Raw genomic sequence first — 57,671 nt, 5'->3', positions numbered from 1 at the left:
GAGGGAGACAAAGGGTTGGGAGAGGATCAGGCACCGGACCGGCAGGGGACCGAGGGCCAGGAGCCTGGCGGCCAAAACTCTAAAAGCCAGACGGATCAGCGGGATGTTCCGGAGGAAAATACACCGTACAACGGGGAAAGAAGCAGGACAGTTACCATAAAATTATCATTGGATACGGAGATTATAGACCAAGACGGAAATGCCCTTACAGTATCTGATATAAAAACAGGTGACCTGGTCACTGTGGAGACAGATGGCGCTGATTTGGCGCTTACCATAACGAGCAATCAAAATTCCGGAGACAGAGGTGATGAGGAGATAAGAAGCAAGAAGAAAGAAGGAGGTGGGACAAAACCGGGTGAAATGAAAGAAGGTGAATCAGAGCCTGGTGAGACAAGTACGGATGTGCCAGAATCTGCTGTAAACGAATAAGCGGAATTAGGATAAAAGGATACTGGAAAACAACCATAGGGTCATACTCATTCTATAAGCTTGCCGGAAACCGGCAGGCTTTTTCAGTCTTACGATAGACAATTTACCATTGTTTTGTGCTGCGATCTGTGCTATGCTTAAACCACCAATTCAGGGCAACTCATTTGCTCTGTCTATCATTTCATAGTAATTTCAAGCACCGGCAGATTCGCTGGTAAGATCACAGCAGCGGTAATGGGGAGAGTGAGGAATTCTTGCATTTTAGGTACAGTCCCGGTATAATGGTATCAGAGACAGCAATGTTGTTAGTGCCTTTTTTCTGCCGTTGGAAATGTCCGGTGAGGATGTCTGCCGTACTCCATTGCCTTAGGATGGAAAGGAAGGTTTGATGGGGCAGAAGGATATTTCTCTGATCACCTATTTTGAGGATCAGAGGCGTTACGCGGATTTGATCAATGGTTTTGTATTTAAGGGGAAGCAGATCGTTTCTGAACAGGATGTACAGGAGATGGATTCCCGGGCGGCGGGAGCGTTTGGAAAACTGCAGCGGCGCTTGATGGTCCAGAAGTACCGCGACTGTGTGAGGCGTATCATATTTGACATGGGATTTGTGATCATGGGCCTGGAACATCAGGACAAGGTACACCATGGCATGCCGGTCCGGATTATGGTGGAGGATGCGGTAAGCTACGATCAACAGATGCGGCAGATCAAGCGTGATCACCGTAACCGGCGTGATCTGCGCGGAGATGAATTCCTAAGTGGATTTGCCAGAATAGATAAGCTCTATCCGGTTGTCACCATCTGTATCTATTACGGGGAAATGCCTTATGATGGGGCAAAGGAACTGTATCATATGATGGATTATGAAAAACTGCCGGAGGAGTTTAGAAAACTGCTGAATAACTACAAAATACATGTTTTGGAAATCAGGGATTTTCAGGACATTGACTTTTTCAGGACAGATTTAAGGGAAGTCTTTGGATTTGTACAGCGTTCCGGTGATCCGGATGCAGAAAAGAGATTTACTTTTGAAAATGAAGAACAGTTCAGGAAAATGGATGAGGATGCGTATGATGTCATTATTTCCATGACCGGTTCCACGGAACTGGCGCAGGTAAAGGAGATATACCGTGAAGAAGGAGGTAAGATCAATATGTGTGAAGCAATCCGCGGGATGATTGAGCGGGGACGGGCAGCAGGGGTAGCAGAAGGAAGGGCAGAAGGAATGGCAGAAGGCCAGGAAAAGAAAGCATATACGGCAGCAAAAAACATGTATGCCAGAGGTTTTTCAGCCGAGGATATAGCCGGCCTCCTGGAGGAAAGCAAGGATACGGTTTTAAACTGGTTTGAAAGTTGGGAAAAAGGGAGATAGATATAATGAAGCGTATTTAAAAGAATAGATATATCCCGGCCTGCCGCCTTCCGGCAGGCCTTTTTCTGCGCCGATTCCCGGCATTTTATCTGCCTTATAAGCAAGCTTAACGTCCGCTTTTGCACCCATTTTCCCGCCGTCCTGAACTGTTACAATATTTTATATGTTACACATGCAAAGGGTGTATCCCACACTACTGGTAATCCCTGCCCTGCCCCAGGTATAATTAAGCCATCATAAAGGCGGGCCCGCCACCTAAATCAGTGGGGGCTCAAACGGAGGGAAAGATGAAGAAGACAGGAGCCGTATTGGTGGCGGCAGGACTCTCATCCCGGATGGGGGAATTTAAACCAATGCTTCCTTTTGGCGATTCCACCATTGCTCTGCATATGGTTACCATGCTAAAGCGTCTGGGTGTGTCTCCGCTGGTGGTGGTGACCGGGTACAGGGCCGGGGAGCTGGAGGAACATCTGTCACATGCAGGCGTTCGGTTCGTGAGGAACGAACGGTTCCGGGAAACTCAGATGTTTGACTCTGTGAAACTGGGGATAGAGGCTGCTGCCAAGGAGTGTGGGCGGATTATGGTCCTGCCCATGGACATACCGGCCATCATGCCGGATACCATCCGTCAGGTACTGATGATCGATGGGGGGATTGTGCGGACCATATGCAGGGGAGAGCCGGGACACCCTATTATGTTCCAAAGCCGGATCGCTGAACAGCTGTGCGCCTATCAGGGAGAAGGAGGGCTTCGGGGAGCTATTGAGGACTTTGATGGCGGTATCACGGACCTGGAGGTGGAGGATGAGGGGATTTACCGGGATGTGGATACCAGGGAGGAATACCGGGAACTGGTTGAATGGAATTATAAAAGGGGAGGGGGCCATCCTATCACCCCACTGGTACAGGTGCGGTTAAAGGCCGGGGATGTATTCTTTGGGCCGGGTACCGGACAGCTTCTGGATATGATACACCAAACCGGTTCCATTCAGGAGGCCTGCTGTAGAATCGGTCTCTCCTACAGCAAGGGCAGCCGCATGATACGGGAAGTGGAGCGCCAGCTGGGAATACCTGTGGTGGAGCGCAGGACCGGAGGAATGGGCGGAGGAGGCTCCAGCCTGACAGATGAGGGTAAAAAGCTGATGGACAGTTACGCGCGGATGGTGGCGGAAGTCCGGCAAAGCACGGAACAGATTTTTCTCAAGTATTTTGGAAAAGGTATCAGCAGCTGACTGTTGGGGACGTTGCCGTATGGAATGTTCTTGCAGAAAGCAGAAGGAGGATATATGAGGACGGTATATCTGGTAAGGCATGGAATGGTGGACTTTCCCGGAGGAAAAAGACGGTGTATCGGGCGCACGGACCTGCCTCTTAATTATGTGGGGAGAAAGCAGGCGGAGGATCTGAGGGAGTATTTTCGCAGCCGGCCCATAGAGGCCGTGTTTACCAGTCCTTTGGAGCGAACCCTGGAAACGGCCCGTATATTGGCTGGGGACCGGCTTCCCGTACAGGAATCGGAAGGTCTTATGGAACTGTATATGGGGGAGTGGGAAAATGTTCCTCTCTGCGATTTAAAGAAGGGCCTGGAATCAGAACCAATCCTGGGTGAGGGACGTGAACAGGGAGTGCGGCGGATGGACCGGGCTGTTAGGGATATTCTGGCCCGCACGTCCGGGGACGTGGTGGTGGTAGCCCATGGAGGGATCAACTGCTGTTATCTGGCAGGTCTCACAGGTCAGCCCCTTGCAACCTCCAGGGCATTGACCCAGCCTTATGGCGGGATCAGCCGGATCATCATAGATGATAATGGAAGAATTTTTGCAGCGGAATTTGGAAGAAAACCCAGGATCTCACCGTGTGACAGGGAATGCAGGGATATTTGGGACCACTATGGCACGCCTGAACGCGTAAGGCGTCACTGTGTGGCAGTGGCCTGTCATGCAGTGGGACTGGGAGCCCTTCTTTCCAAGGCGGGATATCCCATGGATATGGGCCTGATCCGCAGTGCGGCACTTTTGCATGATGTGGTCAGAGAAAAGAAGGACCATGCAGCGGAGGGGGCCGGGATACTTGTAAGGGAAGGCTACCCCATGGTGGCCGATGTCATCAGGCATCACCACGACCTGGCGGAGGAGATACTGGACGAGACGGCAGTTGTGTATCTGGCCGATAAACTGATACAGGGGGAGAGAGAAGTGTCCCTAGATGAGCGGTTTACAGGAAGCAGGGCCAAATGCCAGGGGAATGCGCAGGCCATGGAAGCACATGAGCGCCGCTACAGGCAGGCCAAGGCCATTCAAGACATGGTAGAACGATGCCGTCAATGTACAAGGGGAGGGGAGATAAAAATTGGTTGAAAAGTGTTTACAAACCGTGTATTTAGTGATATTCTGTAAATGGCGTTATTTTTCGTAATAAATAACGGGTGGAGGTTAAATAAAATGAAACTGATCAAGACAGTGGACGCAGAAGGAACGGTTTTGTGTCACGATATTACACAGATCATCAAAGGAGTTACAAAGGACGCAGTGTTCCGTAAAGGGCATGTTGTGACAAAGGAGGACATACCGGTCCTTCTCAGTGTTGGAAAAGACCAGCTCTATGTGTGGGAGAAGGAAGAGGGCATGCTTCACGAGAACGAGGCGGCCGAAGTCCTGTGCGCCATGTGCAGGGGAGATCATATGGACCGGTCACAGGCAAAGGAAGGGAAGATTGAACTCACTGCTTCCTGCGATGGTCTTCTGAAGGTGGATAACAGGGGATTGAAGGCTGTCAACGGGTTCGGCCAGATGATGATTGCAACCCGTCACGGTAATTTTGCTGTAAAAAAGGGGGACAAACTGGCGGGAACCAGGATCATTCCCCTGATCATAGAGGAAGAGAAGATGGAGGCAGCCCGGACTGCCGCATCCCGTGCAACAGGGGGGAAGCCGATCCTGGAGCTGATGCCGTTTGTACATAAAAAGGTGGGCATTGTGACCACGGGCAACGAGGTGTTCCACGGGCGCATCAAGGATACTTTTACCCCGGTCATAGAAGAAAAAATCAGTGAATTTGACACTGAGGTCATTGACCATGTGATCTGGGATGATGATGATACCAAGGTGACTGCCGGCATTCTGGACATGATCCAAAAAGGTGCGGATGTGGTGATCTGTACAGGCGGCATGAGCGTTGACCCTGACGACAAGACGCCTCTTGCTATTAAGAACACAGGAGCCAGGATCGTGTCTTACGGCGCGCCGGTGCTTCCGGGAGCCATGTTTCTTCTGGCCTACTATGAGGTGACGGCCGATGAGGACCGGCGCACGGTTGCCATCATGGGCCTGCCCGGATGTGTCATGTATGCAAAGCGCACTATTTTTGATCTGGTGCTTCCTAGGGTCATGGCTGATGATGAGGTGACGGCAGAGGACCTGGCGGCACTGGGCCAGGGCGGCTTGTGCCTTAACTGCCCTGTCTGTACATTCCCCAACTGCGGATTCGGCAAAGGGCTGTAGGGAGGAAATGGACAGAATGGAATTTACGCATTTTGATGAACAGGGCAACGCCCTTATGGTAGATGTGGGAGAGAAGGCGGATACAAAGCGGGAGGCCGTGGCAAAGGGAAGCATTTTCATGAGCAGTGAGTGCCTGAAAAAGGTTGTGGAGGGCACCATGGCAAAAGGGGATGTGCTGGGAGTTGCCAGAGTGGCGGGGATCATGGGCGCCAAGCGCACCTCTGACCTGATCCCTCTGTGCCATATCCTGAATCTGACAAAACTCTCCATTGATTTTACAATTGTGGAGGAGAACTGCGAGATCCAGGCATCCTGCACTGCCAGGACCACGGGAAAGACAGGAGTGGAAATGGAGGCCCTTACAGGCGTAACAGTAGCCCTTCTTACCATTTATGATATGTGTAAGGCAGTGGATAAGACCATGGAACTAGGAACTATTTATCTGGACCGCAAATCCGGCGGCAAGAGCGGGGACTTCCACAATCCCAGGACAGAGATGTAGGAATGGGAGGGATTCAGTATGAAGGATTCATTTGGAAGATCCATTGACTATATGAGGATATCCATCACGGACCGGTGCAATCTGCGGTGCAGGTACTGTATGCCTGACGGGGTGGAATGTCTGGCCCGCAGGGAGATTCTGACCTTGGAGGAGATCGAGGCTGTTGCAATATGCGCGGCCAGGCTGGGTATCAGCCGTATTAAGGTTACCGGCGGAGAACCATTGGTCCGCAGGGACTGCTGCCAGCTGGTAAAGATGTTAAAATCCATTCCTGGGATCGAGAAGGTGACTATCACCACCAACGGGGTGCTGCTGGACCGCTGTCTGGCCCCCCTGCTGGAGGCTGGGATCGATGGGATCAATATCAGCCTGGATACACTGGATCCGTTTTTGTATAAGAAGATCACCGGATTTGACTGTCTGGGCAGGGTGATGGAGACAATGGAACTGGCGGCCGGGCAGCCGGTTCCGGTGAAGATCAACGCTGTTTCCATTGATTTTAGTTCTATGGATGAATCCGGGGAACCGGCAGCTGTCTCAGGCAGCACCGGCTGGAAACAGATGGTGGACCTTACCGGAAGGTATCCCATTGACGTGCGTTTCATAGAGATGATGCCCATTGGATACGGAAAACAGTTTAAGACAATGAATCACAAAGACCTGTTGGAGGAAATGTACAGGGAATATCCCGGCCTGGAGGAAGACCACAGGCAGCATGGGTACGGACCTGCCGTTTATTACAGGATACCGGGGGCACTGGGCAGTGTAGGGCTGATCAGCGCCATCCATGGAAAGTTCTGTAATGACTGTAACCGGATCCGCCTGACCTCCCAGGGATATTTAAAGACCTGTCTGTGCTATGAGGACGGGACCGACCTTCGCGCGATCCTGCGGGAGGGGATGGATATGCCGGAGGGGGAAGGCCATTACCGCTGGCCCCTTAAGGACTGTCCGGATGATGAGATGCTGCAAAAGTGCCTGTCCTATGCCATGAGACAGGCCATAGAACATAAGCCCGCCGCCCACTGTTTTGAGCGCCCGGGACAGATTACGGAATCGCATAATATGATTTCCATTGGAGGTTAAGCAAGGGTTATGGATGATAGGATAGAAAACAGGGAATGTTTTGCGGCAGGACAGCCGGCAGGGGGGGAGGAAGGACTTCCCACAGGCGTGGTAAAGGCCATATGCATCAGTGACGTGAGAGGAATCGAGAAAAGGGCCATTGAGGAAGGCCATTTTCTGGTGGATTTTGGAATAGAGGGGGATGCCCACGGAGGCAACTGGCACCGCCAGGTAAGCCTTCTCTCCTATGACAAGGTAAAAGCATTTAACGAGAGAGGGGCCAATGTAGGGGACGGTGCTTTTGGAGAAAACCTGGTGGTGGAAGGATTGGATTTCAGATCACTTCCAGTGGGGACCAGGCTGTATGCGGGAAGCGCTGAACTTGTGATGACCCAGATCGGCAAGGAATGTCACAGCCACTGCGCCATATACAAGCGCATGGGCGAGTGTATCATGCCGAAGGAAGGCGTGTTTGCCAAAGTTGTAAAGGAAGGGATCATCCGCCCCGGAGATGTGATGCGTATGGGACTGCCGGCCCAGGACCGTCCGCTGACCGCAGCGATCATAACCCTCAGCGACAAGGGAGCCAGAGGGGAGAGAAAGGATGAGAGCGGTCCCGCGGCAAAGGAAATGCTGGAGCAGGCGGGATATGAGGTGGTTGAAACCCTGCTGATCCCTGATGAACCAGCACTTCTTAAGACTCAGTTGATCCGTCTGTCCGATGGACGCCAGCTGGACCTGATACTTACAAGCGGAGGAACCGGCTTTTCCCTGAGGGACCAGACACCGGAAGCCACCCTGGCAATTGCCGACCGGAATGCTCCCGGAATTGCGGAGGCCATCCGCTTTAAATCACTGCAGATAACAGACCGTGCCATGCTCAGCAGAGGCGTATCCGTTATCAGGGGCAGGACGTTGATCGTAAACCTGCCGGGCAGTCCCAAGGCGGTAAGGGAAAGCCTTGGATTTATTATGGACTCCCTGGAGCACGGGATCAAGATTTTAAGAGGAAGCGCATCCGAGTGCGCCAGGAAGTAGCCGGGAGAATCCTGGAGGGAAAGCCATAGCAGAACAGATCGCTGCAAAGATATGGCGTAACAGGCCCGCCTGTTCAAGGCGGGTATTTGTTTGAACTTCGATATAGCTATATGAGTATAACGGAACGAATATGATCCGTTTACAATAGATCAAATAAAAAGGAGCAGAAGATTATGAAAAAACACATTTCCATGATGATGGCAGCCATGATGGCGGCAACTGTACTGGCAGGATGCGGGGCATCGGGAGGAGCCGCCCCCACAGACGCCCCCACAGCAGCCCCCACTGAGGCGGCAACCACAGCGGCGGAGACTGAAGCAGAGACCACAGCAGCGGAGACTGAAGCAACAACCGAGGCAGCCCAGGCAGCTGGTGAAGAGACGGAAATCCTGGTGGCAGCAGCAGCCAGCCTGAAAAATGCCTATGAGGAAGAACTGATCCCCATGTTCCAGGGTAAATATCCCGGCGTTACCGTAAAGGGTACCTATGACAGTTCAGGCAAACTTCAGACACAGATTGAAGAGGGACTGGAGGCAGATGTGTTCATGTCAGCTGCCACCAAGCAGATGACTGCCCTGGATGAGGAGGGAATGATCGCTTCGGACACCATAACCAATCTTTTGGAAAATAAGATCGTGCTGATCGTACCCACAGGAAGTGACTCCAAGCTTGCCAAGTTTGAGGACATTGAAAATGCAGAGAGCATTGCCCTGGGAGATCCGGCCAGTGTTCCGGCAGGACAGTATGCGGAAGAAGCGTTGACGAATCTGGGAATTTGGGATAAAATTCAGGATAAGGTAAGCCTTGGAACCAATGTGACGGAAGTGCTGAACCAGGTGGCCGCAGCCAGCGCTGATGCAGGTATTGTGTACGCCACAGACGCGGCAAGCATGGCAGACAAAGTTGAGGTGGTTGCAGAGGCTCCGGAAGGCAGCCTTGCAAAAAAGGTAATCTATCCGGTGGCAGTGGTAAAGAACACCGCTCATGAGGAGCAGGCTAAGAATTTTGTAGAGTTCTTAAAGACAGATGAAGCAATGAAAGTATTTGAGGCATACGGATTTACCAAGGGTGAATAAGCGGATTTGATGAATCTGATAAGCTTCCTGCCCGGCCGGCTCCCATGAAAAGGGCGGCCGGGCAGGTATGAGAATGGGAAAGAGGGTACGTATATGGATTGGTCACCCATACTGATTTCAATGAAGACAGCCGGTCTGTCTATTTTCATAACATTTTTCCTCGGGATTTTTGCTGCCTGGGCAGTGGTGAGCATGAAGAATGAGGCTTGGAGGCTGTTCTGGGACGGAGTGCTGACTCTTCCCCTGGTGCTGCCTCCAACTGTGGCCGGTTTCTTCCTGCTCTATATTTTTGGGGTCAAACGGCCCATCGGACAGTTTTTCATAGAATATTTCAGTATTAAGATCGCATTTTCCTGGGCGGCGACCGTGATCGCAGCGGTTGTCATGTCCTTTCCGCTTATGTACCGCTCAGCCAGAGGCGCCTTTGAACAGGTGGACCAAAACCTGGTGGCCGCGGCCAGAACCCTGGGGATGAGTGAGTGGAGTATTTTCTGGAAGGTACTGATCGCCAACGCAGTGCCCGGAGTGGTCAGCGGCGGCGTGCTGGCATTTGCAAGAGGTCTGGGTGAATTCGGTGCAACAGCTATGATCGCGGGCAATATTGCAGGTAAGACAAGGACCCTGCCAATGGCGGTTTATTCAGAGGTGGCGGCGGGCAACATGGACGCGGCTTACAGATATGTGGCAATTATCGTGGTAATTGCATTTATCTCAGTCATACTGATGAACTGGGCGGCTCTCAGGACCGGGAGCAGGAGGGTATAAGACATGATCGTGAGTTCAGAACATAATCTCCGATTGGGAGTGAATATAAAGAAGAAGCTGAAAGAGTTCAGCCTGGATATGGAATTTGAGGCCGGTAAGGGATGCCTGGGAATTCTGGGGCCATCGGGATGCGGCAAGAGTATGACATTAAAGTCCATTGCAGGAATTGTCAGGCCGGACTCAGGCCGGATCGCCATCCAGTATGCCCAGGGCGAGGCTGCCGGGGGAAGAGTGCTCTATGATTCGTCACTGAAGGTAAACCAAAAGCCACAGGTACGGCGTGTGGGTTATCTGTTTCAGAATTATGCCTTGTTTCCCAATATGACAGTGGAGCAGAACATTGCAACAGGGCTGAATGCAACAGGCGGCAGGCTGTCGGAAGCCAGAAAACGTCAGCCCCTTACGGTCTCGGAAAAAGGAGATAAAGTCAGGGAGATGATCAGCCGGTTTCGTCTGGAGGGACTGGAGAGGCGGTACCCGTCCCAGCTGTCCGGCGGACAGCAGCAGCGCGTGGCGCTGGCCAGGATCCTTGCCTATGAACCGGAGGTGCTGTTGCTGGACGAGCCGTTTTCCGCCATGGACACATATCTGAGGGAAGGGCTCAGGCTTGAGCTGGCCAAGGTGATCCTCGATTATGATGGTGTGACCGTGATGGTGACCCATGACAGGGACGAGGCCTACCAGCTTTGCGACAACCTGCTGCTGCTGGATCGGGGGCGGGTTCTGTCAGGGGGGCGTACCAGGGATATTTTCCAGGAGCCGGTCACATGTCAGGCAGCCAGGCTCACGGGCTGTAAGAACATTTCCAGAATTGAACGCCTGGGCGATCGGCGCATCAAGGCCCTGGACTGGGGAGGACTGGAGTTGGTGACCGATAGAAAGGTGGATGACACGATCACGGCAGTGGGCATCAGGGCCCATGACTTTGAACCCCTCTCAGACGGAGAGGCGGACACATGGAAGCAGGCGCAGAACGGAAATTTGATACGGGTGGGAACACCCAGTATTTCTGAGATGCCCTTTGAATGGTATGTTACCCTGGACAATGGTCTGTGGTGGAAAAAGGAAAAGGATATCCACACCCATAACACGGCAGGACTGGTTCCGGCATGGCTACGTGTGGAGCCATCTGCATTGCTTCTGCTTACAGGAAATCTGGAGTAAAAGAGGATTATTACTCACCAACTGAAAAGGTGGGAGTCTCAATCGGAGGGAAAGATGAAGACAGGAGCAGTGGTAGTTGCAGCGGGACACAAAAGTTCTCTGAGTACCTTTTCACCCATGCTTCCCGTTGGGGACAGCACGGTGATCCGGAGAATCATTATTACGTTAAAGCGCTCAGGAGTGGACCCGGTGGTGGTGGTGACCGGGAAAAATGGGGATGAGGTGGAAAAGCATATTGCGGGCCTGCGGGTCATCTGCCTGCGCAACAAGGAATATGACCATACACAGATGTATAACAGCATCTGCATGGGTTTAAACTACATTGAGGATCTATGTGACCGGGTATTTATCCTTCCGGCAAAATTCCCTCTGTTTCTGCCCCAAACTATAAAGCGTATGCTGGAATCAGATGCCACGGTGGTCTGCCCTGTGTTTGAGGGAAGGCGCGGCCATCCGGTGCTGGTATCCAGTAATGTCATAGGGAAACTTTTAAGCTATAAAGGAGACAGGGGACTAAGAGGGGCGGTCAGGCAGGTGGACGTGGACAACTGTGCGGAGGAGATCGCAGTGGAAGACCAGGGGATCATCTTTTCCGTGGAAACGGATGAGGACTGTTCCCGGGGGGATCTGAAGAACGAACAGCTGGATATTTATCCCCAGATCCAGCTGACACTGGAAAGGGACGAGGGATTTTTCGGCCCGTCCGTGGCCCAGTTTCTGTCTCTGATCGACCATACAGGTTCCATGCAGACTGCCTGCAGGCAGATGCATATGTCTTATACCAAGGGTTGGAAGATCCTTAAGGCAGCGGAGCGGGAACTGGGATACCCTCTATTGATCACCCAGTCCGGTGGTGCGGAGGGAGGATCTTCCCAGCTTACGCCCAAGGCAAAGGATTTTCTGGACCGGTTCCTGAAAATGGAGAAGGAATTAATGGAGGATGCACAAAGGCTGTATCAAAAATATTTTTATGTGGAGGATGAGGCAGGGAAATGAAAGCATTATTTGAAGAACTATCAAATGTACTGGCAAAAGGGGAGGAGGCTGTGCTGGTTACCATTATTGCCAGCTCAGGTTCCACGCCAAGAGGCGCAGGTTCCAGGATGCTGGTTAAAAAAGACGGCACCATTAAAGGTACCGTGGGCGGCGGCGCCGTGGAGTACCAGGCTATCCTCACTGCCGTGGAAGCCATAAAACATAAATCATCCCACACAAAGGGATTCACCCTGACCAGGAACCAGGTGGCTGACATCGGCATGGTGTGCGGGGGAAATGTGGTGGTCTATTTCCAGTATATCAGTCCGGATAACAAGGAATTCGCAGGCTTTTGCGCGGATGTGCGAACGGCCCTTTCCAGGGATGAGGACAGCTGGCTGCTGCTGGATATCACGGATGAGACCTGCTGGCAAATGGGACTTTACAGCGAGAGTACAGGCCTTCTTGGCATGAATATGCCGGAACGTTTTACGGATTCGGATCTGTTTGGATGCAGCACACTTCAAAGGGAAGCAGAAGGACGCCGCTATTATGTGGAGCCCCTGGTGCAGGCCGGCACAGTCTATGTGTTTGGCGGGGGACATGTGGCCCAGGAATTGGTTCCCGTGCTTACCCATGTGGGGTTCAGGTGCGTGGTTATGGATGACCGGGAGGAATTTGCCAATCCCCAGGTTTTTCCAACAGCGGCGGACACCATTGTGGGGGATCTGGAGAGAATTGGGGACTATATTAAGATCAGGCCCTGCGATTATATATGCGTAATGACCAGGGGGCACCAGTTTGACTACTATGTCCAAAAACAGGCAATGACCTTTAAGCCTTGCTATATCGGAATCATGGGAAGCAGGAACAAGATACGTGTGGTCACCGACAAACTTCTGGGAGACGGTTTTTCCAGGGAAGAGATCGAAGGCTGCCACATGCCCATTGGAACGGAGATCCACGCAGAGACACCGGCGGAGATCGCCATCAGCATTGCCGGGGAACTGATCAGTGTGAGGGCTGCGGGAATGGGTTTAAAAAGTAAAATAGATGGTCAGAAATAAAGGAAAAGCAGAACAGGGAATTTGACAGTGAGATAGGAAAAACAGCCAGGAATACAGGGATGATCCGTGTGCTCCGGGCTGTTTTTGTGCGTTTATGGCTTTCCTTAAATTGTATTTTATGATAAGATTATTTGAGCAATAAAAGGAAAATGACGGGATCCGGAAGGAGTGCCTGTGAAGGCATGTCAGGTGTGTGCGTATGTATGTTTATTCTTATAAAAGAAAAGAAGGGGGTTGTCCGGCCGGCTTGTGGGACGGATTGGGACTGGAGGAGCAGATGGGGAAAAAGGGGACTTTGCCCTATGTGATGGCGGTTACCGGCGCGGGGGGAAAGACCTCCTTCATACGCCGCCTGGCGTGGGAGGGAGCATCACTGGGCCGCCGGGTCCTGGTGACCACCACCACCCACATGGCCAGGCCGGAGCATCTGGGAGTGTTTACACAGCAGGTCAGGGATGTGAAGTCCATGCTGGACCGGGAATCCGTGGCCGTGGCAGGGCGGTTGACAGGGGAAGGAAAGATCTCATCCCTGGAACCTGACTTTTATGAGTCCATCTGCCCTGAGGCAGACCTGGTCCTGGTGGAGGCGGACGGATCCAAACGCCTTCCCCTGAAGGTGCCCAGGCCGGGAGAACCGGTGATACCCGGGAATACGGATATGATCCTGTGCGTCAGCGGCCTGACAGCCCTGGGATTCCCTGCCGCTGACAAGTGCTGCCGTCTGGACTTCGCCCTGGAAATCATGGAGGAACATGGGCGCAGGGATTACATGGACGGGGGACAGTGGATCATAGGGCTGGAGGATTTGGGATGTCTGATGCTCCATGGGTACCTGAATCCCCTGCGGTCCAGATATATGGGTATTCCGGTCATTCCTGTGTTTAACCAGGCCGATACCCTAAAACTGGCAGAGGTGTCACTCAGGCTGCTCAGGGAAATGAACGAGGACTTGGGGATCGCGTTGGGGGGACTCCACCAGGATGTCTCGGCATCCCTTTTTTAAGATGTATGATATTCCGGACATACACAAAGGGTTATGAAAATCTATGTGCGGGGGGATCTATATGAATCTTTCATTTGTTTTTATGGCTTCCGGTTTTGGAAAACGGTTTGGGGCCAATAAGCTGTATGTACCCCTGGAGGGAAAGCCGCTGTACCGCCATGGCCTGGAATGCCTGATGGAAACGGCCGTAAGGCTTAGGCAGGAGGACGGGCACCAGGTCCGCCTGGTGGTGGTGAGCCAGTACCGGAAGATCCTTGAGGACGGGGAGCGCCTTGGACTTGAGACCGTGTACAATGGCGCCAGTGATGAGGGGATTACGGCATCCCTGCGGCTGGGGACAGAGGCGGGGGGAGAGGACGGGGATATATTCCTCTTCTTTGTGGCTGACCAGCCCTATATGAAAAGCGCTACTTTGACGGAATTTGTCCGTGGCTTTATAAAAAGCGGTTTTGGCATGGGATGTGTGTGCAGTATGGGAAAGAGAGGAAATCCTGCAGCATTTTCCCGGTTGTACAGGGAGGAACTGCTGTCGCTCCGGGGAGATAAGGGTGGCAGCGTGATCATGAAGAAACATCCCATGGACGTGTGGTCCATGGAGGTTTCCGAGAATGAATTAAAGGATATTGATGTGCAGGCAGATCTGGACCGGGAACAGGAGCAGCCGGGGAAAATGCAGGCAGGAAAGCGGTGGAACAATGAGTGATGTGATAGAAGAAGGCCAAAAACCACAGGCTGCAAAAAAGGAAAATGATTTTTCAAAGGGAAGTGTGATCAGCAATATCCTGAAGCTGGCCCTTCCCATGACATTGGCCCAGCTGATCAATGTGCTGTACAATATCGTGGACCGGGTCTACATTGGCATGATCCCTGAGAACGCCACCCTGTCCCTTACAGGGCTGGGCCTTTGCCTTCCGATCATCTCCATGGTCATTGCCTTTGCAAACCTGTTCGGTATGGGCGGCGCGCCCCTGTGCTCCATTGAGAGGGGAAGGGGCAATAAAAAGGAGGCAGAGGCCATTATGGGTAATGCCTTTGTGATGATGGTGGCAGTGGGTATCCTTCTCACCATACTGGGATTGATATTCAAACGCCCCATGCTGTACCTGTTTGGCGCCAGCGATGCAACCATCAGCTATGCGGATTCCTACATAACCATCTATCTTCTGGGCAATATCTTTGTCATGACCGGTCTGGGGATGAACAGCTTTATCAATTCCCAGGGATTCGGGACCGTGGGGATGATGACCGTACTGTTAGGAGCCATTACCAATATCATTCTGGATCCCATCTTTATCTTTGTATTCCACATGGGAGTCAGGGGAGCTGCCCTGGCAACCATTTTGTCCCAATGCCTATCCGCCATATGGATCCTCACCTTCCTCACGGGAAAGAGGGCCATTCTGAAACTGAGACCTTCCGCCATGAAGCTGGAGGGCGGACGTATTCTGCGTATCGTGGGGCTGGGAATGTCGGGATTTACCATGGCCATCACCAACAGTTCGGTCCAGGTCATGTACAATGCCATGCTCCAGCGGTTTGGCGGGGATCTGTACGTGGGGATCATGACCGTGATCAACTCAGTGCGGGAGGTGATCTCCATGCCTGTCAATGGTATGACCAACAGTTCCCAGCCTGTGATGGGCTTTAATTACGGGGCAGGGGAGTATGGACGGGTCAGGAAATCCATTGTGTTCGTCTCCATGGCCTGTATCATATATACGGTGATCATGTGGCTGTTTGTCCATGAGTGTCCTGAATTTTTTATCCGTATTTTTAACAGGGAAGGGGAACTGGTGGAGGCCGGTATCCCGGCCATGCGCGTATACTTTTTTGGATTTTTTATGATGTCCCTTCAGTTCTCGGGACAGGCCGTGTTTGTAGGACTGGGGAAATCTAAAAAGGCCGTGTTTTTTTCCATTTTCCGTAAGGTGATTATTGTGATACCATTGATCCTGATGCTGCCCACTGTATTTGGTCTGGGAACAACGGGTATACTGATGGCAGAGCCTATATCCAACTTTATCGGAGGCGTTGCCTGTTTTGGCACCATGCTTTTCACCGTATGGCCGGAGTTAAAACAAAACAAGGAGAAGACAGACCAATGAGAAATGGAATGCTGAGGACCGCTGCTGCTTTGGGGGCTGCTGCCTTTCTGTTTGCCACAGGATTTGCCAGGGCCGAGGACCATGCATCGGGGAAAGCGGGATATCTAAAGTCAGCCACTTATTATTCCGATGACTGGATCATCAATTTCTGGAACAGTGAGAGCATCCACATGGAGGAGGAACTGGCCCGGATTGCGGCTGACGGTTTTAACAATATCATACTGGTAGTGCCCTGGAGGGAGTTTCAGCCGGAAACCGCACCCTGTACCTATAATGATTATGCATGGGACAAGCTGGACCGGGTCATGGAGACTGCTGCAGACCAGGATCTGAGCGTTATGCTGCGGGTAGGTTATACCTGGGATTATTATGGCAGCGACAATGTGCTGAACCGCTACAGGGGACTAATGTATGACAAGAACATGCGGTCTGCCTGGCTGGAATATGTGGGACGCCTTTACGAGCGGGCCGTGTCCCATGAAAATTTTTGCGGTGGCTTTCTCACCTGGGAGGATTTCTGGAATTTTACCGACAGCAGCGCATCCCTGGGAAAGGGAAGCAGCGGTAAGAAAATGGCCCGTCAGTGCGGTTATACGGACTATGCGGAGCAAAACTACACCTTGGAAGAACTGGAGGAAATGTATGACCACTCCCTGGAATCCTATGACGACCTGTATTTTCCTGAAAAGGATTCCTATGCAAGAAAGGTGTTTTATGAGTTTTACGACCAGTTTTTAAATGACCTTATGGCTGAGAGCCAGACCGTATTCCCCGGCCTTTCCATGGAGGTAAGGCTGGATGTGGACCCGGTGGACCACGGGGACGGGAGTCAGGAGGGATTTATGCATTCCTCCACCTTTCCTTCCGGGGATGCGGCGTACACAAGCACCATGTACAGCCTGCCCATGGGATTTATCAATGAACATGAGCGGGTCACCGCAGAGGAAGCCCTGGATAAGATCCCTGTATTCCTGAACCGGCTTCATGTGTATAGCGGAGGAAAGCCCATCTATGTGGACCAGTTCCTGTTCACGGATAACACCGTGGGATTTGAGCACAATGCCCAGCTGCGTGACGACCAGAAGGCCCTGTACCTGGAAGGCGTGGTGCCTGTTTTAAAAAATATGACCATGGGTTATGGGATATGGACCTATCGGGATTACGGGGACAACAAACTTTATAATGCCCAGTTTGGCCTGGGACAGGAGGGCTGGCGGTTTTTCGGAGACAGTTCCGTGGCGGAACGGGACGGAAACAAGATGGCTATGCTCAAGGACGGATCAGGAATCCAGCAGAATATCGGCAACCGTATGACGGGAAACACGGGAGATGATACCCATGTGCGTTTTAAGGTAGAAGGAGACAGGAAATGTAAACTGACCATCCGCGCAGGAACCCAGACCAGGACCGTGGAGGTTGGAAAAAACAGGATCGTGGATATTAATTTTACCAACTGCCATGCGGCTGATTTCTCTATTGAGGCAAAAGGCGGAACGGTTTATGTAGATGATATCCAGGTGTTTACCTTTGTGACCCAGGGCGAGCTTTACGCCATGGACGGCACGGAGGGAAGCTGCATTGAAGCCCTTCGCACCATGAATCAAAAATTATAACTTAGTACATACTATCTCTGTGCGTTAAGCACCTGTGCCTGTTTTTAAGGCAAAGGTTCCTTTAAATTTTTAAACGGTGAAAAGGAGAATGGGATTATGACTAAGCTGGAATGTAGTGTAAAGAACTGTGTGCACAATGCGGACAACTGCTGCTGTAAAGCTGCCATTGCCGTGGACGGAAACAAGGCTAAATCATCCGAACAGACATGCTGTGCAAGCTTTGACGAAAACAAGGGCGCCAGGTTTACCAACCTGTTCAAGACTCCTGAGACAAGGCTTGAGATCGCATGTGATGCTGTTAAATGTGTCTACAATGAGGAGCACCGCTGTTCTGCTGAGCGCATTGACATCAGCGGGGATGGGGCCTGTGATTGTGCAGAGACAAAGTGCAATACATTTAAGGCAAGATAGGGATGCAGGGGATGCCGTGGCTCAGGGGTATCCCCTGTTTCCATGTGGGACGGGCGGAGGGGAAGGAAAAGGACAAGGGGAGATAAGGGATTATGACATTACAGCAGATGAAGTATTTTGTTGCGGTGGCTGACTCTGGCTCGATCAGTGAGGCGGCCAAGCGCTTGTTTGCAGCTTCTCATTGAGTTTAAGGGGATCTTAAACCGCCTGTACTATCTGGATGAGCGGTATGAGGGCAGGAAGGAAAATAACCACGGGCTCTATGTATCCGCCCAGCACCATATCTGCGGGATGGATCCCTTTGTGTCCATCCTTAAGTCAGTGGAGGCAGAGGAATATCACGTTGGTTTTCGGGAGAGTAAGACATCTGAGGTGTTTGAGCAGGTGGAGAAGGGGCTGGCAGACCTGGGGATCATTTTCCTGGCAGAGCAGAGCAAAGGCCAAATGATGCAGGAACTACGCGGCCGCTGCAGCGCTATACACGGCTGTGTGCGGGGCCTGGCGGACAAGGTAAGTCTTTATAGGCGGGAGTATCAGTAAAAACGATGGGTTTCCATCGTTTTTTTCTGTCTACAGCACATTGCAGGCTTGTGATATGATGGATTTATCGTAACAGTTTTTGCACCCGGTTTCACACCGGATGTCCTGAACCGTTACAATTTATCTTGAATTAAGAAGAAACTTGGGGGAATCCTGGGGCCGGATGCCATCAGGCTGTTTAATCAGGGAGAGTCCAAACTGGGAGGCAGCCTGGTGCTGGCGGCACTGGCACCCTTTATGGCCAAGATGGGAGTTTCCGCAGGAGCCAACCTGGCAAAGCTGGCAGCCGTTGGCCCGGCGCTGATCCTTCAGGAGTTCGGCAACCTGGGGACCATTTTCATTTCCCTGCCAATTGCCTCCCTCCTTTAATCCGGTGGTCATGCCCTGCCCCACCCTTTTGAAAATGGCGACCTTGGGCGGAGCCTGCGCCCTGGGAAAGAAAGATGTCCTGGGAACCGTGGAGGAAGGAAAAAAAGCGGATGTGATCCTTTTGAATATTGACCAGCCCCACCTGACCCCGACACAGAACCTTATTAACACCATTGTGGAGGCGGCCAATGGACATGATGTGACGGACTCCATTATCAATGGAAGGATCGTCATGAAAAACAGGGAGGTCCTCACCCTGGACGAGGAGAGGATACGGCATGAGGCTCAGATCCATATGGAGGAGATCGTGAAACGGGCGTATTAAGCCCGTTTCTTCTGTGTATGCTTTAAGGTGTATGCTTTAGTAAATGTAATTTCAAAAAAACAGTTGACAAATCTCCTCAAATATAGTAATGTAATATAAGTTGTGAGAACGACTGACAGGAAAGCAGGTATCCGCCTCACCCTGGCACGAGTAAGTGACCTGGGTTCATAGATGGAATGATGTGCTGTGGCATTTCCCTTGTGGGAGATGGAGCAGCAGATGATTTTATGTGTGTTAGAGTGGATGGTTTGACTGTCCGCTTTATTTTTTGCCCTGGGGAGCGAAGCCGGGGTGTGCTGATTCCTAAACATTATGAATTATTATGGAGGTGTACGACTATTAGCGATTTAATGATTAACGAACAAATCAGGGATAAAGAAGTACGACTGATTGGTGAAGACGGAGAGCAGTTAGGCATTTTGCCTTTGAAGGATGCGATGAAGATGGCTCAGGAAGCAGAACTGGACCTGGTTAAGATCGCACCTACCGCGAAGCCGCCGGTATGTAAGATTATCGACTACGGGAAATACCGTTATGAACTGGCACGCAAAGAAAAAGAAGCCAAGAAAAAACAGAAGGTAATCGAAATAAAGGAAGTTCGTTTGTCCCCCAACATTGATACCAATGACCTGAATACCAAAGTAGGGGCTGCCAGAAAGTTTCTGGAAAAGGGCGACAAAGTGAAGGTAACCCTTCGTTTCCGTGGCCGTGAGATGGCCCATATGTTCAAGTCCAAGTATATTTTGGATGATTTCGCTGAGAGTCTTAAAGATATTGCAGTGGTCGATAAGCCCTCCAAAGTAGAAGGAAGAAGCATGGTAATGTTTTTAACTGCAAAACGTTAAAATAGAAAGTTTTAAGGAGGAAATTAAAATGCCAAAGTTAAAAACCAGCAGAGCAGCAGCAAAACGCTTTAAAAAGACAGGAACCGGTAAGTTAGTCCGCAATAAAGCTTACAAGTCTCACATCTTAACTAAGAAGTCCACTAAGAGAAAGAGAAATCTTAGAAAAGATATCGTTACCGATGCTACCAACTCAAAGGTAATGAAGAAGATTTTACCATATCTGTAAGTTGAATTGTAGAAGGAGGAAATACCGATGGCAAGAGTTAAAGGCGGTTTAAATGCAAAGAAGAAACACAATAGAGTCTTAAAGATGGCAAAGGGCTACAGAGGCGCCCGTTCCAAACAGTATAGAGTAGCAAAGCAGTCCGTTATGCGTGCGCTGACCAGCTCCTACGCAGGCAGAAAAGAGAGAAAGAGACAGTTCAGACAGCTGTGGATTGCCCGTATCAACGCAGCAGCCCGTATCAATGGTCTGTCCTACAGCAAGTTCATGTACGGCTTAAAGCTGGCTGAGGTGGATTTAAACCGTAAGGTTCTGTCCGATATGGCTATCAATGATGCAGAGGGATTTGCAAAGTTAGCTGAACTGGCTAAGTCCAAAATTGCTTAATATATTTATATAACCTCGTAAACATTGGTTTTACGAGGTTTTTTGATGCCTGTTTAATTGAATTTGCAATGGGCTGAATATAGTAAGTCGCCCATCCGGCCAAGGAACAGGGCGGCTTACTTATTTTTTATGTTCAGGATTGCAATGATTAATAAGGCAACGCCTAATATAAGCTGAAACTCCTCATATGTACTCATAAGCAACCATCCTTTCTGTCAAGATTCAGAACGAATGGCCCTCCCTCCCGGCTGCCCGAGTAAGGACATTAATGACTCTCCCGGCGGTTTACATAATAAATACCATAATATACCACATACACTTTCCGGTTTAAAGTCGTACAATGGCTGTATAAGGAGGATATAGGCCATGGAGAAAAAACAAAAGGACAAACCACCGGAGGAACCTGACGAAGAGGAACTTTTAAGAGAATATGAATGGGCCAAGGAACACATCCCGGATGATGCCGTTCCCAAGCCGGCTCCGGATGAGTTTGAAGTTATTTGGAAAAAGATACAGGAAGAACGGGGAAAGTAACAAAATGGGACCGGCAGTTTCCGCCGGTCCCGATGAAAAAGAATAATGAAAAAGCAATTAAGCTTTATACACTATATAATGTATCAAATGATTATGAATAACAAATGAATATAGGATAAAGATGGTGAAAAGATTGGCGCAAGGTTAATGGGCCGTTGTCAGGGTGGACAGGACGGAATCGATGACAGGCAGATTGTCCGTGTCCGATATGGTGGCGATCACGCTGTAGTGGCTGCCAAGGTTGCGTATATACAGGTAGCCGGTTTGGGGATCCTCCTGGGAGGCTGAAAAAAAGCACCGGAGATATTCAAGGTCACCCACTTTAACGGTATCGATCCTCCCCAGGCCGTCCATATCAGTGGAGCCGCCATAGAACATGTTCAGGAAAGCTGTCATCTGGTCCATATCATCCCCGTCTGTGTTGACTGTGTAAAAGACCATGACAGCACAGTTCTTGTTTTTCATGGACAGCATGTCCACCACAGCTTCGGAATCTGAGAAATCAGTCATGAAATCAGAGTCAAAATTAATGAATCCCTGGGGCAGGGTAAGCCGGATATTAGACCAGTCATTGATAAAGACAGAACCTTCCCAGCGGCCGAGAGTCACTTCACCAAGGGTATTCTCCACCATGGCGCCATTGCTGTCAAAGGTGTAAGGCACACCGTCAATGGTCAGGGTGGTGTTGCTTACCATGGCGCCGTTTGGGTCAAGATAGTACCAGATACCGTTTACCTGCCGCCATCCTGTCAGCATGTACCCATTCTGGTCAAAGAGATACCACTTCCCCTGGATCAGTTCCCATGTACCGGCCGGATATGACTTGTCTTCCCGTTCATACCAGTAGCCTGAGTCATTCTGCTGCCATCCGGATGCCAGGGCGGGAAATGACATCATCATTGCCAGGGCAGCTGCTCCCAGACCTGCGAAGATTCGTTTACGGATTTTCATACAACTCCTCCTTTTTACATTTGGTGTTTCTATTATATTACCTGTGGGGGAAAAATACCACATCTATCGGACCGGAGGGAAGTATTCAAGGATTATTCTTCTTCTAGGTTCCAGATTCTTCCATAACCTTGCCGGAACAGGGGCTTCTCCATCCCGGCCTTTTTCAGCGCCTCATCATAGCGTCCGGCCAGATAGGGAAGGCGTTTTACGGTCTCTGCCCGGAGCCCTTTTTCATCCAGACAGGTGACAACGCCTGATTCCAGAACAAACCTGCCGTGGATCAGCACGTGTTTTGCCTGTAGATGGTTGTGGAACAGCAGCTGGTTGGCAATGGCAGAATCGGAAACAGGCAGTAAGGATGTTTGGTCAATGATCACAAGATCAGCGTCCATGCCTGTTTGGATGGGACTGCTTTGGGTATCCCTGCGTTCAGATGGCGAGGATGCTTTTCCAAGAACCTGCAGTCCCCGGGTCGTTGCCATGCGGTAAGCATCGGCTGCTCCCGGCCATCTGCGGTAATCAGGGGTCTGTCCCCGCTGGAGGAGGAGAAACAGGCGCAGTATCTCCTGAATGCTGTGATCCGTGCCGCAGTTTACGCCGTCTGATCCCAGAGCGGGCAGGACATGGAAGTCCATCCACTTGTTAAGAGGGAAAACGCCGCTGCCCAGGAAAAGGTTGCTGGCCGGGTTGGAAACTGGTATGGATCCCCGTTGGGCCACAAGGGCTATCTCCTCATCATCCAGCCACACACAGTGGGCAAGGGAGGTTTTTTGGGTGAGCAGGCCGCAGCGGTCCATAAGAAAGACCGGGGAGATCCCGCTTTCCCTGGCAGAAGCCTGCTGCCAGCGGGTCTCTAAAAGATGGCAGTGGATGCCAAGTCCGTGTCTGGCAGCCAGATCAGAGGCCGCATTCAGAAGGGACTCGTCTGCCCGCTGGGGAGAATTGATGCCGGCCATTACTTGGACCGTTCCCTCTGGATGGTGAAACCGCTTTATAAAATCCTCGTAGTATTCCATATATGCAGGGACCGGCAAAAAGGGGGAGGGGGAAGGGACTGCTGAAACAGGCGGTGTCAGACCGCATAAGATCTGGCTGTCTTTTTTGTTATGCATCATGGGTGCCAGAGCAGCCCTGAATCCACTGGACTGATAGACAGCGGCGGCAGCTGCTGCCGTGGACAGATGGGGCAGGTGATCCACACAGGAGGTGACCCCGCTGTGAAGCATTTCGCAGATACCCAGAGAGGTGGAGAGAACCATGTCCTCCTCTGAGAGCAGGCCGCCCAATGCAACCGTGTCTGAGGACCAGATCTCCAGCGGCTCCCCGTATGATGTGCCCCGCAGGAGATTGGTGTAGGAATGGGAGTGGCTGTTTACCATTCCGGGAAGCACATAGTCACCCTTAAGATCCATATAGGTCTCTCCCGGAGCAGGAGTCAGGCGGGTGCCCACTTCTGCGATTTGATGATTGAGAATGCGGATATCACCTCGTTGAAAGGTGATATCCGCATTGTGAAATTGTATTCGTCTGCCATTGGCAAGTATCATATTACGTTCCTCCAAAATCGGGAAGTTCCTATGGGGACAGATCCCGGAGTCAAATCTCTCACAAAGTGTGACGCACATCTGACGGAAAGCAATTTTTTAATGCGCTCTAGTCTTAAAATGGTCGTATAACAGCCTTAAAACATTGTGAAAAATTCACGGAGACTCTCGGACCAGTCGCCCATGCATACAAGATAGTGGTTGCCCACAGGGGTATTCAGGAAATGGCCGGTTCCTGCGTCACAGTGCAGACGTATCTGGCTGCGGCAGAGATTACATTCGTGAAGGCTCTCCTCAATCTGCGCACCGGAGATAAAGCAGCGCTCCAGCAGTCCGGTTGCCTTGAATACAGTTGCCTTGCCGCTGGGAATATCTCCAGCCACGGCCACACCGATCCCTGACTCAAAATGGGTGTCCAGATGGTAGCGCACCGGCATATTTAACGGCAATGTGCAGTGGGCAAATATGATTTCATCCTTGTGTCTGTCCACACGGGAGGGATTGCACTGGAATACGGGCTGCCCTGAGATCTGACCGAGGATTGCCATGGAGATCAGGGAAGGCAGGTCACCCTCGCATCCGCTGTAGATACCTTCCTGATTCAAAAGGGCCAGGCCCAGGCATCCTGTATTTTTTACCGCTGTGAGCAGATCAAAACAGCGTACGGTAAAACCGTCCAGGTCATACCGTTCCACCAGACGTTTGAAAGCGCCATAGATCTCCAGCGCCTGTGTGATCTGATCCTTATCAAAATCCTGCGCCAGAAGGGCACGGCAGGAATCATTGTCCGGATAGGATTTCTTTGCAATCTCTTCCAGAAGTTCAGGCATTCCGATCTCTACAACCTGAATGCCGGTTTTCTCAGCAAGGGCATCATAATCCACATCCGTGGAGATCAGCCAGTCTGAGGGAGCGCCCATCAGGCCCAGCCGCATTCCCTGAAGGGAATGTTTCGCGTTTGCGGCACGCATGACATGTTCAAAGTCAGAAGCCAGTTCCTCCTGCGTGCCGTGGAGAAGCCTTCCCTTTATCTTGTGGTTTGCCAGATAGGTCATCATTTCCATGGATGCGGACAGGGAATTGTCGCTCCCGCTGGTAATGATGATAATAGGTTCCTTTAGATAGGGCAGGGCATTTTTAAAAGCACCCGCCGTACCGCCGGAAGCCACGTAAACGATAGAGACAGGCTCTCTTGTGAGAGCTTCTGCGGGTGCCGATACAAATTGATCACCTGTTTTTTCAGAAAGATACTGGAATAAGGACCTGGCCTTCTCAGCCAGTTCAGGACCTGTTTGAAGCATACTTTGTAGATAAAGATAGTTCGTCATATGTAACCCTCTCTCCATGATGAGAGCCCCCCTGCATGGGGGACTCCAAGTTTCCTTAACGTCTCTTAAAATATCTAACACGGTGGTCGTCCTACCACCAATCTAGCAAAAAAAATCCGCACTGTCAATATACAAAATAAAAAATCCGGCATTTGCTTTTAATCCGGACCTCTCATCCGTGTCTATTCCACGCACCGCCGGATCAGGTTGAATTCCAGTTTCTCGGTGATGAAATAACTGTCAGAATAAAAGATGGGATTTCCCTTGGAGGAATAGTGGATCTGCTGCAGCAAAAGCAGCGCTTTCGGATCTGTCAGGGACAGCTTATCCATCTGGCGTTTGTCGCTGAGCACCGCGTGAATCGAGCAGTTTGCAAAGGAGACCGGTGCATAGCGGTTGATGAATTGGAATAGGGACGGTATGGCATGGGAGGAGAAATCCTCCAGCATTCCATCCACATATGGTATGTAGTCTTCCACAAATACGATGGGAGTGTCATCGGCAGTCCTGACACGCTCAATGTAGAGAATCTTCACAGGGGTATCGCTGCCCAGGCGTTTGGATATCTCAGGGCCGGCCATACGTACATCCACAAACACACTCTGGGTACCGGGCACATAGCCGTGTTCCGAGATGATCTTTGTGGTGCTGTCCAAAGCTGAGATATTGTAACGGATATTTTCGCTGCCGTTATAGCGTGTAACAAACGTGCCGATCCCGTGGCGGGATATGACCAGGCCTTCATTCTCAAGTCCTTTCAATGCTTCCCGGACTGTATTTCTGCTGACCCCTAATTGAGCGGCCAGATCCTGTTCGGAAGGCAGTTTATCCATAAACTCAGATTTACGGATCATATCGGATACCGCTTCTTTAACCTGTGCGGACAGGGTTTTGTTTGTCAGCTTCATGAATTTCATACTCCTTTGAATGATATCGCGGTGATCACCGCATTTTGAGTATAACGTAGAAAAGAATCATTTGTCAAGATAGAGTGCATGAAAGAGATGGAAAAAAATGGGAGTTTATTTGTGAAAAACAACTAAAAGTATCAATAACTTTTAATATAAACCATACAATTGACATAGCAAAATTGCTATGTTATCATAACATTAACACGAGTGGTTGGACGTCCAACGAGATGAAAAAACAGGAGGAGAAAATAGATGGATTTTAGAGCGGTCCGACAGGAAGTGGCAGAATTCTGCCATTATATTTATGAAAAAGGGTATACTCAGGCATCAGGGGGCAACTTAAGCTGCCGTGTGCCGGGAACAGAATTAGTCGCGATCAAGAAGACTGCAGTGAACATGCGGGTCATGACAGACGCAGATGTTCTGATTGTGGACATGGAGGGCAATGTGGTATATGGAGACGGCAAGCCGTCCAAAGAAGCGGGTTTCCATTTAGGTGTTCTCAAACTTCGTCCTGAAATGAACGCCTTTATCCACTGCCATCCAAATTATTCGATCGCGCTGGCCAACAATAATATTGAACTTCCCTTCACATCAGTTACAGCCAGAAAAGTTGTGGGTCATGTGCCGTTTATCGAATCAGCTCCTGCGGGCAGTGAAGATCTGCGCCGGTATGTGATCGATGCATTCCGGGATCATCCGGAAAGCAAGGGGATTCTGATGAAGGAACATGGCGTATGCGCGGTGGGTCCATCTCTGGAAGCGGCCTACAACGTGGTTGATCTGATTGAGCAGACTGCTAAACAGGCTTGCATCCAGGTGCAGGTAGCGGTAAACAGGGACAAATTCAGGGAACTTTTTCAGGTGTGATGTCCCGGGGATAAAACATTAAGAAAGCGGAAGTAAACGAAAGGATCAGATAGGAGAAAACATTGAAAAGATTAGAGCAATTAACACAGGAATGGAAAGGGGAAGGCCTGTTATTGCCTATCTGGGCAGAGGAGGATCACCTGTGTATGGTGGATCAGCTGAAGCTGCCTAAGGAGGCACCGGTGGTGGAACTGCGGAAGGTAAGCCAGCTTGCCGAAGCGATCAAAGTAATGTCCATCAGAGGTTCAGGGGCAATCGGAATCGCAGGCGTGTATGGAATGCTTCTGGAAGCCATGAATACCAGAGGTGACCGCGGTGCGGTCATACAGTCAGGCTTGGAACTGAAGGCTACAAGGCCGACAGCAGTTAATTTAATGAAGACAGTGGACGGTCTGATCGCCTTTGTGAAGAATTGTCCTGACAGCGGGTTCATGGAACTGTTTGAGGACAGGGCATGTGATATCCTGGAAGAGCAGCTGGCGTTCGAGCGGCAGCTGGGAAAGAACGGTGCAGAGCTGATCGAGGATGGGGATACGATTCTCACCCACTGTCATTCCGGTGCACTGGCCGGTTCCGGATTCGGCGGAAGGGCGCTTTCCGTTATCAGGACCGCATTTTTACAGGGTAAGAAGATCCATGTCTTTACCTGTGAGACAAGGCCGTATCTGCAGGGAGCCAGGATCACTGCCTATGAATTGGAGAAATTCGGGATTCCTCATACGCTGATCACAGATGATATGTCAGGATATCTGATGAAGCTGGGCAGGATACAGAAGGTGGTAGTGGGATCTGACCGGGTGGCTGCCAACGGGGATTTAATTAATAAGATAGGAACTTATATGCACGCTGTGGCTGCCAAAGAAAACGGAGTGCCGTTCTATACGGCCACATCCTCCCACACCATTGACTTTACCTTACAGCATGGTATGGATCTGGAGGTGGAATTCAGGCCGGGAAGCGAAGTGACCCACCTGAACGGCCAGCTGATCACATCAGAAAATACAGAAGCGCTTTACCCTGCATTTGATGTGACTCCCAATGAGATGATCAGCGGCATTATCACAGAGGCCGGCGTTATCCGTGCTCCATACATAGAAAATCTGGCAAAACTAAAGAGATAGACAGAGTCAGAAACAAATGAAAGAATTGAGGAGGAACAATTTATGGGATTAACCGCACCAACCCATCACATTGGAGCTGCGCCGGGAGCATTTGCAAAAACCGTACTCATGCCCGGAGATCCGCTGCGTGCCCAGTATATCGCAGAAAATTATCTGGACAATGTGGTGAAGATCAACGAAATACGCTGTATGTATGCCTATACAGGCACTTATAAGGGAAAACCTGTATCTGTAATGGCCCACGGCATCGGTGCACCCAGCATGGCGGTTCATGCCTATGAGCTGTATCGTCTGTATGATGTGGAAAATATCATACGTGTGGGGACCACGGGCGGGCTGGCCCCGGATCTGAAACTGAAGGATGTCATCATTGCCATGGGCGCCTGCTATGACACTCCTTATATTAACCAGTTCCATCTTTCAGGCACATTTTCAGCCATTCCATCTTATGACCTGTTGCGCAGGGCTGTAGAAAGCGCAGAAAAGCTGGGGGTTGGCTACCGCGTGGGCAATGTACTGTCCACGGATGTGTTCTATCCGGCAGATGACTGTCAGCTTAAGTGGAAGGATATGGGAATCCTAAGTGTGGAGATGGAGACAGCAGCCCTCTACATTGTGGCAGCGGCGGCCGGGAAAAATGCACTGGGTATCCTGACAGTGTCCGACCACATTGTTACCGGAGAAAAGACAACTGCAGAGGAGAGACAGAACAGTTTTACCAACATGATGGAAATTGCATTGGAAATGGTCTAAGAAAAGAGGAATTTCAATGAAAAAGATTTTGTGTGGAGTTTTGATTGCTTCATTAAGTATGTCTCTTTTATCCGGTTGTGGAAAGACAAGCTCTTCTCAGGCACCAGAAAATCAAGAGACTCAGGTATCGGAGCCGGAGACATCTGAAAATGTAAAAGAAGAAAATGAAACAGTGCAGGAGACAGAAACGGGAAAAGATGGAAGTGATATTAAATTTGCTGTAATTTTCGGAGCTCTCGGAGATAACGGATACAATGATGAGGTATATAAGGGCTGCCAGATGGCGGTTGAAAAATTTGGATGCAGCTTTGACTATGTAGAAACCAGGGATGTATCCGAGGTGGAAATCCAGATGCGAAGCTATGCGGATGCAGGGGATTATGATGTTATTATATCCATCAATACGGATCAGGTAGATACTTTGGAGATGGTAGCGGAGGAATATCCGGATCAGAAGTTCTGTATGCTTGATACCGCTATAGACGGTTATGATAATATTAACTGCCTAGCTGCAGCTTACCCGGATCAGCATTTTCTTTCCGGCGTTCTGGCTGGATTGGCAACAAAGGATGACAGATTTCCTCTGAGTAATCCGGAGAATATTTTGGGATTCTGTATTGCAATGGATACGCCTACTTCCAGAGGACAGGCAGCTGGCTTTATTGCAGGTGCAAAATATGCCAACCCAGACGTAGAAGTCTTAACTAACTATATTGGAGGCTACGGAGATCCGGCCACAGCGAAGGAATTGGCTTTGGTTATGTATGAAAGAGGCGCGGATATTGTAAGCGCTAACGCCGGCAGCTCGACACAAGGTGTATTTTATGCGGCAGAAGAAAAAGATCGATATGTGATAGGAACGTCTTTAGCTATGGCAGATCCAAAGCATAGCCTGAGTACTTCATGTAAAAAGGTATGGTTGTTTGTTGTTGAAGAAATTCAAATGTTGGTAGATGGAACCTGGACGCCTGGTTCAAAAACGGTCGGCATTCCTGAAGGAATTTGTGATTATGATGTTGAGGGGCTGGATGTACAGATTCCTGATGATATAACAAAAATCCTTGATGATACAAGGCAGTTGATCGCAGATGGTAAACTGGTGCTTCCGACCGATATTGATCAGGTGGAAGAATGGGCGAAAGAAAACCATCTAAATCCATAATACATGTGCAATTGGCCGACCTGAAATATCTGATGGAGGCAATTGAAAATATACTTAAGAGTAATAATGGAGGAAAACGAAGATGAAAAAGAGGATTTTAAGCTGTGCGTTGGTACTGTCAATGGGGATAAGCCTTTTGTCAGGATGCGGGATGACAACATCCGCTCCCCAGACAAATGCGCCGGAAACAAAGACAGAGGCCCCAAAGGAGAGTAAGACAGAGGCTGAAAAGGATACCCAGGCACAGTCCCAGGAGGCTGAGGGAGAGAAAAAGGCAGGAAGCGACATTAAGTTTGCCGTTATTTTCGGCACAGGCGGTTTGGGAGACAATGGTTATAATGATGAGGTATACCAGGGATGTGAAATGGCCGTGGAACAATACGGATGCAGCTTTGACTACTGTGAGCCAAAGGATGTTTCGGAATTTGAGACCCAGCTGCGCATGTATGCGGACGCAGCTGAGTATGACGTAATTATCGCTATCAGCACCGAGCAGGCCGATGCACTTCAGATGGTGGCTGAGGACTATCCGGACCAGAAGTTCTGCATGCTGGATACGGTGATCGAGGGATTTGACAACATCAACTGTCTGGCAGCCGCTTACCCGGATCAGCATTTCCTTTCCGGCGTACTGGCAGGACTTGCAACAAAGGATGACAGATTCCCATTAAGCAATCCTGAGAATATTGTTGGTTTCTGTATCGCTATGGACACACCTACCTCCAGAGGACAGGCAGCAGGCTTTATTGCAGGCGCCAAATATGCCAATCCTGACGTGGAAGTACTGACCAATTTTATCGGAGGCTACAGCGATCCGGCAACGGCAAAGGAACTGGCGCTTGTTATGTATGAGAGAGGCGCAGATATTGTCAGCGCCAACGCAGGAAGCTCCACACAGGGTGTTTTCTATGCAGCGGAAGAGACTGACCGTTATGTTATCGGAACTTCCCTGGCCATGGTAGATCCAAAACACAGCCTGAGCACTTCCTGTAAAAAGGTTTGGCTGTTTATCGTAGAAGAGATCGGTATGCTGGCAGACGGAACATGGGCACCCGGCTCCAAGATGGTGGGTATTCCGGAAGGAATCTGCGACTATGATGTAGAGGGACTGGATGTACAGATCCCTGATGATGTTACACAAATTCTGAATGATACCAGACAGCTGATCGCTGACGGCAAGCTGGTTCTTCCTACCGACCTGGATCAGATCGATGACTGGGCAAAGGAGAACCATCTGGAGCAGTAATATCAGCAGAAGGCGGCAGCAGATTCGGAGGTGACAAAAGATGGAACTGATACGGATGGAGAAGATAACAAAGATCTATCCGGGAACAACGGCTCTCAGCGCAGTGGATTTTACGCTTCATGAGCAGGAGATCGTTTCGCTATTGGGAGAGAATGGCGCGGGAAAGACCACGCTGATGAAGATATTGTACGGGATGACACCGCAAAGTTCCGGTGAGATCTTTTACCGGGGAGAGCCCATCCGGTTCCGTAAGCCGGTGGATGCCATTGAAAAAGGGATCTGTATGGTGCACCAGCATTTTATGCTGGTGCCGGCATTCACGGTCACGGAAAACATCATAGCGGGAAGTGAACCCAGCAAGAATAAGTTCCTGGATATGAAAAAGGCAAGGCAGCAGGTAAAGGATTTGATATCCCAGTTCCATTTTAACATCGATCCTGATGTGAAGGTGGAAAAGCTGTCCGTGGGAGAGCAGCAAAGGGTGGAGATCCTTAAGGTGCTCTACCGTAAGGCGGATGTGATCATACTGGACGAGCCTACCGCAGTCCTGACGCCGAGTGAAGTGGATGACTTGTTTGTGATCCTGAAACGGCTGAGAGATGAGGGAAAGAGTATCATTATCATTACACATAAGCTGAAGGAGACAAAGGCGCTGGCGGACAGAGTTGTGGTTCTTAGGGACGGCCGCCTGGTGGTGGATGATGTGAACCCGGCGGACGTGACCACCAAACAGCTGTCGGAGATGATGGTAGGCCGGGAAGTCAATCTTCAGAAGCGGCGCCCGGCAGAGCACATCGGGAAAGTGTGTGTTCATCTGGAACATTTGACCGTAAAGGAAGACGGACAGGAAAAAGTAAAAGACGTGTCCTTTGATATCCGCCACGGTGAGATCCTGGGGATCGCGGGTATTGAGGGAAATGGACAGAGCCAGCTGATCGAGGCCCTGACCGGACTGAGGGAACCGGAATCCATGAAAATGACCCTGAATGGAAAAGAAGTTACGGGCAATTGCCGGGATTTCCTTCAGGACGGCATCGGACATATTCCAGAGGACCGTTTGTCCATGGGATTGGTAAAAGAGATGTCCATTATGGACAACATGATTCTGGGGTATCACCGGGAATCGGACTTTTGCAGGAAGAGTGGCTTGCTGGAGAAAAAATCCATATTCCGGTATGCCCAGAAGCTGAAGGATAAATTCCAGGTCAAGGCACCCAATGTGGAGGCTGCGGTCAGTTCCCTGTCAGGGGGCAACCAGCAGAAGATCATCATTGCCAGGGCATTCAGCAGGGATCCGAAAGCGATCATCATTGCCCATCCAACCCGAGGGGTGGATATAGGGGCAATGGAATATATACACAGCCAGCTGATCGAACTCAGGGACCAGGGGGCAGCTATCCTGCTGATCTCCGCGGATCTGGATGAGGTGAGGACTTTAAGCGACAGGCTCCTTGTGATCTACGAAGGTGAGATCGTATCAGAAAGCATGCCGGGAGAACTGGATGAGGTTGAAATGGGACTTTTGATGACCGGCGGCCATACCATGGTGGAAAAGGAGGTGCAGGCATGAACGAACAAATGAAGAGCGCAAAAAGGACAGCCATGAAAAATTCCTTCATCAACTCCTTTTTTGCTTTAGTATTCTCCCTCCTTTTAGGAATGATATTTATCGGCATCAGCGGATATTCACCGCTGGAAAGCTATAAAGCTATTTTCGGCGTGTCCCTGGGAACGGTCAAGGGATTTGCACTTTCACTGAGCCAGGCCACACCGATCATGTTTACAGGACTTTCCTTTGCCCTGGCTTACCGGGTGCGTATGATCAATACAGGAGCGGAAGGACAGCTCTATGCAGGGGCCATGGCGGCCGCGCTGGTGGGGGCTTATATCACAAACCTGCCGGGCGTTATCCATGTGCCGTTGGCCCTGCTGGCGGCGATCGTGGCAGGAGGAGCAGTGGCATTTTTTGTAGCCCTTGCAAAGATCAAATTCGGAGCCAATGAGATCATCATGACCTTGATGTTAAATGAGATCATCCAGCTGTTTACCAGTTACCTGGCCAACGGGCCTTTAAAACCCCCGGGAAGCGGTGTGGGACAGACGGAGCGTATCGCGGACAGCGCCAAGCTGGTGAAGCTGATTCCCCAGACCCAGCTGACAATCGCTATTTTTGTGGTGATCATTGTAGCCATACTGCTGCAGTTCATGCTGGACCGGACCGTTTTTGGCTATGAGATACAAGTGACGGGCCTGAACCTGAGGGCGGCCAAGGTTGCCGGTATCTCTGTACCCAAAACATACCTGACCACATTTGCTCTGAGCGGAGCAGTGGCAGGCCTTGGGGGAGCGGCCATGGTGCTGGGAGTCAATTACCGGTTTATTGAGGGCTTTTCTTCCGGCTATGGATTTGCGGGCATTTCCGTAGCAGCGCTGGCAGCCTACAGTCCGGTGGGGGTTATCCTTTCGGCATTCCTGATCGGAATCCTGAAGGCGGGTACCATCACACTGAACAGGACCACGTCCATACCGGTGGAGTTCGTGGATGTGATCCAGGTTCTGGTCATCATCTTTGTGGCGGCGCCGGCACTGATCCAGGCTATCTTGAAACAGGTACATAAATTTAAGAAGGAGAAACAGGAATCTTACGGAGGTGAAAGCTGATGCAGTTTAATATAGATTTGGTATATTCCATTTTAGCGTCCACCCTGCGCAGTTCCGTGCCATTGATCCTGGCATCCATGGGAGGCTGTTTTTCCATGCGGGCCGGTGTCAGTGATCTGGGGTTGGAAGGTATGATGCTGGCAGGCTCCTTCTTTGCGGTGTTGGGTTCCTGGATCTCAGGAAATGCGTGGATCGGGCTTTTGACCGGCATCCTGTTCGGCGCTGTTTTTTCCATGCTTCACGCAGTCATGCATATTTCTTACAAGGTAAACGCGTCCATCAGCGGAATGTGCGTAAACCTGCTGGCCAGCGCCGTGACGCCTCTTTTGCTGAACGTTATCTTTGGCATGAGCGGAAAGTCTGTGAGCGTGGCGGCATTCGCAAAGCCAAACTGGGGCATACTCCAGAAGATACCTGTGATTGGCAGGATTTTGGGAGCCCAGAACATACTGTTTTTCCTGACCATACTTCTGGTCATTGTCAGCTGGATCTTCTTATATAAGACGACCCTGGGGCTGCGGATGAGAATGGTCAGTGAAAATCCGCAGGCGGCCAGCACCGTAGGCTTGAATGTCCGTATTTACAAGTATTTCGGAGTGGCCATGAGCGGCGCCTTTGCCGGACTGGGCGGGGCCTACCTGTCCCTGGGACAGATGAACCTGTTTGTGGAAGATATGACTTCAGGAAGAGGATACATTGCCGTGGTTATCAATGCATTCGGAAGGTACAACCCGGTGGGTGCGCTGGGCGGCAGCCTTTTCTTTGGATTTTTTGATTCCCTGCAGACCATTTTCCAGAGCATCCTTCCATCCCAGCTGGTTATGATGACGCCCTATGTATTTACCCTGCTTGTCATTACCTTTGGATTAAAGGGAGGCAAGGCACCGGCAGGTGTGGGCAAGCATGTGGAGACTTGATACGGCACAGATATTGGAACAGATCATATTGAGAACAGAATGGTAATGGAGGAGTACAGACATATGACAAACAACGAGTGGGAAAATGCATCCCGTCCAACGGATAAGGACGGCAAACAATATCATATCCAGTGCGGTAAGGGGGATGTGGCCCGTTACTGCCTGCTTCCCGGTGATCCCAAACGGGTGGGGAAAATTGCCCGGATGTGGGACAGCGGCCACCTTGTGGCAGACTACAGGGAGCATGTGACCTATACGGGAAAGATCGGGGACATGGACATTTCTGCCTGTTCCACAGGGGCAGGCGGCGGTTCAACGGCCAGTGCATTAGAGGATCTGGCGGAAGTCGGCTGTGACACACTGATCCGTGTGGGAACCTGCGGAGCAATCCAGACCTATATCAAACCGGGCGATCTGATCATCTGCACAGGAGCGGTAAGAAAGGAAGGGACCAGCGATGGATATGTGACCAATTCCTATCCGGCCGTGGCTGACCACGAGGTGACCATGGCATTGATCGAGGCGGCGGAGCAGCTGGGGTATACCTACCATGTGGGAATTGGATACACGGCCTCCTCCTTCTTCTGCGGACAGGGGCGTCCGGGGCACAACGGATACAGCCAGAGTTTCATGAAGACATTGCTGCCGGATATGCAGGCGGCCGGAGTACTTAACTTCGAGATGGAGGCAGCGACCGTCCTCACCATCAGCTCCCTTTACAAAATGCGTGCAGGCGCTATTTTTACCGTGGTGGCCAACCGGGTGGAGAATTCCTTCCAGTATGACAACAGCACGGTGGATCATAACCTGGAAGTGGCGAACCTGGCCATGCAGCTTCTATGGGAATGGGATAAAAAGAAAAAGGAAAAGGGAAAAGCGCATATTTCCCTGTCTCTTATTAAATAGTACGTGGTAAAACCCTATCTGCCACGGCAACAGGAAATCCAATAGGCATGGAGACAACATGGCCCTCAGGGGCCGCCGGCTCTCCATGCCTTTTGTGACCATATGGCATGGCGGTGAGGTATGGACATATGGCTCCTAAGAACTGGTTGCATCAACGCCCGATCTGAGGTACAATATCCTGAGTTGTTAAAACGTGAGACCTTGGAACAGCAGGATGCCCAGGGTCTTTTTCAGTCTGCGGAAAGCAGTCCCTATGGGAACAGGCTCTGCCATGATACACATGGTTCTGCAAAAGCAGGAGATAGACCATATCAGGAGGAAGACCGTATGAAAAAAGCTTTGTTTTATGGTATATTGGCATCATTTTTTTTCGCTTTTACCTTTATACTGAACAGGAGCATGAACCTTGCAGGAGGGTACTGGCTGTGGGCAGCCTGTCTGCGCTATCTGTTCACCCTTCCCATGCTGGTTCTGATGCTGGCCAGGGAGAAGGGGGCGATGGCAGAGGTTTGGAGGGAGATATGCCTGCGCCCGTTTGAATGGGTGCTGTGGAGTACGGTGGGATTCGGATTGTTCTACGCGCCGCTGACCTTTGGGTCTGTGTTTGGGGAGTCCTGGCTGGCAGCGGCCACATGGCAGCTGACCATTGTGGCGGGCGTGCTTTTGACCCCTCTTTTTGGAAAGAGGATACCGGTCAGGAACCTGTCCTGGTCCTTGCTGATCCTGGCCGGGATCTTCCTGCTCCAGGTTCCCCATCTGAAACGGGCCGATGGAGGAACCGTGTTCCTCACCCTGGTTCCCATCCTGGTTGCGGCATTTTCCTATCCCCTGGGAAACCGGAAGATGATGGCGTGCTGCCCTCCATCCATGTCAACCATCAAAAGGGTGTTTGGAATGACTCTTTGCAGCATGCCCTTTTGGCTTCTGCTGTCCCTCTGGGCAGCGGTAAGGTCCGGGCTTCCCGGCAGGGGACAGGTGATGCAGTCGCTGTGTGTGGCCCTGTTTTCCGGTGTGATCGCCACCGTGCTGTTCTTTCGGGCAACGGATATGGTAAAGCACAATCCAAGGCAGCTGGCAGTGGTTGAAGCCACGCAGTGCGGGGAAGTGGTATTCACCCTGCTGGGCGGTATCTTCCTGCTGCAGGACGGTGTGCCCGACAAGGCCGGATTGGCCGGCATTGCGGTGATCGTGGCCGGAATGATCGGCAACAGCCTGGCTGCTCAGGAAAAGTAAAATAGGCAGCCATCAACCTCTATATTAAGAAGCCTGTTAAAAAACCGTAATAATTATTATTTTGCAATCAGTGCGGATTTGTGCTACACTGAAAAATAGAGTTACAATTTTAACGAACATCAGGAGTGGTCTAAAACAATGCTGGAAATATCAGGAATATGCAAATCTTATCGCAGGCAAGTCATCCTTGAGGGGGTGGAACTAACGGTAGAACCGGGGGACTGTGTAGGAATTGTGGGATATAACGGCTGTGGAAAGACCACTCTTTTGTCAATTATCTCAGGAGCCTTAAAGGCGGACAAGGGCAGTATTGTATTTAACGGCAGACAGGCGGTGGGACGTCCTCGGGTGTTTGCCGAGGAGGCCGCCTATGTGCCTCAGGAGAATCCTCTGATGGAAGAACTGACGGTCAGGGACAACCTGCTTTTGTGGTACAGGGGAAGCAGGAAGGGAATGGAAGAGGATCTGAAAAACGGAGCCGCCGCCATGCTGGGGGTGGATAAGATGTTAAACCGCACGGCCGGAAAGCTTTCAGGAGGAATGAAAAAGAGGGTCAGTATTGCCTGTGCTTTGTCCAACCATGCGCCTGTGCTGATCATGGATGAGCCGGGGGCTGCCCTGGATCTGGAATGCAAGGAACTGATCAGGAATTACCTTCGGAAGTATATGGCAGGAGGCGGTGCGGTGGTGCTGACTTCCCATGAACTGGCCGAACTGGCTCTGTGCACACAGATGCATGTGTTGAGGCAGGGCCGCTTGACAAAGATTGAAAATGGTCTGTCGGCCAATGAGCTGATCAGCCAGTTTCGATAGAAATACAACAGGACATGCAGAATATGCATGGACCCGATGCAAGGGAGGAGAAAAAGAATGAAATGCACAAAATGCGGAGCGGAGTGCGGGGATGAAGTGAAATTCTGTACCCAGTGCGGCGCTCCATTGGACAGCGAAGGCCAGGAAACAAAGGCAGAGACCGCAGGAGAAACAGGGGCAGAGACTGCAGAGGAAACTGCAGGAGAGACAGAGATTGTAGAAGAAATTGCAGGAGAAACAGTGGCAGAGACCGCAGGAGAAACAGCGGCACAAGGCGCGGGCTCAGAGCAGGCATTGGCCGCAGAAGACCAGCCGCCAACAGTGGAAGACCAGACTGTACAGCCGGCAGATACCCAGCCGGTTCAGACATCAGCCGGTGAGCCGGGCCCCAATAAGAAATTCATGAAGATCCTTTTTGCAGTCATTGCCATTGTATTTGTTGCTGCCGCAGCAGCACTGGCATATGTAAAGATGACGGCAAAGGATCCAAAGCAGGTAGTGATTGATGCTTTTGAAAACATTTACAAGGACGGCCAGGTGTTCCCGTCAGAGGAATTGTTCGGCTTTAAGGACTTTGCCGACACGGCACTGAAAGAAGACAGGGAAAGCGGTATGACCCTTAAGATGGACAGCTGTTCGGATCCCAGTGTGAATGCTTTTGCAGGCAGCGGACTGCGCCTGGAGGGCAGGGAAGACAGGACCAACAACCGGAACGCCTTTAACATGGGTGTGATCTACAACGGAATGGATCTTGCCAATTTTGATGCTTACTATGGCGATGATACCCTGATGATGGCGATCCCCGAGCTGAGCAGCAAGGTGTTTACCGTGGATCTGGGAGAAGGACTGGCGGACCGCATTAAGAACTCACCCACCATCGGCCCTATGCTGGCTGACAGCGGCGTGGATGTGGATGGCCTGGCAGGATATTTTACAGACTTGATCGATGAAGTCGAGAAGGCTGAGGAGGAGGGAAAAGCTCCATTTGATATCGAAGCCCTTATGAACCGTTATAAGGAAGGCTGCAAGGCACAGGACAACTTCAAGGCGGCTCTCACCGTTACCAAGGCGGACAAGGGTACCTACACCATGAACGGCGCACAGGTCAGCTGCCAGGGGTATGACGTTGTGATCAGCAAGGATTCCATGATCGAGTTCCTGCGCACATCTTCTGATTTCTTCCTGCAGGATGAGACCCTGAAAGGTGATTACTTAAAGCAGCTGGAAGCCACCGTGAGAATGAGCGAGCTGATGGGCGGCGCTGTAACAGGAGCCGGTTCCGTGTCTGCACAGGAGATGCAGGAGCAGACCTATGATGAGGTCAAGGAAACTGTGGACGAAATGATCACATATCTGGAGAAGTCACTGACAGATGTGCAGATGACAGTTTATGTTGACAAGAGCGGAAACCTTGCCGCAGTGGACGGAAGCACGAACCTGTACGTGGAAGATGAACCAGGCGTGGAAGACGGATACGTGGCAGTTAACTTTAAGTTAGAGCTTCAGGGCGGAGCCTATCTGACGCAGAATCTGACGGGCAGTGTTGTTTTGGAGGATGCCACAGACACAGTGACAGTGGACCTTTTAAAGCAGGGAACCTATGACGGCAAAAAACTGACCTGTGACCTGTCCGTGGATATCGGACTTCCGGAGGATGCCAACTACAATTTCATGTACACAGGAACTTATGATTCTGCAGACGGAAGCTACCATGCAGGTGTGGAAGTGGGCGGCGAAGGTTCCCAGATCCTTAAGATGTCCGCCACAGGCGTGATGGATCAGCTGGAAAAGGGCAAGAATTTCCACATGGATATCGATTCACTGGAGATCGCGGCCATGGACAATACCATGAATGTGGTCCTCAGCGGCGAGGTGTACAGCAGACCTCTGAGCAGTGAAGTAACGCCTCTGGAGGGTGAGCCCCTGGATGTGCTGGCAGCCACGGAGCAGGATTGGAACAATGTGCTGATGGAAATGGTATTCGGCGTGATGGGTCTGGCAGGACAGCTGGATGTACCGATGTATTAAGGCGGCTAAGGCAGCTGCGGTAAATACGGCTAAGGCGCTGTAGTTAATACGGACTGAAAAGCCGTGAAATACAAGTAATTGAAAAACGTGCCCGGGTTTTTGACCAAAGGGTCAGGGATCCGGGCGTGACAAAAGGAATGGGGAAATATGTCTGCACGTCTGGTTTATCTTAAACTGGAGTTAAAACGAGCATGTAAAAAGCTTCCCCACATCATTGCAGGGGCAATCGTGCTGTTACTATTGGCGGGTACGGTTGCCTTTTTGGCAAGTAAGATGTTGTATGGGAAGCAGGTATCAGGGAGGATCACCGTAGGGGTGGTGCTTCCTGAGGGAGATGCGGTGGCAAAGAAGGCGGTTGCCATGGTTAGTTCTCTGGAAAGCGTAAAGAGTATCTGTGATTTTGAATATATGGACCGTGAGGAAGGGGTGGCCAGGCTGAGGGCAGGGAAGCTGTTCGGGGTAATGGAGGTGCCGGAGGGATTTGTCCAGGATATTATGAATGGGACCAATACACCGGTGCGCATCATACTGCCGGAAGGGGCAGGTTTGGAGAGCCGGATCTTCAAGGAACTCACAGATGCCGGCTCCAGGACGCTGGGAGCCAGCCAGGCAGGAATCTATGCCGGCGATGAGCTTTGTGTTCTGGAGGGGATGACTGATTCCATTCCCCGCCTGGAGGCGGATCTGAACCGGATCTTTATGGGGTACAGCCTTCCCCGGATGGATTATTTCAGGAATGTAAGGGTCACGGCTACCGGGGATGTGGATACGTACCACTTTTACGGGATCAGCGCGTTTGTGCTGTTCCTTCTCCTGTGCGCCATTCCGGTGTCGGCCTACCTGTCACCTGCCAGCCGGACCATGAGGCAGAAACTGTCCCTTATAGGTGTGGGCAATGCCACGGTCATAGGCGCAAGAATCCTGGGCCTGGGCCTGCTGATGGGGGTAACCGCCCTGCTGGCCCTGGCAGCAGCATGGGGCCTTGGCTGGATCACATGGAGCCTGCCGGGGATCCTGTCTGTTGCAGCCGTATGCGTGGCGGCTTCCTCCATGGTCGTATTCCTGTACCAGGCCGCGGGCAGCCTGATGGGGGGCGTGATGCTCCTGTTTCTGGCGGTTACGGCCATGCATTTTCTTGCAGGCGGGTTCCTTCCCCTTGTATTCCTGCCAGCCTCCTTACGGACAGCGGCAGCCTTCCTGCCCACCTATATTTTTATGGAAGGTGTGAAGATGGCAGTGACTTCGGCTTTCAGTATCGCGGTGTTCTGTAAACTGGCAGCAGTGGCAGCCGTATGCTTTCTGCTCAGCCTTTGGGTGGAGGTGGGAAGAAGATGAAAAAAGTAATGGTATGGTTCCTGCTCTCCTGCAAGCGATATATTAAAAAGCTCTCCTTTCTGCTGATCCTTCTTCTGCTTCCGCTTGTGATCCTGGCAGTTGATAAGGGGCAGGGAGATAAGGGGCAGGAGATTAAGATTGCCATCGCTGTCCAGAACGGCCAGGAGAATGAACTGGGCGCTGAACTGGCGGAAGGTCTAATAAACCGCAGACTGGGCCGGGACGCCGGCATGTTCCGGTTTTATGAATGCCGGGATGAAGAAGCTGTTAAGGACGAGGTGGCTTCCCGCAGGGCGGAGTGCGGGTTTGTGGTATATGAGGATTTTAAGGAAAAACTGGATGCCGGAAACTACAGGCGCAGCATAGGTGTGTATTCAGCTCCTTCCACCGTGTCGGCGTCCCTGTCCACGGAAACGGTATTTGCCGCGCTGATGGAAATCTATGACAGGCAGCTTTTAATGGATTATGTGGGTGAGGAGTCCCTGTTTGAACAGCTGGGAGCACCGGGAAGCGCGCAGCGGGAACAAGCCGCCGCACAGTCGGGGGAACTCTATGACAAATGGCTTGCTAACGGAAGTACTTTCCGGTTTGAGTACAGCTTTCTGGATCAGGAAGGCCGTGAGCAAACGTCTTCCGATGCCCTGTCCGGGACCGTATTTCCCGTCAGGGGGCTGGTGGCCGTGTATGTGTTTATAACAGGCCTGTACGGTGCTGTGGTGCTGTGCGGGGACGAAGAAAGGGGATTATACCTTCCGTTGTCCTATGGCTTGAGGACGCCCTGCCGCCTGGCGTCCATGGCAGCCCCTGTGTTCCTGGCGTCCATATCCGGCCTGATGGCTCTGTGGGCCGGCAGGAGCCTGGGAGCGCCTGCAAAGGAGATAATTGTCATGGCAGTTTACTGCGGGGCGGTAACGGCCGTATCCTGGCTTTTAAAGCTGGCCTGCCGCAGGCCCCAGGTACTCTGCTGCATCATCCCCTTTTTTGTCATAGGAAGCCTGTTGTTCTGTCCTGTGTTTATAGATGCAGGTAGGTATCTGGATGTGTTTGACCAGGTGGGAAAAATGTTCCCTCCCTGGTATTACCTGAATATGTTCCGGTGACGGCAGTGAGATGACTAAAGGGTCAATGATAAAAAGAAACAAAGAATCCTGCTCGCAGGATTCTCCGCCTTCGGCGGGGCGCTTCAGCGACATCTTTCCTTCCGCCGCGGTGTGATCCCGCGGAGTGTTTTTAAATTTCCCGTGATACAAAAAATCCCAGACCGTTATGATCTGGGATTCCGCTACTGCAGAAGAAGGGAGTCGAACCCTCAAGGTATTACTACCACACGGACCTGAACCGTGCGCGTCTGCCAATTCCGCCACTTCTGCATTCTGCTGCTGTCGAGTTGTTGTCTCAAGCAACGAAGGTTATTATAAGATAGGTTGGCCTATTTGTCAACTATATTTTTGAAAAAATTTCCTGACATTGCCAAAAGAAAAAAAAATTAGAATATTTTTCAAAAACCAGTTGCCAATTGTAAAATTCTATGCTATACTACCATTCGTGTTGCGGGAGTGCTGGAATTGGCAGACAGGCAAGACTAAGGATCTTGTGGGTGTATGCTCGTGTGGGTTCAAGTCCCATCTCCCGCACTAAAAAGCCTAGTGTATACTAGGCTTTTTTGTATTATATCATAATACGGCAAAGGATCGGGATCGTGCCGGATACCAGGCGGATCCATAAAAATACAGGTGTAATTTTAGGATGAGATATGATAAAATAATGCCATGTAAAGGGTCCGGCTTACTGGCCGGAAAAGGAGGATATATGGATTTGAATACAATACTTGTACTTCAGAATGCAGGGGTGGATACAGAAGGGGCCTTAAGACGGTTCAGCGGTAATTCCGGGCTTTATGAGCGCTTTCTTACAAAGTTTTTGTCCGATCCCACGTTTCAGGATGTGACAAACGCCTTTGAGGCAGAGGATACACAGGCTGCCCTGACTTCCACCCATACCTTTAAGGGACTGACAGCCAACCTGGGGCTTACCAGGCTCTACGGCATATCCTCAGAGATGGTGGACTGTATCAGAGGGGATAAGTTTGCGGAAGCGTCCGGGAAGTATGGTGAACTGAAGAAAGCATATGATGAGATCTGTGAGATCCTTTCCAAGGCCTGAGTTTTGTACAAAAGCCTTATTTGAATGTATCAATCGCCTGAATCCACGGATCCAGGCGGATCGCAGAGAGGAAAAGTAAGATGCGCCAGCGGGATACGATACTGATTGTAGATGATATGGAGATAAACCGGGTCATACTGAGCGGCCTGTTTCAGGATGAATACCATCTGTTGGAAGCGGAGAACGGGGAACAGGCCCTTCTGCTGTTAAAGCAGTACCACAGCAATATTGCCATCATGCTTCTGGATGTGGTGATGCCTGTGATGGACGGATATCAGGTAATGAAGGAGATGGGGGCAGGCGGTTTCCTGGATGAGGTGCCGGTGGTGGTGATCACCGCGGACAATTCCCTGGAGGGCGAACTTCGCTCATTTGACCTGGGGGCATCGGACATCATTGTAAAGCCTTTTGAACCCCATGTGGTAAAGCGCCGTGTACATAATATAATTGAACTTTACCTTCACAAGCATAACCTGGAGGATATGGTGGACCACCAAGCCCGCAAGCTGAAGGAATCCAACGACATACTGGTGGATGCCTTGTCTTCCGTCATTGAGTACAGAAGCCTGGAGTCGGGACAGCACATCAAGCGGATACGCCTTCTCACCAGGGTACTTCTGGAGGAGGTGTCAAAGAACTGTCCGGAATACGGTCTGGACCAGCAGAAGATAGAGGTTATTGCATCGGCTTCCGCCCTCCACGATATCGGAAAGATCGCCATAGAGGACAGGATCCTGAATAAACCGGGTCGCCTTACCCCGGAAGAATTTGAGATCATGAAGACCCACACCATAAAGGGCTGCCAGATTCTGGACAGCTTGGGCAGGATGAGTGACAAGGAATATCTGCAATATGCATATAACATCTGTCATTACCATCATGAGAGATGGGATGGAAAGGGATATCCGGAAGGACTTTGCAAGGATGCAATCCCCATCTGCGCCCAGGCGGTGTCCGTGGTGGATGCATATGATGCCCTTACATCCGACCGTGTATATAAGAATGCCATCCCCTATCAGCAGGCAGCCAATATGATCCTTAACGGGGAATGCGGCGCTTTTTCTCCAAAGATGCTGGAATGTTTTAAGACCGTTCAGCCTGCGCTGGCCGGCCTGTGCCGGCAGTATGCGGACGGGAATGTACCCAGGGAGCACTCCCTGTCCCAGGAAGCCTCCCTGATGCCTGTGGCGGAGGGAAGCGTCAGCGCCCTGCAGCTGGAGCAGATGAAGTATCTGGCCATGCTGCGGTATGAAAACACCATGGTGGTGGAGGTGGATTTCTCCACGGGAAGCTACCATATGGTGTATGCCCCTAATCTGCGCATTAAGCGTTCGTTCCAGGGGGAGCGTCTGGAGGACGCGGTGGGACGTTACATTGCCGAGATGGTGGATCCGCAGGACCAGGAATATATGCGGGAGGCATGGGCTATGGGAATGCCCGGTTTTTTCCAGCAGGGAATGCTGAAAAAATCATGGAAGCACCGCGTACGGGACGGGCAGGGATGGTGCTGGTTTGACCTGACCATCCTAAGGATCGATATCGAACACCCGCGCCAGAGAAAGGCCCTGCTTTTGTGGAAAGCACTGGAAGCAGAGGCGGAACATATTTCAGCCGGAAGAACGGGCGGACAGCAGGAAACAGGGGAGGAACTTCAGGATGATGTTCAAATTCTCCACAGCATCCTGAAAGGCATATCCCGTTACCGCAACGACCAGTGGTTTACCATCCTGGAAATTGACGATGGATTCATGGGATATGGAAGGGATGAGATCAACGGCCGGTTCCACGGCCACTATCTGGACATGATCCATCCGGATGACCGAACACGGGTCAAAAAGGAACTGTCGGACCAGCTGAACCATGGAAATGAATTTGAACTGGAGTACCGTGTACAGGATGCGGACGGGGTGAGCAACTGGGTATTAGGCAAGGGATGCCTGATCACGGACCAGGATGGACAGGAGTGCCTTTACAGTGTGATCATTGATATCAACCAGACGAAGCGCGCACAGGAGGAACTGCGCCTTGGACTGGAGCGGTATAAGATCATCATGGAACAGACCAATGATATCTTTTTTGAGTGGGATATTGAGACGGACACGGTCAACTATTCCCCTAACTGGAAAGGGAAGTTTGGCTATGATCCCATCTCCGCCAGGGCTTCGGAGCGGATTCCTAAGATATCCCACCTCCACCCGGAGGACATGGCTCCCTTTGGGGCATTTATCCAGCAGATCCGCTCAGGCAGACGGTATGGGGAACTGGAATTTAAGGTTTCTGATTCCAGGGGGCGTTACCAGTGGTGCAAACTGAGGGCAACCACACAGTTTGACGACCAGGGAAAGCCCTGCAAGGCAATCGGGATCGTAATTGATATCAATGAAGAAAAGATGGCAGCCCAGGAGCTGAAGGCACGCGCGGAGAGGGATACCCTTACCAGGCTGTACAACAAAGCTTCCGCCCGACAGAGGATCGAATATCTGCTGGCTAACCGGGAAAAACCTGGGGGAGCAGCCTTGTTTATCATTGATATCGACAATTTTAAGATGGTCAATGACCAGTATGGCCATATGTTTGGGGATGCGGTGCTGACAAAGATAGCGTCCCAGCTTTCCCGTCTGTTCAGAAGCAGCGATATCGTGTCGCGGATTGGCGGGGATGAGTTCATGGCTCTTCTCCAGGGGGTTTTGGGGGACGAGCAGGTGAAGATGGTGGCAGGGCGTATCCTGGAATGCTTTGACCGGGTATTGGAGGAACTGCCCAGAGAGTGCAGCATTACCAGCAGTATTGGGATCGCTGTCTGCCCAAGGGATGGGGATGATTTCCAGACCCTGTTCCAGCGGGCGGATGTGGCCCTCTACCACGCCAAGGCCTGCGGCAAAAACCAGTACCAGATTTATGACCAGTCCATGGAAAGCAGGGCCTACGGGCAGAATGCGGGGAGACAGACCGCGGCAAACACTACCATTGAGTCGGAAGGGACGGAACTGGTGTTAAGCGATCTTCTTCCAAGGGCGTTTAATATCCTCAGCAAGGCGGAGCAGCTGGACCGGGCGGTTGAGAGTGTACTGGAACTGCTGGGGGAGCGGCTTCAGGTGAGCAGGGCCTACGTGTTTGAAAACTCCGAGGACAACCTGTTTTACAGCAATACCTTTGAGTGGTGCGCAGAAGGCATTGAGCCGCAGAAGGATAAGATGCAGAACATGGCATACTCAGAGTTTGACAGTGATTACAGAGATTATTTTAACGAGAGAGGCATCCTCTACTGTGATGATATAGGAAAGTTTCCACGGGACATCAGGGAACTGATGGAAAGCCAGGGGATCCAGTCCATGCTCCAGTGTGCAATCAAAGACAACGGAGTGTTTAAGGGCTGGGTGGGATTTGACGACTGTACGTCCAAATGCCTGTGGACCATCAACCAGATCGAGGTGCTGTCATTTATCTCCGAGCTTTTGTCCCTGTTTCTTTTAAAGCAGAGGGCCCAGGACAATGTCATGGAATTGGCGGGGGATCTGAGGGCTGTCCTGGATCACCAGAACTCATGGATCTATGTGGTGGACATCGGAACCCGGGAACTGCTGTATATCAATGAAAAGACGCAGCGGATCGCGCCGGAGGCCAAATTGGGCATGAGCTGCCATAAAGCCTTTTTCGGGCGAAAGGAACCGTGCGCCAGATGCCCCATGGAAGATATCCGCCATAAGATAAACTGTACCATGGAAGTATACAATCCTCTTCTCAAGGTATGGTCCCTGGCGGACGCGTCCGTGATCCGCTGGGGAAAGAAGGACGCATGTTTGCTGGCATGCCATGATATTACCCGCTACAAGACAGGTAAGGACGGGCCGGATCAGGAAAAGTAGCAGATAAAGATACAAAAATGCGGGCATAACAGGAAATCCGGAATATCCTGATAATAGAAAACAGGATCAAGGAGTTACCATATGAAACGTTGTGTACCGTTAGAGCCTCAGGCCGAGGCTGTCTGTCAGGCCAGTTCCAAACCACCCCTTATTTTTGAACTGCCCGTGGCCCAGGGGAGGATGGTTCTGGAAGAGGCCCAGGACAGCCCTGTATATAAATATCCGGCCCGGGCAAAAAGGGTGGTGGTCAATACCGGAAGATGGGGTGCGATCCCAGTATATCTGGTGGAGCCGGAAACTGTCTGCACACCCGCCAATGTGATTCTTTACATTCACGGCGCGGGCTGGGTGTTCGGCAGTTATCATACCCATGAAAAGCTGGTAAGGGAGCTGGCTGCCAGAACCGGTTCGCTGCTCATATTCCCGGAGTACAGCCGCTCACCGGAGGTCCGGTATCCAACTGCCATTGAGCAGTGCTACAGTGTGATGTGTATGGTGCCCGAGCTGGTCCGGAACATGGGGTATACTGCAAACCCTGATACATTTACCGTGGCGGGAGACAGCGTGGGCGGCAACATGGCCACCGCCCTGACCCTGATGTCAAAGTTTCGCAGAGGTCCGGCGATCCAAAAGCAGCTTCTGTATTATCCGGTGACCAATGCCTGCTTTAATACGGGTTCATACTGTGAATTCGCCCAGGGCTACTACCTGTACCGGGCAGGTATGGAGTGGTTCTGGAATCAGTACACCATGTCGCAAAAAGACAGGAATCAGATCACAGCCTCACCTCTGCGGGCAAACCTGGAACAGCTGAGGGGCCTGCCGGATACAATGATCCTTAACGGGGAGGCGGATGTTCTCAGGGATGAAGGGGAGGCATATGCCATAAAGCTGAGGCAAGCGGGAGTGGATGTCACTGCCGTGCGTTTCCAGGCCATTATACACGACTTTGTGATGCTTAATTCCCTGGACCAGACCAAGGCCTGCCGGGCAGCCATGGATGTGTCTACGGAGTGGATCAACAGAAAGAATGTGGAGAAGCAGTGACACAGCCGCAATAAACAGCAGTGATAGGCGGCAGCAGACAGCACAAGACAGCAGAAGTAACAGCAGCAGAAGACGGTACTCTTTGGAAGGGAACGGCTTCTGCTTTGTTTTTGTAGGGAAATCATACGGGATGGAAACTTCTTGAATTTGCCCGGTTTATACTCTATACTATAAATCAAATCAAACGAGGGGCGGGCAGTTTTATGATTAAGATATTTCTTGTGGAAGATGAAGTTGTAATGCGCAACGGGATTAAGAATAACATACCCTGGGAAAAAGAAGGACTGTTATTTGCTGGGGAAGCCAGCGATGGGGAACTGGCCTATCCGCTGATTAAGAAGGTCCAGCCGGACATACTGATCACAGATATCCGCATGCCTTTCATGGACGGCCTGGAGCTTTCCGAGCTTGTGAAAAAGGAATTTCCCAGGATCAAGATCATCATCCTCAGCGGCTACAATGAGTTTGACTATGCAAAGCAGGCCATACATATCGGAGTCACGGATTATCTCCTAAAGCCCATCACTGCATCCAAGCTTTTGGAGGCAGTGAAAAAGGTTGCAGAGGTGATTGAACGGGAGCGGGAAGAGGAGAATATGCTGGAGCGGTACCGCCTGGAGATGGCGGAGAACACGGTGTTGGACAGGCAGCGCCTGTTTAAGGATCTGGTGACCAGCCGCATCGGCTTTAAGGAGGCCCTGGAGCGGGGGGAGCAGCTGGGAATGGAACTGTCCGCCTCATTTTACCAGCTCATGCTTTTTAAGCTGATCCCCTCAGGCCCTTCCAGCGTCTGGTCGGACCGGGTGCTGTCCTGCCAGGAGGCCATTGAGGAGCGCATGGAGGGGAGGCAGCATATCCTGGTGTTCGACCGGGGGGAGGAGGGCTGGGCCTTTATCCTCACCGGGGAATCGGAACAGGAGGTGGAGCGCAGGACCCGGGACTGCGCCGCCGGTCTGGGGGATCTGGTGCGCACCTATAAGGACATACAGTTTTTTGGAAGCATCGGGGGCTGCGTGAACCGGCTGGGAGATCTGCAGCAGTCCTACGGACAGGCGGGCCGTGCCTTTGCCAGCCGCTTTTTTTCGGAAATGAACCAGGTGGTGAGTTACAGCGAGATGGAGCAGGTATATTCAGCGGCAGGGGAAGCCATTGACATTCACTCCGTGGACGGGTCCAAGGTGAACCGGAGGACGCTGGAACATTTCCTGAAGCAGGGAACCGTGGAGGAGGCCGTCAGCTTTGTGGAGGAGTATTTCCAGAACATAGGGGAGAAGAACTACCATTCCTTTATGTTCCGCCAGTATATCATTATGGACTGCTACCTCTGTGCCCGGACCTTCCTGGAGGAACTGGGAATGGATATGAAGAACCTGCCCCGTGAGGTTACGGACATGGAGGGAACCCTGAAGGAGAGCCATTCCATGGAAACCTTAAAGGAACGCCTGGTAAGCCTTTTTAAGGAGACAATGTCACTGAGGGACGGACAGACAGCCAGCAAATACAGTCAGGTCCTGGAGGAGGCCATGGCTTTTATCCGTGAGAATTATGCAAAGGAGGAGATCTCTCTGAACACTGTGGCGTCCAGGGTGAATATCAGCCCCAGTTATTTCAGCTCCATATTCAGCCAGGAGATGGGCGTGACCTTTGTGGAGTATCTCACCAGCGTGCGTATGGAGCGCGCTAAGGAGCTGCTTATGTGCTCAAACATGAAGACATCGGAGATCGGCTATGAGGTGGGGTACAAGGATTCCCATTACTTCGGATATCTGTTTAAAAAGACGGTGGGATGCACGCCCAAGGAGTACAGGGCCGGAAGCAGGGAGCGCTCATGAGGGCGCCAGGATGGCTCCGGGAGAAAGAAAAGCGGTTCTTAGACCGCCTTCCCCTGGAAAAAAGACTGAACACCATGACCTTTATCATCATCATCCCCCTGACGGTCCTGGTCATCTATCTCATGGCCACGGTGGTCAAGTTCTGTAATGCCTATAACCAGAGCATTGTGAATATAACGGATGTGAACAATACCATGGCGTATTTCAGGGAGGACATGGATTATACCATGTACCGGATCGCCATCGGCACCATGACCTATCAGGATATCCATGATATGCCCGAGGAGGACAGGCCGTACGGGTGGGAGCAGATCAAGAATCCCCACGAGATGATCAACTCCACCAGAAAAGTGTACAGGCAGCTGCTAAAGCGCACCTCAGATGACGGGAACCGGCGCAGGATCAGCTGGATTATCCACTGCCTGGACCAGCTGGAGGATCGGGTGGATGAGATAGAGGACAACCTTCCCTATGGGGGCTATGACAAGAATATGCAGCTTCTGGAAATGGGCGTGTACATGCTGACCGAGGACATTGCGGAACAGAGCCAGGAGTTTATATACTATGAGACCCTCCATGTGCAGGAGATCCAGCGCCAGCTGGAAAGCCAGGAGCGCACGGCCATGGTGGTGAGCTTAAGCCTTCTGGGGATCATCCTGATCCTGGGCCTGACCCTCAGCCGCAGGATCACAAAGAGCGTCACCGAACCCATCCAAAAATTGTGCAATGAAACGGAGCGTGTGGCCAGGGGAGACTTTACCTCAGGACCCAAGATCGAGTCAGGGGATGAGCTGGCGATCCTCACCGGCAGTTTTGACCATATGAAGGGGGAAATCGGCCGTTTGATCGAGGATATACGGCAGGAGCAGAACCAGCGCAGGGTGATGGAACTGCAGCTGCTCCAGGAGCAGATCAACCCCCATTTCCTGTATAATACTCTGGACACCATTGTGTGGCTGGCCGAGGGCGGGCAGAACCGGGAGGTGGTGGACATGGTAACCTCCCTGTCCGAGTTTTTCAGGACTACCCTAAGCGGGGGGAGGGATTTTATCACCATAAAGGAGGAGATGGGGCATATAGAGAGCTATCTTCAGATCCAGAAGGTACGTTACCAGGATATCATGGATTATGAAGTCTCCCTGGATGAATCCCTCAACGGGTACAGGATGCTCAAACTCACCCTTCAGCCCCTTGTGGAGAACGCCCTCTACCACGGCATCAAGAATAAACGGGGAAGGGGACGGATCTGTGTCCGCGGATATGCCAGGGATGACATGGCGGTTTTTGAGATCCGGGATGACGGGGCAGGGATGTCAAAGGAGGAGATGGAAGCAGTGGAACGCAAGCTCAGGGGTGAGGACAGGTCCCATGCCAAAAGCGGTTCTGCCTCCAAAGGCGGTTTTGGGCTTTTTAATGTGGCGGAACGGCTGAGGCTGAATTATGGCAGCCGGTGCAGCCTGGAGTTTCACAGCGTCCAGGGGGAGGGCACCACGGCAGTGGTCACCATCCCGTTGGATATGGAAAATGAGGCAGTTTGAAAAATTCCACCTTTTTTCGTAAAAAAACACCCGAAAGTGTGAATAAACTGTGAAAATTCAAAAAATCGTGTACAAAACAACGGAGAAATTCCGTTGTTTTTGTTATTCACAGCTGGTATCATATAACCATCAACACGGGGTATCAAAAATCATAAAATACATATTCAAGGAGGTTTACGTATTATGAGAAAGAAAACTTTGAGTGTTATGTTAGGTGCAGCAATGGCAGCGTCCCTGCTTTCAGGGTGCGGAGGTTCCAGCAAACCAGCTGATGTTACCACAGCAGCTCCCGCAGCAACCACGGCAGCCCCTGCAGCCGACACCACGGCAGCTCCTGAAGCTGACACAGAAGCACCTGCAGCTGATGCGGCGTCATCTGATGACCTGATCGTGGTTGGTTACGCACAGGTTGGCGCTGAGTCTGACTGGAGAACTGCCAACACAGAGTCCTTTAAGTCCACATTTACGGAAGAAAACGGATATAAACTGATCTTTGATGATGCACAGCAGAAACAGGAGAATCAGATCAAGGCCATCAGAAGCTTCATTCAGCAGGATGTAGACTATATTGTAGTTGCACCCGTGGTTGAGACCGGATGGGAGGCAGTGCTCCAGGAAGCACAGGAAGCAGGAATCCCGGTTATCCTGTCCGACCGTATGATGGATGTGGATGAGAGCTTATATGAGTGCTGGGTAGGAGGCAACTTCATCAAGGAAGGCGAGGACGCAGGCACATGGCTGGCCAAGTACCTGGAGGATCAGGGCAGAGGTGATGAGGAGATCAACATTGTAACCCTTCAGGGAACCATCGGTGCATCTGCACAGGTTGGCCGTACAGAAGGTTTTGCCAATATCCTTGCCGAGCACAGCAACTGGAAGATGTTAGATAAGCAGACCGGTGAATTTACACAGGCTAAGGGTCAGGAAGTGATGGAGTCCTTCTTAAAGTCCTATGACGATATTGATGTAGTAGTGGCTGAGAACGACAACATGGCATTTGGCGCCATCGATGCGATCAAAGCAGCAGGCAAGACCTGCGGACCTGATGGTGACATCATCATCTTCTCCTTTGACGCAGTTAAGGCAGCATTTGACGCAATGATCGCAGGCGACTTAAACGCAGCATTTGAGTGTAACCCACTTCACGGACCACGTGTGGATGAGATCATCAAGAAGCTGGAAAAAGGCGAGACTGTAGAGAAAATCCAGTATGTAGATGAGGCTTACTTCGATACATCCATGGATCTGGAAGCCATCAAGGCTGAGCGCGCTTATTAATAGTCATCAGAGGAAAGGCGGTGGGGAGAGTCGTTGCACGGCTCTCTCCCTTTTTAAGCCCGGAGTGCGGATGACAGGAAGGGAGCCCTGTAAACCTGGGCAAAAAACGGTAGAAAGGCGGAAATCCCATGGAGCAGAACATTGTTTTGGAAATGCGGGGAATCAATAAGAATTTCCCCGGAGTAAAGGCCCTGGAGAACGTGGACTTTACCTTGAGGAAAGGCGAGATCCACGCCCTTATGGGGGAAAATGGCGCCGGAAAGTCAACGCTTATCAAGGTTCTTACCGGCGTGGAGGAGTTTGAGACCGGCACGATCCAAATGGATGGTTCGTCCGGTATGATCATTAACCGGTCTCCCCAGGAAGCACAGGAAAATGGTATCAGTACGGTTTACCAGGAAGTGAACCTGTGCCCCAACCTGTCAGTTGCAGAAAACCTGTACATTGGGCGTGAACCAAAGGTCGGGCCTCTCATTAACTGGAAGACCATGAGAAAGAATGCCCAGACACTTTTGGAAAGTCTGGATATCCATATTGATGTGTCGGCAGCAGTGGAAAACTATTCCATTGCCATCCAGCAGATGATAGCCATTGCACGTGCAGTGGATATGTCCGCCAAGGTGCTGATCCTGGATGAGCCCACATCATCCCTGGATGACGGCGAGGTGGAAAAGCTGTTTGTGCTGATGCGACAGCTGCGGGATAAGGGGATCGGTATCATCTTTGTAACCCATTTCCTGGAGCAGGTATATGCGGTATGCAACAGGATTACGGTCCTGAGAAACGGGACCCTGGTGGGGGAATATAAGATTGAGGACCTGCCAAGGGTACAGCTTGTGGCAAAGATGATGGGCAAGGACTTTGACGACCTGGCAGCCATTAAGAAGGAAGGCATTTCCACGGTTAAGGAGGAAGTGGTCATCAGCGCAAAGGGATTGGGCCACAAGGGAACCATCAAGCCCTTTAACCTGGACATCCACAAGGGCGAGGTGATCGGGCTTACAGGACTTCTGGGTTCAGGACGTTCCGAGCTGGTGAGGGCGATTTACGGGGCGGATAAGCCGGACAGCGGTGAGCTCTCGGTCAAGGGACGGAAGTTAAAGGCAGGAACCCCCATTGACGCTATGATGCACGGAATGGCCTATCTTCCGGAAAACCGCAAGGAAGAGGGAATCATAGCGGACCTGTCCGTGCGTGAGAACATCATCATTGCCCTCCAGGCAAAAAAAGGCATGTTTAAGCTGATGTCAAGAAAAGAACAGGAAGAATTCACGGACCAGTATATCGATATCCTCCAGATCAAGACAGCTGACAGGGAAACCCCCATTAAACAGCTGTCAGGAGGCAACCAGCAGAAGGTGATCCTGGGCAGATGGCTTCTCACCCAGCCGGATTTCCTGATCCTGGATGAGCCTACCAGAGGTATTGATATCGGTACAAAGACAGAGATACAAAAGCTGGTGCTGAAGCTGGCTGAGGATGGAATGAGCGTGGTGTTCATCTCATCGGAGATAGAGGAAATGCTGCGCACCTGCAGCCGCATGGCGGTCATGCGGGACGGCGAAAAGGTAGGGGAACTGGCGGAGGGCGAGCTGAGCCAGGATTCCATAATGAAAGCAATTGCAGGAGGAGGGGAAGAATGATGGAGAAAGTGAAGAAGGTAACAGGATACAGGCTTTTTCTTCCCCTGTCCTGTCTGCTGATTGTGCTGCTTATTAATCTTGTAACCACCCCCACATTTTTTAAGATATCCATTACCAACGGAGTCCTTTACGGGTACATCATTGACGTGATCAACCGTGCCAGCGAGCTGGTGGTGCTGGCCGTGGGCATGACTCTGGTGGTGTCTGCCTCGGCGGGAACGGATATTTCCGTGGGCGCTGTCATGGCGGTGGCGGCTTCCGTATGTACCCATGTGCTGGCCGGAGGAGAGGTCTCGGTCAATGAATACGCCAATCCATACATACTGGCCGTGCTGGCCGGTCTGGCCGTGGCTGTCCTGTGCGGCTGCTTTAACGGCTTTCTGGTAGCGAAGCTGAAGATACAGCCCATGGTAGCCACCCTGATCCTGTTCACGGCAGGAAGGGGAATCTCACAGCTGGTCACCAACGGACAGATCACCTATATCCGTGTGGACGGATATAAGCTGCTGGGCTCCAATATCCCGGGAATCCCCATTCCCACCCCCATTTTTGTGGCGGTCCTGGTGGTGGTCCTCACCTATGTACTCCTTAAAAAGACGGCCATGGGAATGTACGTGCAGGCCGTGGGCATTAATGAACGGGCTTCCCGCCTGGTGGGTCTTAAGTCCACAAAGATCATCTGGATGGCTTATGCGTTCTGCGGCCTTTGCGCAGGCATAGCCGGACTGGTGGCATCATCACGTATCTACTCCGCGGATGCCAACAACATCGGACTTAACATGGAGCTGGACGCCATCGCCGCCGTGGCCTTGGGAGGAAACTCCCTGGGAGGCGGAAAATTCTCACTGCTGGGCTCTGTTATCGGTGCCTACACCATCCAGGCCCTGACCACCACCCTCTATGCCATGAGCGTGCCTTCGGACCAGATTCCGGTGTACAAGGCGATCGTGGTCATCATCATTGTGGCAGTGCAGTCCGAGGAGCTTAAGAAGTTTAAGAAGCGTTTGACGGCAAAGCATGCGTCTAAGACAGTGGAAGGAGGAGCGGCATAATGAAGAACGGCAACACAAAGAAAAAACTGGACGGCAACTCCTTTTTGCTGGTAGTGACCATTGTATTGTTTTTTGTCATGTATATTGTGGGTATCCTCATGTTTGGCGGCCGCGGGTTTGCCAAGGTGCAGAATTTCCTGAACCTGTTTATCTCCAATGCAGGATTGATCGTGGTGGCAACGGGCATGACCATTGTCATGATCACGGGCGGCATTGACATTTCCGTTGGCTCTGTTGTGGCCATGGTGTGTATGATGCTGGCGTGGATGATGGAAAAGGGGGGGATCGGCGCTGTCCCCGCCATCATCATTGTCCTGCTTACCGGCTGCGTCTTTGGCCTGGTGCAGGGCTTCCTGGTGGCGTATCTGAAGATACAGCCCTTTATCGTCACACTGGCAGGCATGTTCTTTGCAAGGGGCATGACCTCCATCATCAGCCAGGAAATGATCAGCATTAATAATGAGACCTTTAAGTCCATGGCAACCTTTAAGATGTATCTTCCCTTTGGCGGTTATCTGAACAAGAAGGGGATCATGATCTATCCCTATATCTACCCAAGTGTGATCATTGCCCTGGTGATGCTGGTGCTTATCTTTATCCTTTTAAAGTATACCAAATTCGGACGTTCCATCTACGCCATCGGCGGAAATGAGCAGTCTGCCCTGCTTTTAGGTTTGAATGTAAGGAAGATAAAACTCCAGGCCTATGTGCTGGATGGTTTTTTGGCAGGACTTGGAGGACTTCTGTTCTGTATGAATACCTGTTCCGGCTTTGTGGAGCAGGCCAAGGGCTTTGAGATGGACGCCATTGCCTCATCCGTCATCGGCGGCACCCTGCTCACCGGCGGTGTGGGAAATGTGATCGGCAGCCTGTTCGGCGTGCTGATCAAAGGAACCATTGAATCATTTATCACCTTCCAGGGAACCTTGTCCTCCTGGTGGACCAGGATCACCATTGCGGCGCTGCTCTGTTTCTTTATTGTACTGCAGAGCCTGATCGCGGCATTTAAGAGAAGGAATAAGTAGAATTACGCGGCAGCGGATCATGTACAGAGAGTTATGGACACAAGCAAGAATCCCGGTACTGCATCGAAAGGGATGTGATGCAGTACCGGGATTTTGAATACGGAAATAAAGACTGGAATTTACAGGCGGAGAACTCCGATCCCCACAAGCCCGGGGCCGGTATGTACGGCCAGGGATGCGGTGATGGCCTTTTCCATGATCAGTGTCCCATTGGGGATGCCGGTGGTCAGTCTGGGGCGGAGCGCATCAGCGGCGTCCTGTCCCTGGCCGTTAAGCAAAGCGGTGAGACATGGGCCGTTGCCCGCGAATTTCCCTGCTTCTTCCAGAAGCCTGGTAAGGCCCTGCTTTGCGCCCCGTATCTTGGCTGCTGTGTAGTAGACGCCGTCACCGTTGCAGGAGATAATGGGTTTAATGTTCAGCATGCTGCCCACCACGGAGGTGACCAGGCCGATGCGGCCGCCCTTGCGCAGGTAGGTCAGGGTGTCCATGTAATAGAAGACCTTGGAATCCTTTACCTTTCCGGGAAGGATCTCTTTCAGCTCATCAAAGGTCCTTCCCTCCTCCAGCTGCATGGCGGCCCACACAGCCAGTATGCCGGCTCCAAAGGAGATGCTTCTGGTGTCCAGCACAAAAGAGGTCAGGTCCGTGTCCTCCTCCAGGGCACATCCCACCGTATTAAAGGTGCCGCTTAAACCGCTGGAAATGCAGAAGGCCAGCACATGGGTGTAACCTTCTGATTTGATCTCGTCCAGCATCTCCCTCACATCCTGGGGACTGGGGGTGGAGGTGATGGGGATCTCCCTGGGGAAACGCTGGTAAACGGTCTCAGCTGTTATGTCCGTTCCGTCAATATAATCTTTTTCAGGATAAATGATATGAAGGCGCATTACCTTCATGTGATATGTTCGGGCCAGTTCATCGGATACATCGCAGCCTGAGTCAATTAAAATAGCAGTCTTCATCTCATACCTCCATATGTAGTAATCAAAACTATATATTAAAGTATCTCATAATATAACATCTGTGTCAATATAAAATCAAAAAAGGTTTGAGAAATGATTTCAAAGCCATATCTGTCTCTGTTTATCTCCGCACTAAAGTTGTACGTACATATTTTTAGAATTCAAAAAAGTT

55 protein-coding genes and 2 tRNA genes (1 of these 57 running past the window's edge) are annotated in these 57,671 nt (G+C 51.3%); 50 read left to right on the top strand and 7 right to left on the bottom strand.

Annotated elements, in window-relative coordinates; translation table 11 throughout:
• Window positions 1-432, top strand: the 3' portion of a protein-coding gene (locus tag ABID13_RS13510; protein ID WP_048930790.1) for a hypothetical protein. 306 nt of this gene lie to the left of the window's left edge; only the last 432 of its 738 coding nucleotides appear in the window; the start codon falls outside the window, past its left edge; it ends in the stop codon at window positions 430-432.
• A 388-nt stretch (window positions 433-820) separates the two neighbouring features.
• The gene (locus tag ABID13_RS13505) at window positions 821-1,807 is read left to right on the top strand and encodes an RpnC/YadD family protein (RefSeq protein WP_048930789.1); all 987 of its coding nucleotides are present in this window, start codon (window positions 821-823) and stop codon (window positions 1,805-1,807) included.
• Here ABID13_RS13505 and ABID13_RS13500 read toward each other — a convergent pair.
• Entirely contained in the window at window positions 1,772-1,936 is a 165-nt protein-coding gene (locus ABID13_RS13500) for a hypothetical protein (protein ID WP_156200174.1), read from the bottom strand. The genes ABID13_RS13505 and ABID13_RS13500 overlap by 36 nt on opposite strands.
• Before the next feature lie 158 nt (window positions 1,937-2,094).
• On the opposite strand from ABID13_RS13500, the gene ABID13_RS13495 reads away from it, so the two are divergent.
• The 24 genes from ABID13_RS13495 (at window position 2,095) to ABID13_RS13380 (ending at window position 21,314) form a co-directional block, all read left to right on the top strand.
• A complete protein-coding gene (locus ABID13_RS13495; protein ID WP_007868544.1) occupies window positions 2,095-3,039 on the top strand; it encodes an NTP transferase domain-containing protein in 945 nt (314 codons plus the stop codon).
• Between the two features lie 54 nt (window positions 3,040-3,093).
• On the top strand, window positions 3,094-4,164 hold the full coding sequence (locus ABID13_RS13490; protein WP_045093160.1) for a histidine phosphatase family protein: 1,071 nt from the start codon (window positions 3,094-3,096) through the stop codon (window positions 4,162-4,164).
• Window positions 4,165-4,248: 84 nt separating this feature from the next.
• Window positions 4,249-5,307 (top strand): molybdopterin-binding protein, encoded by a 1,059-nt coding sequence (locus tag ABID13_RS13485; protein ID WP_045093159.1) that lies wholly within the window; start codon window positions 4,249-4,251, stop codon window positions 5,305-5,307.
• Window positions 5,308-5,323: 16 nt separating this feature from the next.
• Complete coding sequence (moaC, locus tag ABID13_RS13480) at window positions 5,324-5,809, top strand: cyclic pyranopterin monophosphate synthase MoaC (protein WP_007868535.1); 486 nt, start codon at window positions 5,324-5,326, stop codon at window positions 5,807-5,809.
• Between the two features lie 18 nt (window positions 5,810-5,827).
• Window positions 5,828-6,895 (top strand): GTP 3',8-cyclase MoaA, encoded by a 1,068-nt coding sequence (moaA, locus tag ABID13_RS13475; RefSeq protein WP_048930788.1) that lies wholly within the window; start codon window positions 5,828-5,830, stop codon window positions 6,893-6,895.
• Window positions 6,896-6,904: 9 nt separating this feature from the next.
• Entirely contained in the window at window positions 6,905-7,912 is a 1,008-nt protein-coding gene (locus tag ABID13_RS13470) for an MOSC domain-containing protein (protein WP_242849292.1), read from the top strand.
• 173 nt (window positions 7,913-8,085) lie between these two features.
• Complete coding sequence (gene modA / locus ABID13_RS13465) at window positions 8,086-8,988, top strand: molybdate ABC transporter substrate-binding protein (protein ID WP_048930787.1); 903 nt, start codon at window positions 8,086-8,088, stop codon at window positions 8,986-8,988.
• Between the two features lie 93 nt (window positions 8,989-9,081).
• A complete protein-coding gene (modB, locus tag ABID13_RS13460) occupies window positions 9,082-9,753 on the top strand; it encodes a molybdate ABC transporter permease subunit (protein WP_007868521.1) in 672 nt (223 codons plus the stop codon).
• Window positions 9,754-9,762: 9 nt separating this feature from the next.
• Window positions 9,763-10,917, top strand: coding sequence for a sulfate/molybdate ABC transporter ATP-binding protein (locus tag ABID13_RS13455; protein ID WP_048930823.1), 1,155 nt, complete (start codon window positions 9,763-9,765; stop codon window positions 10,915-10,917).
• Window positions 10,918-10,971: 54 nt separating this feature from the next.
• The gene (locus ABID13_RS13450) at window positions 10,972-11,913 is read left to right on the top strand and encodes an NTP transferase domain-containing protein (protein ID WP_045093157.1); all 942 of its coding nucleotides are present in this window, start codon (window positions 10,972-10,974) and stop codon (window positions 11,911-11,913) included.
• A complete protein-coding gene (locus ABID13_RS13445; protein WP_048930786.1) occupies window positions 11,910-12,959 on the top strand; it encodes an XdhC family protein in 1,050 nt (349 codons plus the stop codon). Before ABID13_RS13450 ends, ABID13_RS13445 begins: the two co-directional genes overlap by 4 nt.
• Before the next feature lie 247 nt (window positions 12,960-13,206).
• Window positions 13,207-13,962, top strand: coding sequence for a selenium cofactor biosynthesis protein YqeC (gene yqeC, locus ABID13_RS13440; protein ID WP_354021040.1), 756 nt, complete (start codon window positions 13,207-13,209; stop codon window positions 13,960-13,962).
• 61 nt (window positions 13,963-14,023) lie between these two features.
• A complete protein-coding gene (locus tag ABID13_RS13435) occupies window positions 14,024-14,665 on the top strand; it encodes a nucleotidyltransferase family protein (protein ID WP_045093155.1) in 642 nt (213 codons plus the stop codon).
• A complete protein-coding gene (locus ABID13_RS13430) occupies window positions 14,658-16,067 on the top strand; it encodes an MATE family efflux transporter (RefSeq protein WP_045093154.1) in 1,410 nt (469 codons plus the stop codon). The genes ABID13_RS13435 and ABID13_RS13430 overlap by 8 nt, the downstream gene beginning before the upstream one ends.
• Window positions 16,064-17,680 (top strand): hypothetical protein, encoded by a 1,617-nt coding sequence (locus tag ABID13_RS13425; RefSeq protein ID WP_048930785.1) that lies wholly within the window; start codon window positions 16,064-16,066, stop codon window positions 17,678-17,680. The genes ABID13_RS13430 and ABID13_RS13425 overlap by 4 nt, the downstream gene beginning before the upstream one ends.
• A gap of 96 nt (window positions 17,681-17,776) precedes the next feature.
• Window positions 17,777-18,091: a DUF1540 domain-containing protein gene (locus ABID13_RS13420; protein ID WP_007868484.1), complete on the top strand. Its 315-nt coding sequence runs from the start codon at window positions 17,777-17,779 to the stop codon at window positions 18,089-18,091.
• Window positions 18,092-18,183: 92 nt separating this feature from the next.
• Window positions 18,184-18,276 carry a LysR family transcriptional regulator gene (locus tag ABID13_RS13415; protein WP_242849291.1) on the top strand — a complete coding sequence of 31 codons (93 nt, stop codon included), beginning with the start codon at window positions 18,184-18,186 and terminating at the stop codon, window positions 18,274-18,276.
• Window positions 18,260-18,631, top strand: coding sequence for a hypothetical protein (locus ABID13_RS13410; protein ID WP_242849290.1), 372 nt, complete (start codon window positions 18,260-18,262; stop codon window positions 18,629-18,631). Before ABID13_RS13415 ends, ABID13_RS13410 begins: the two co-directional genes overlap by 17 nt.
• Window positions 18,632-18,760: 129 nt before the next feature.
• A complete protein-coding gene (locus ABID13_RS13405; RefSeq protein ID WP_330376802.1) occupies window positions 18,761-19,000 on the top strand; it encodes a DUF3100 domain-containing protein in 240 nt (79 codons plus the stop codon).
• Between the two features lie 10 nt (window positions 19,001-19,010).
• Window positions 19,011-19,325, top strand: a complete 315-nt coding sequence (locus tag ABID13_RS13400) for an amidohydrolase family protein (RefSeq protein WP_007868478.1) — start codon at window positions 19,011-19,013, stop codon at window positions 19,323-19,325.
• Between the two features lie 350 nt (window positions 19,326-19,675).
• A complete protein-coding gene (gene infC / locus ABID13_RS13395) occupies window positions 19,676-20,170 on the top strand; it encodes a translation initiation factor IF-3 (protein ID WP_040417281.1) in 495 nt (164 codons plus the stop codon).
• A gap of 28 nt (window positions 20,171-20,198) precedes the next feature.
• Window positions 20,199-20,396 (top strand): 50S ribosomal protein L35, encoded by a 198-nt coding sequence (rpmI, locus tag ABID13_RS13390; protein WP_002565216.1) that lies wholly within the window; start codon window positions 20,199-20,201, stop codon window positions 20,394-20,396.
• A gap of 27 nt (window positions 20,397-20,423) precedes the next feature.
• Window positions 20,424-20,780, top strand: a complete 357-nt coding sequence (gene rplT, locus ABID13_RS13385; RefSeq protein ID WP_007868471.1) for a 50S ribosomal protein L20 — start codon at window positions 20,424-20,426, stop codon at window positions 20,778-20,780.
• A 366-nt stretch (window positions 20,781-21,146) separates the two neighbouring features.
• On the top strand, window positions 21,147-21,314 hold the full coding sequence (locus ABID13_RS13380) for a hypothetical protein (RefSeq protein ID WP_007868468.1): 168 nt from the start codon (window positions 21,147-21,149) through the stop codon (window positions 21,312-21,314).
• A gap of 144 nt (window positions 21,315-21,458) precedes the next feature.
• On the opposite strand, the gene ABID13_RS13375 is transcribed toward ABID13_RS13380, so the two are convergent.
• From ABID13_RS13375 to ABID13_RS13360, 4 genes are all read right to left on the bottom strand, one after another.
• Window positions 21,459-22,265 (bottom strand): N-acetylmuramoyl-L-alanine amidase family protein, encoded by an 807-nt coding sequence (locus tag ABID13_RS13375; protein ID WP_007868001.1) that lies wholly within the window; start codon window positions 22,263-22,265, stop codon window positions 21,459-21,461.
• A gap of 92 nt (window positions 22,266-22,357) precedes the next feature.
• Window positions 22,358-23,812, bottom strand: coding sequence for an amidohydrolase family protein (locus ABID13_RS13370; protein WP_197092205.1), 1,455 nt, complete (start codon window positions 23,810-23,812; stop codon window positions 22,358-22,360).
• 134 nt (window positions 23,813-23,946) lie between these two features.
• On the bottom strand, window positions 23,947-25,155 hold the full coding sequence (locus ABID13_RS13365) for a hypothetical protein (RefSeq protein WP_048930783.1): 1,209 nt from the start codon (window positions 25,153-25,155) through the stop codon (window positions 23,947-23,949).
• Window positions 25,156-25,319: 164 nt separating this feature from the next.
• The gene (locus ABID13_RS13360) at window positions 25,320-26,045 is read right to left on the bottom strand and encodes a GntR family transcriptional regulator (protein WP_007867993.1); all 726 of its coding nucleotides are present in this window, start codon (window positions 26,043-26,045) and stop codon (window positions 25,320-25,322) included.
• Between the two features lie 255 nt (window positions 26,046-26,300).
• On the opposite strand from ABID13_RS13360, the gene ABID13_RS13355 reads away from it, so the two are divergent.
• The 14 genes from ABID13_RS13355 to ABID13_RS13290 all read left to right on the top strand — a co-directional run bounded on the left by ABID13_RS13355 (window position 26,301) and on the right by ABID13_RS13290 (window position 42,193).
• Window positions 26,301-26,918, top strand: coding sequence for a class II aldolase/adducin family protein (locus tag ABID13_RS13355; protein ID WP_007867989.1), 618 nt, complete (start codon window positions 26,301-26,303; stop codon window positions 26,916-26,918).
• 62 nt (window positions 26,919-26,980) lie between these two features.
• Window positions 26,981-28,039 carry an S-methyl-5-thioribose-1-phosphate isomerase gene (gene mtnA / locus ABID13_RS13350; RefSeq protein WP_007867983.1) on the top strand — a complete coding sequence of 353 codons (1,059 nt, stop codon included), beginning with the start codon at window positions 26,981-26,983 and terminating at the stop codon, window positions 28,037-28,039.
• Between the two features lie 42 nt (window positions 28,040-28,081).
• The gene (deoD, locus tag ABID13_RS13345; protein WP_045093151.1) at window positions 28,082-28,792 is read left to right on the top strand and encodes a purine-nucleoside phosphorylase; all 711 of its coding nucleotides are present in this window, start codon (window positions 28,082-28,084) and stop codon (window positions 28,790-28,792) included.
• Between the two features lie 16 nt (window positions 28,793-28,808).
• On the top strand, window positions 28,809-29,954 hold the full coding sequence (locus ABID13_RS13340) for a BMP family ABC transporter substrate-binding protein (RefSeq protein ID WP_048930782.1): 1,146 nt from the start codon (window positions 28,809-28,811) through the stop codon (window positions 29,952-29,954).
• Window positions 29,955-30,036: 82 nt separating this feature from the next.
• Window positions 30,037-31,200 (top strand): BMP family ABC transporter substrate-binding protein, encoded by a 1,164-nt coding sequence (locus ABID13_RS13335; protein WP_007867973.1) that lies wholly within the window; start codon window positions 30,037-30,039, stop codon window positions 31,198-31,200.
• A 40-nt stretch (window positions 31,201-31,240) separates the two neighbouring features.
• Window positions 31,241-32,770: an ABC transporter ATP-binding protein gene (locus ABID13_RS13330; RefSeq protein WP_048930781.1), complete on the top strand. Its 1,530-nt coding sequence runs from the start codon at window positions 31,241-31,243 to the stop codon at window positions 32,768-32,770.
• Window positions 32,767-33,861: an ABC transporter permease gene (locus ABID13_RS13325; protein WP_007867958.1), complete on the top strand. Its 1,095-nt coding sequence runs from the start codon at window positions 32,767-32,769 to the stop codon at window positions 33,859-33,861. Before ABID13_RS13330 ends, ABID13_RS13325 begins: the two co-directional genes overlap by 4 nt.
• Complete coding sequence (locus tag ABID13_RS13320; protein ID WP_007867956.1) at window positions 33,861-34,778, top strand: ABC transporter permease; 918 nt, start codon at window positions 33,861-33,863, stop codon at window positions 34,776-34,778. Before ABID13_RS13325 ends, ABID13_RS13320 begins: the two co-directional genes overlap by 1 nt.
• Window positions 34,779-34,841: 63 nt before the next feature.
• On the top strand, window positions 34,842-35,684 hold the full coding sequence (locus tag ABID13_RS13315; RefSeq protein WP_007867955.1) for a nucleoside phosphorylase: 843 nt from the start codon (window positions 34,842-34,844) through the stop codon (window positions 35,682-35,684).
• Window positions 35,685-36,011: 327 nt separating this feature from the next.
• A complete protein-coding gene (locus tag ABID13_RS13310; RefSeq protein WP_007867954.1) occupies window positions 36,012-36,917 on the top strand; it encodes a DMT family transporter in 906 nt (301 codons plus the stop codon).
• A 138-nt stretch (window positions 36,918-37,055) separates the two neighbouring features.
• Entirely contained in the window at window positions 37,056-37,730 is a 675-nt protein-coding gene (locus tag ABID13_RS13305; RefSeq protein WP_048930780.1) for an ABC transporter ATP-binding protein, read from the top strand.
• Window positions 37,731-37,787: 57 nt separating this feature from the next.
• Window positions 37,788-39,758: a zinc ribbon domain-containing protein gene (locus tag ABID13_RS13300; RefSeq protein WP_048930779.1), complete on the top strand. Its 1,971-nt coding sequence runs from the start codon at window positions 37,788-37,790 to the stop codon at window positions 39,756-39,758.
• Window positions 39,759-39,905: 147 nt separating this feature from the next.
• Window positions 39,906-41,093, top strand: a complete 1,188-nt coding sequence (locus ABID13_RS13295) for an ABC transporter permease (protein WP_007867941.1) — start codon at window positions 39,906-39,908, stop codon at window positions 41,091-41,093.
• The gene (locus ABID13_RS13290; RefSeq protein ID WP_045093147.1) at window positions 41,090-42,193 is read left to right on the top strand and encodes a hypothetical protein; all 1,104 of its coding nucleotides are present in this window, start codon (window positions 41,090-41,092) and stop codon (window positions 42,191-42,193) included. The genes ABID13_RS13295 and ABID13_RS13290 overlap by 4 nt, the downstream gene beginning before the upstream one ends.
• Window positions 42,194-42,379: 186 nt before the next feature.
• On the opposite strand, the gene ABID13_RS13285 is transcribed toward ABID13_RS13290, so the two are convergent.
• Window positions 42,380-42,463: transfer RNA gene (locus ABID13_RS13285), tRNA-Leu, on the bottom strand.
• Window positions 42,464-42,643: 180 nt separating this feature from the next.
• Here ABID13_RS13285 and ABID13_RS13280 point away from each other — a divergent pair.
• The 10 genes from ABID13_RS13280 (at window position 42,644) to ABID13_RS13235 (ending at window position 56,537) form a co-directional block, all read left to right on the top strand.
• Window positions 42,644-42,727 (top strand) — tRNA-Leu (locus ABID13_RS13280).
• 175 nt (window positions 42,728-42,902) lie between these two features.
• Entirely contained in the window at window positions 42,903-43,256 is a 354-nt protein-coding gene (locus tag ABID13_RS13275) for an Hpt domain-containing protein (RefSeq protein ID WP_007867935.1), read from the top strand.
• An 80-nt stretch (window positions 43,257-43,336) separates the two neighbouring features.
• A complete protein-coding gene (locus tag ABID13_RS13270; RefSeq protein WP_048930778.1) occupies window positions 43,337-47,122 on the top strand; it encodes a sensor domain-containing diguanylate cyclase/phosphohydrolase in 3,786 nt (1,261 codons plus the stop codon).
• Window positions 47,123-47,203: 81 nt separating this feature from the next.
• Window positions 47,204-48,169 carry an alpha/beta hydrolase gene (locus tag ABID13_RS13265; RefSeq protein WP_045093145.1) on the top strand — a complete coding sequence of 322 codons (966 nt, stop codon included), beginning with the start codon at window positions 47,204-47,206 and terminating at the stop codon, window positions 48,167-48,169.
• Between the two features lie 203 nt (window positions 48,170-48,372).
• Window positions 48,373-50,001, top strand: coding sequence for a response regulator (locus ABID13_RS13260; RefSeq protein WP_045093144.1), 1,629 nt, complete (start codon window positions 48,373-48,375; stop codon window positions 49,999-50,001).
• Window positions 49,998-51,539, top strand: coding sequence for a sensor histidine kinase (locus tag ABID13_RS13255; RefSeq protein WP_007867924.1), 1,542 nt, complete (start codon window positions 49,998-50,000; stop codon window positions 51,537-51,539). The genes ABID13_RS13260 and ABID13_RS13255 overlap by 4 nt, the downstream gene beginning before the upstream one ends.
• Before the next feature lie 183 nt (window positions 51,540-51,722).
• Window positions 51,723-52,817 carry an ABC transporter substrate-binding protein gene (locus ABID13_RS13250; RefSeq protein WP_007867919.1) on the top strand — a complete coding sequence of 365 codons (1,095 nt, stop codon included), beginning with the start codon at window positions 51,723-51,725 and terminating at the stop codon, window positions 52,815-52,817.
• Window positions 52,818-52,945: 128 nt separating this feature from the next.
• Window positions 52,946-54,460: a sugar ABC transporter ATP-binding protein gene (locus ABID13_RS13245; protein ID WP_007867916.1), complete on the top strand. Its 1,515-nt coding sequence runs from the start codon at window positions 52,946-52,948 to the stop codon at window positions 54,458-54,460.
• Window positions 54,457-55,512, top strand: coding sequence for an ABC transporter permease (locus ABID13_RS13240; RefSeq protein WP_195415716.1), 1,056 nt, complete (start codon window positions 54,457-54,459; stop codon window positions 55,510-55,512). Before ABID13_RS13245 ends, ABID13_RS13240 begins: the two co-directional genes overlap by 4 nt.
• Complete coding sequence (locus ABID13_RS13235) at window positions 55,512-56,537, top strand: ABC transporter permease subunit (RefSeq protein ID WP_048930777.1); 1,026 nt, start codon at window positions 55,512-55,514, stop codon at window positions 56,535-56,537. The genes ABID13_RS13240 and ABID13_RS13235 overlap by 1 nt, the downstream gene beginning before the upstream one ends.
• A gap of 119 nt (window positions 56,538-56,656) precedes the next feature.
• Here the strand turns inward: ABID13_RS13235 and ABID13_RS13230 are convergent, their stop codons facing one another.
• A complete protein-coding gene (locus ABID13_RS13230) occupies window positions 56,657-57,499 on the bottom strand; it encodes a DegV family protein (protein WP_007867898.1) in 843 nt (280 codons plus the stop codon).
• Window positions 57,500-57,671 lie beyond the last annotated feature (172 nt).

This window comes from Enterocloster citroniae, from assembly GCF_040545455.1.
GTDB lineage: Bacteria > Bacillota > Clostridia > Lachnospirales > Lachnospiraceae > Enterocloster > Enterocloster citroniae.
This window is presented reverse-complemented; position numbering and strand designations above follow the sequence as displayed.

Bases quoted from the DNA above. Each gene is read 5' to 3' on its own strand.
- ABID13_RS13330 (WP_048930781.1), top strand. From the start codon at position 31,241: ATGGAACTGATACGGATGGAGAAGATAACAAAGATCTATCCGGGAACA.
- rpmI (WP_002565216.1), top strand. From the start codon at position 20,199: ATGCCAAAGTTAAAAACCAGCAGAGCAGCAGCAAAACGCTTTAAAAAG.
- rplT (WP_007868471.1), top strand. From the start codon at position 20,424: ATGGCAAGAGTTAAAGGCGGTTTAAATGCAAAGAAGAAACACAATAGA.
- ABID13_RS13305 (WP_048930780.1), top strand. From the start codon at position 37,056: ATGCTGGAAATATCAGGAATATGCAAATCTTATCGCAGGCAAGTCATC.
- ABID13_RS13450 (WP_045093157.1), top strand. From the start codon at position 10,972: ATGAAGACAGGAGCAGTGGTAGTTGCAGCGGGACACAAAAGTTCTCTG.
- ABID13_RS13295 (WP_007867941.1), top strand. From the start codon at position 39,906: ATGTCTGCACGTCTGGTTTATCTTAAACTGGAGTTAAAACGAGCATGT.
- ABID13_RS13275 (WP_007867935.1), top strand. From the start codon at position 42,903: ATGGATTTGAATACAATACTTGTACTTCAGAATGCAGGGGTGGATACA.
- moaA (WP_048930788.1), top strand. From the start codon at position 5,828: ATGAAGGATTCATTTGGAAGATCCATTGACTATATGAGGATATCCATC.
- ABID13_RS13320 (WP_007867956.1), top strand. From the start codon at position 33,861: ATGCAGTTTAATATAGATTTGGTATATTCCATTTTAGCGTCCACCCTG.
- ABID13_RS13265 (WP_045093145.1), top strand. From the start codon at position 47,204: ATGAAACGTTGTGTACCGTTAGAGCCTCAGGCCGAGGCTGTCTGTCAG.
- modA (WP_048930787.1), top strand. From the start codon at position 8,086: ATGAAAAAACACATTTCCATGATGATGGCAGCCATGATGGCGGCAACT.
- ABID13_RS13365 (WP_048930783.1), bottom strand. From the start codon at position 25,155: ATGGAGAGAGGGTTACATATGACGAACTATCTTTATCTACAAAGTATG.
- ABID13_RS13270 (WP_048930778.1), top strand. From the start codon at position 43,337: ATGCGCCAGCGGGATACGATACTGATTGTAGATGATATGGAGATAAAC.
- ABID13_RS13470 (WP_242849292.1), top strand. From the start codon at position 6,905: ATGGATGATAGGATAGAAAACAGGGAATGTTTTGCGGCAGGACAGCCG.
- deoD (WP_045093151.1), top strand. From the start codon at position 28,082: ATGGGATTAACCGCACCAACCCATCACATTGGAGCTGCGCCGGGAGCA.
- ABID13_RS13375 (WP_007868001.1), bottom strand. From the start codon at position 22,265: ATGAAAATCCGTAAACGAATCTTCGCAGGTCTGGGAGCAGCTGCCCTG.
- ABID13_RS13435 (WP_045093155.1), top strand. From the start codon at position 14,024: ATGAATCTTTCATTTGTTTTTATGGCTTCCGGTTTTGGAAAACGGTTT.
- ABID13_RS13240 (WP_195415716.1), top strand. From the start codon at position 54,457: ATGATGGAGAAAGTGAAGAAGGTAACAGGATACAGGCTTTTTCTTCCC.
- ABID13_RS13340 (WP_048930782.1), top strand. From the start codon at position 28,809: ATGAAAAAGATTTTGTGTGGAGTTTTGATTGCTTCATTAAGTATGTCT.
- ABID13_RS13335 (WP_007867973.1), top strand. From the start codon at position 30,037: ATGAAAAAGAGGATTTTAAGCTGTGCGTTGGTACTGTCAATGGGGATA.
- ABID13_RS13380 (WP_007868468.1), top strand. From the start codon at position 21,147: ATGGAGAAAAAACAAAAGGACAAACCACCGGAGGAACCTGACGAAGAG.
- infC (WP_040417281.1), top strand. From the start codon at position 19,676: ATGATTAACGAACAAATCAGGGATAAAGAAGTACGACTGATTGGTGAA.
- ABID13_RS13245 (WP_007867916.1), top strand. From the start codon at position 52,946: ATGGAGCAGAACATTGTTTTGGAAATGCGGGGAATCAATAAGAATTTC.
- ABID13_RS13310 (WP_007867954.1), top strand. From the start codon at position 36,012: ATGAAAAAAGCTTTGTTTTATGGTATATTGGCATCATTTTTTTTCGCT.
- ABID13_RS13445 (WP_048930786.1), top strand. From the start codon at position 11,910: ATGAAAGCATTATTTGAAGAACTATCAAATGTACTGGCAAAAGGGGAG.
- ABID13_RS13315 (WP_007867955.1), top strand. From the start codon at position 34,842: ATGACAAACAACGAGTGGGAAAATGCATCCCGTCCAACGGATAAGGAC.
- ABID13_RS13235 (WP_048930777.1), top strand. From the start codon at position 55,512: ATGAAGAACGGCAACACAAAGAAAAAACTGGACGGCAACTCCTTTTTG.
- ABID13_RS13230 (WP_007867898.1), bottom strand. From the start codon at position 57,499: ATGAAGACTGCTATTTTAATTGACTCAGGCTGCGATGTATCCGATGAA.
- ABID13_RS13260 (WP_045093144.1), top strand. From the start codon at position 48,373: ATGATTAAGATATTTCTTGTGGAAGATGAAGTTGTAATGCGCAACGGG.
- moaC (WP_007868535.1), top strand. From the start codon at position 5,324: ATGGAATTTACGCATTTTGATGAACAGGGCAACGCCCTTATGGTAGAT.
- ABID13_RS13355 (WP_007867989.1), top strand. From the start codon at position 26,301: ATGGATTTTAGAGCGGTCCGACAGGAAGTGGCAGAATTCTGCCATTAT.
- ABID13_RS13400 (WP_007868478.1), top strand. From the start codon at position 19,011: ATGCCCTGCCCCACCCTTTTGAAAATGGCGACCTTGGGCGGAGCCTGC.
- ABID13_RS13415 (WP_242849291.1), top strand. From the start codon at position 18,184: ATGACATTACAGCAGATGAAGTATTTTGTTGCGGTGGCTGACTCTGGC.
- ABID13_RS13290 (WP_045093147.1), top strand. From the start codon at position 41,090: ATGAAAAAAGTAATGGTATGGTTCCTGCTCTCCTGCAAGCGATATATT.
- ABID13_RS13495 (WP_007868544.1), top strand. From the start codon at position 2,095: ATGAAGAAGACAGGAGCCGTATTGGTGGCGGCAGGACTCTCATCCCGG.
- ABID13_RS13500 (WP_156200174.1), bottom strand. From the start codon at position 1,936: ATGGGTGCAAAAGCGGACGTTAAGCTTGCTTATAAGGCAGATAAAATG.
- ABID13_RS13360 (WP_007867993.1), bottom strand. From the start codon at position 26,045: ATGAAGCTGACAAACAAAACCCTGTCCGCACAGGTTAAAGAAGCGGTA.
- ABID13_RS13505 (WP_048930789.1), top strand. From the start codon at position 821: ATGGGGCAGAAGGATATTTCTCTGATCACCTATTTTGAGGATCAGAGG.
- ABID13_RS13430 (WP_045093154.1), top strand. From the start codon at position 14,658: ATGAGTGATGTGATAGAAGAAGGCCAAAAACCACAGGCTGCAAAAAAG.
- ABID13_RS13490 (WP_045093160.1), top strand. From the start codon at position 3,094: ATGAGGACGGTATATCTGGTAAGGCATGGAATGGTGGACTTTCCCGGA.
- ABID13_RS13370 (WP_197092205.1), bottom strand. From the start codon at position 23,812: ATGATACTTGCCAATGGCAGACGAATACAATTTCACAATGCGGATATC.
- modB (WP_007868521.1), top strand. From the start codon at position 9,082: ATGGATTGGTCACCCATACTGATTTCAATGAAGACAGCCGGTCTGTCT.
- ABID13_RS13420 (WP_007868484.1), top strand. From the start codon at position 17,777: ATGACTAAGCTGGAATGTAGTGTAAAGAACTGTGTGCACAATGCGGAC.
- ABID13_RS13250 (WP_007867919.1), top strand. From the start codon at position 51,723: ATGAGAAAGAAAACTTTGAGTGTTATGTTAGGTGCAGCAATGGCAGCG.
- ABID13_RS13425 (WP_048930785.1), top strand. From the start codon at position 16,064: ATGAGAAATGGAATGCTGAGGACCGCTGCTGCTTTGGGGGCTGCTGCC.
- ABID13_RS13485 (WP_045093159.1), top strand. From the start codon at position 4,249: ATGAAACTGATCAAGACAGTGGACGCAGAAGGAACGGTTTTGTGTCAC.
- ABID13_RS13325 (WP_007867958.1), top strand. From the start codon at position 32,767: ATGAACGAACAAATGAAGAGCGCAAAAAGGACAGCCATGAAAAATTCC.
- ABID13_RS13255 (WP_007867924.1), top strand. From the start codon at position 49,998: ATGAGGGCGCCAGGATGGCTCCGGGAGAAAGAAAAGCGGTTCTTAGAC.
- ABID13_RS13300 (WP_048930779.1), top strand. From the start codon at position 37,788: ATGAAATGCACAAAATGCGGAGCGGAGTGCGGGGATGAAGTGAAATTC.